This is a genomic window from Pseudonocardia sediminis (assembly GCF_004217185.1).
In the GTDB taxonomy this organism is placed as follows: domain Bacteria; phylum Actinomycetota; class Actinomycetes; order Mycobacteriales; family Pseudonocardiaceae; genus Pseudonocardia; species Pseudonocardia sediminis.
Genome location: NZ_SHKL01000001.1, coordinates 4938518 through 4995724, shown reverse-complemented (window position 1 = coordinate 4995724; position 57207 = coordinate 4938518). Strand labels below are relative to the sequence as shown.

51 protein-coding genes and 1 pseudogene (1 of these 52 running past the window's edge) are annotated in these 57207 nt (G+C 72.6%); 24 read left to right on the top strand and 28 right to left on the bottom strand.

What is annotated here, in order from left to right; all coding sequences use genetic code 11:
- The 3 genes and pseudogenes from EV383_RS23385 to EV383_RS23375 form a co-directional block, all read right to left on the bottom strand.
- Nucleotides 1-653: the 5' portion of a hypothetical protein gene (locus tag EV383_RS23385; protein WP_165438473.1), read on the bottom strand. 130 nt of this gene lie to the left of the window's left edge; 653 of the gene's 783 nt are visible here — the first part of the coding sequence; its start codon is at nucleotides 651-653; its stop codon lies off the left edge, out of view.
- Nucleotides 654-996: 343 nt separating this feature from the next.
- Nucleotides 997-1428 (bottom strand): annotated as a pseudogene (locus EV383_RS23380) (SNIPE associated domain-containing protein); the annotation flags it as partial.
- A 12-nt stretch (nucleotides 1429-1440) separates the two neighbouring features.
- A complete protein-coding gene (locus EV383_RS23375) occupies nucleotides 1441-2112 on the bottom strand; it encodes a hypothetical protein (RefSeq protein WP_130291921.1) in 672 nt (223 codons plus the stop codon).
- Between the two features lie 182 nt (nucleotides 2113-2294).
- On the opposite strand from EV383_RS23375, the gene EV383_RS23370 reads away from it, so the two are divergent.
- A complete protein-coding gene (locus EV383_RS23370) occupies nucleotides 2295-2894 on the top strand; it encodes a hypothetical protein (RefSeq protein ID WP_130291920.1) in 600 nt (199 codons plus the stop codon).
- A gap of 11 nt (nucleotides 2895-2905) precedes the next feature.
- On the opposite strand, the gene EV383_RS23365 is transcribed toward EV383_RS23370, so the two are convergent.
- Nucleotides 2906-3226 carry a hypothetical protein gene (locus EV383_RS23365; protein ID WP_130291919.1) on the bottom strand — a complete coding sequence of 107 codons (321 nt, stop codon included), beginning with the start codon at nucleotides 3224-3226 and terminating at the stop codon, nucleotides 2906-2908.
- A gap of 529 nt (nucleotides 3227-3755) precedes the next feature.
- Here EV383_RS23365 and EV383_RS23360 point away from each other — a divergent pair.
- The gene (locus EV383_RS23360) at nucleotides 3756-4529 is read left to right on the top strand and encodes a GAF and ANTAR domain-containing protein (RefSeq protein WP_130291918.1); all 774 of its coding nucleotides are present in this window, start codon (nucleotides 3756-3758) and stop codon (nucleotides 4527-4529) included.
- Nucleotides 4530-4561: 32 nt separating this feature from the next.
- Here EV383_RS23360 and EV383_RS23355 read toward each other — a convergent pair whose 3' ends face one another.
- Nucleotides 4562-5317: an ANTAR domain-containing protein gene (locus tag EV383_RS23355; protein ID WP_165438472.1), complete on the bottom strand. Its 756-nt coding sequence runs from the start codon at nucleotides 5315-5317 to the stop codon at nucleotides 4562-4564.
- Between the two features lie 212 nt (nucleotides 5318-5529).
- Between EV383_RS23355 and EV383_RS31805 the strand changes: the two genes are divergently transcribed.
- Together EV383_RS31805 and EV383_RS23345 are read left to right on the top strand one after the other, a co-directional pair.
- Nucleotides 5530-5676, top strand: coding sequence for a MerR family transcriptional regulator (locus EV383_RS31805; protein ID WP_207223634.1), 147 nt, complete (start codon nucleotides 5530-5532; stop codon nucleotides 5674-5676).
- A 425-nt stretch (nucleotides 5677-6101) separates the two neighbouring features.
- Nucleotides 6102-6410, top strand: a complete 309-nt coding sequence (locus EV383_RS23345) for a hypothetical protein (RefSeq protein WP_130291916.1) — start codon at nucleotides 6102-6104, stop codon at nucleotides 6408-6410.
- A 241-nt stretch (nucleotides 6411-6651) separates the two neighbouring features.
- Here EV383_RS23345 and EV383_RS23340 read toward each other — a convergent pair whose 3' ends face one another.
- Complete coding sequence (locus tag EV383_RS23340; protein WP_130291915.1) at nucleotides 6652-7236, bottom strand: TetR/AcrR family transcriptional regulator; 585 nt, start codon at nucleotides 7234-7236, stop codon at nucleotides 6652-6654.
- 88 nt (nucleotides 7237-7324) lie between these two features.
- Between EV383_RS23340 and EV383_RS23335 the strand changes: the two genes are divergently transcribed.
- Complete coding sequence (locus EV383_RS23335; RefSeq protein ID WP_130291914.1) at nucleotides 7325-8596, top strand: MFS transporter; 1272 nt, start codon at nucleotides 7325-7327, stop codon at nucleotides 8594-8596.
- Between the two features lie 13 nt (nucleotides 8597-8609).
- On the opposite strand, the gene EV383_RS23330 is transcribed toward EV383_RS23335, so the two are convergent.
- Nucleotides 8610-9140 (bottom strand): CGNR zinc finger domain-containing protein, encoded by a 531-nt coding sequence (locus tag EV383_RS23330; protein WP_130291913.1) that lies wholly within the window; start codon nucleotides 9138-9140, stop codon nucleotides 8610-8612.
- An 81-nt stretch (nucleotides 9141-9221) separates the two neighbouring features.
- Between EV383_RS23330 and EV383_RS23325 the strand changes: the two genes are divergently transcribed.
- Entirely contained in the window at nucleotides 9222-10094 is an 873-nt protein-coding gene (locus EV383_RS23325; protein WP_130291912.1) for an alpha/beta fold hydrolase, read from the top strand.
- On the opposite strand, the gene EV383_RS23320 is transcribed toward EV383_RS23325, so the two are convergent.
- Nucleotides 10084-11832: a sigma-54-dependent Fis family transcriptional regulator gene (locus EV383_RS23320; protein WP_130291911.1), complete on the bottom strand. Its 1749-nt coding sequence runs from the start codon at nucleotides 11830-11832 to the stop codon at nucleotides 10084-10086. The two genes, EV383_RS23325 and EV383_RS23320, sit on opposite strands and share 11 nt — an antisense overlap.
- A 142-nt stretch (nucleotides 11833-11974) precedes the next feature.
- Here EV383_RS23320 and EV383_RS23315 point away from each other — a divergent pair, with 142 nt between their 5' ends.
- The gene (locus EV383_RS23315) at nucleotides 11975-13477 is read left to right on the top strand and encodes a flavin-containing monooxygenase (RefSeq protein WP_130291910.1); all 1503 of its coding nucleotides are present in this window, start codon (nucleotides 11975-11977) and stop codon (nucleotides 13475-13477) included.
- Between the two features lie 51 nt (nucleotides 13478-13528).
- On the opposite strand, the gene ppsA is transcribed toward EV383_RS23315, so the two are convergent.
- From ppsA to EV383_RS23300, 3 genes are all read right to left on the bottom strand, one after another.
- Nucleotides 13529-15913, bottom strand: a complete 2385-nt coding sequence (gene ppsA / locus EV383_RS23310; protein ID WP_130291909.1) for a phosphoenolpyruvate synthase — start codon at nucleotides 15911-15913, stop codon at nucleotides 13529-13531.
- 94 nt (nucleotides 15914-16007) lie between these two features.
- On the bottom strand, nucleotides 16008-16295 hold the full coding sequence (locus EV383_RS23305) for a hypothetical protein (protein ID WP_130291908.1): 288 nt from the start codon (nucleotides 16293-16295) through the stop codon (nucleotides 16008-16010).
- Nucleotides 16296-16404: 109 nt separating this feature from the next.
- Nucleotides 16405-17703: a PP2C family protein-serine/threonine phosphatase gene (locus EV383_RS23300; RefSeq protein WP_130291907.1), complete on the bottom strand. Its 1299-nt coding sequence runs from the start codon at nucleotides 17701-17703 to the stop codon at nucleotides 16405-16407.
- Between the two features lie 292 nt (nucleotides 17704-17995).
- Between EV383_RS23300 and EV383_RS23295 the strand changes: the two genes are divergently transcribed.
- The 10 genes from EV383_RS23295 to EV383_RS23250 all read left to right on the top strand — a co-directional run bounded on the left by EV383_RS23295 (nucleotide 17996) and on the right by EV383_RS23250 (nucleotide 27287).
- A complete protein-coding gene (locus EV383_RS23295) occupies nucleotides 17996-18727 on the top strand; it encodes a GAF and ANTAR domain-containing protein (RefSeq protein ID WP_242623264.1) in 732 nt (243 codons plus the stop codon).
- 92 nt (nucleotides 18728-18819) lie between these two features.
- Entirely contained in the window at nucleotides 18820-19809 is a 990-nt protein-coding gene (locus EV383_RS23290) for an alpha/beta fold hydrolase (protein WP_130291906.1), read from the top strand.
- 117 nt (nucleotides 19810-19926) lie between these two features.
- Nucleotides 19927-20292 (top strand): ArsR/SmtB family transcription factor, encoded by a 366-nt coding sequence (locus EV383_RS23285; protein WP_130291905.1) that lies wholly within the window; start codon nucleotides 19927-19929, stop codon nucleotides 20290-20292.
- Between the two features lie 22 nt (nucleotides 20293-20314).
- Nucleotides 20315-21748 carry an ABC transporter substrate-binding protein gene (locus tag EV383_RS23280; protein WP_130291904.1) on the top strand — a complete coding sequence of 478 codons (1434 nt, stop codon included), beginning with the start codon at nucleotides 20315-20317 and terminating at the stop codon, nucleotides 21746-21748.
- Between the two features lie 85 nt (nucleotides 21749-21833).
- Nucleotides 21834-23387: an amidase gene (locus tag EV383_RS23275; RefSeq protein WP_130291903.1), complete on the top strand. Its 1554-nt coding sequence runs from the start codon at nucleotides 21834-21836 to the stop codon at nucleotides 23385-23387.
- A gap of 23 nt (nucleotides 23388-23410) precedes the next feature.
- Nucleotides 23411-24106 carry a nitrile hydratase subunit beta gene (nthB, locus tag EV383_RS23270; protein ID WP_242623263.1) on the top strand — a complete coding sequence of 232 codons (696 nt, stop codon included), beginning with the start codon at nucleotides 23411-23413 and terminating at the stop codon, nucleotides 24104-24106.
- A 34-nt stretch (nucleotides 24107-24140) separates the two neighbouring features.
- Nucleotides 24141-24746, top strand: a complete 606-nt coding sequence (gene nthA / locus EV383_RS23265) for a nitrile hydratase subunit alpha (RefSeq protein WP_130291902.1) — start codon at nucleotides 24141-24143, stop codon at nucleotides 24744-24746.
- Nucleotides 24746-25246, top strand: a complete 501-nt coding sequence (locus EV383_RS23260; protein WP_130291901.1) for a nitrile hydratase accessory protein — start codon at nucleotides 24746-24748, stop codon at nucleotides 25244-25246. The genes nthA and EV383_RS23260 overlap by 1 nt, the downstream gene beginning before the upstream one ends.
- A 204-nt stretch (nucleotides 25247-25450) precedes the next feature.
- Nucleotides 25451-26377, top strand: coding sequence for an alpha/beta hydrolase (locus tag EV383_RS23255; RefSeq protein ID WP_130291900.1), 927 nt, complete (start codon nucleotides 25451-25453; stop codon nucleotides 26375-26377).
- An 88-nt stretch (nucleotides 26378-26465) separates the two neighbouring features.
- Nucleotides 26466-27287: a (2Fe-2S)-binding protein gene (locus tag EV383_RS23250; protein ID WP_130291899.1), complete on the top strand. Its 822-nt coding sequence runs from the start codon at nucleotides 26466-26468 to the stop codon at nucleotides 27285-27287.
- Nucleotides 27288-27378: 91 nt separating this feature from the next.
- Here the strand turns inward: EV383_RS23250 and EV383_RS23245 are convergent, their stop codons facing one another.
- From EV383_RS23245 to EV383_RS23230, 4 genes are all read right to left on the bottom strand, one after another.
- Entirely contained in the window at nucleotides 27379-29082 is a 1704-nt protein-coding gene (locus tag EV383_RS23245; RefSeq protein ID WP_130291898.1) for a (2,3-dihydroxybenzoyl)adenylate synthase, read from the bottom strand.
- 165 nt (nucleotides 29083-29247) lie between these two features.
- Nucleotides 29248-30837 carry an FAD-dependent monooxygenase gene (locus tag EV383_RS23240; protein ID WP_130291897.1) on the bottom strand — a complete coding sequence of 530 codons (1590 nt, stop codon included), beginning with the start codon at nucleotides 30835-30837 and terminating at the stop codon, nucleotides 29248-29250.
- A complete protein-coding gene (locus EV383_RS23235) occupies nucleotides 30834-32135 on the bottom strand; it encodes an MFS transporter (protein ID WP_130294885.1) in 1302 nt (433 codons plus the stop codon). The genes EV383_RS23240 and EV383_RS23235 overlap by 4 nt, the downstream gene beginning before the upstream one ends.
- Before the next feature lie 108 nt (nucleotides 32136-32243).
- Nucleotides 32244-33065 carry a PaaX family transcriptional regulator gene (locus EV383_RS23230; protein WP_130291896.1) on the bottom strand — a complete coding sequence of 274 codons (822 nt, stop codon included), beginning with the start codon at nucleotides 33063-33065 and terminating at the stop codon, nucleotides 32244-32246.
- An 83-nt stretch (nucleotides 33066-33148) separates the two neighbouring features.
- On the opposite strand from EV383_RS23230, the gene EV383_RS23225 reads away from it, so the two are divergent.
- Entirely contained in the window at nucleotides 33149-33436 is a 288-nt protein-coding gene (locus EV383_RS23225; protein WP_130291895.1) for a hypothetical protein, read from the top strand.
- Nucleotides 33437-33521: 85 nt separating this feature from the next.
- Here the strand turns inward: EV383_RS23225 and EV383_RS23220 are convergent, their stop codons facing one another.
- Nucleotides 33522-36035 (bottom strand): DOMON domain-containing protein, encoded by a 2514-nt coding sequence (locus tag EV383_RS23220; protein ID WP_130291894.1) that lies wholly within the window; start codon nucleotides 36033-36035, stop codon nucleotides 33522-33524.
- Between the two features lie 232 nt (nucleotides 36036-36267).
- Here EV383_RS23220 and EV383_RS23215 point away from each other — a divergent pair, with 232 nt between their 5' ends.
- Nucleotides 36268-37452, top strand: a complete 1185-nt coding sequence (locus EV383_RS23215) for an FAD-dependent monooxygenase (protein WP_130291893.1) — start codon at nucleotides 36268-36270, stop codon at nucleotides 37450-37452.
- Between the two features lie 25 nt (nucleotides 37453-37477).
- Here EV383_RS23215 and EV383_RS23210 read toward each other — a convergent pair whose 3' ends face one another.
- The 5 genes from EV383_RS23210 to EV383_RS23190 all read right to left on the bottom strand — a co-directional run bounded on the left by EV383_RS23210 (nucleotide 37478) and on the right by EV383_RS23190 (nucleotide 43337).
- The gene (locus EV383_RS23210) at nucleotides 37478-38191 is read right to left on the bottom strand and encodes a GAF and ANTAR domain-containing protein (protein WP_130291892.1); all 714 of its coding nucleotides are present in this window, start codon (nucleotides 38189-38191) and stop codon (nucleotides 37478-37480) included.
- Between the two features lie 162 nt (nucleotides 38192-38353).
- Nucleotides 38354-39316, bottom strand: coding sequence for a MerR family transcriptional regulator (locus EV383_RS23205; RefSeq protein WP_165438470.1), 963 nt, complete (start codon nucleotides 39314-39316; stop codon nucleotides 38354-38356).
- Between the two features lie 167 nt (nucleotides 39317-39483).
- Nucleotides 39484-40536: a phosphotransferase family protein gene (locus EV383_RS23200; RefSeq protein ID WP_130291890.1), complete on the bottom strand. Its 1053-nt coding sequence runs from the start codon at nucleotides 40534-40536 to the stop codon at nucleotides 39484-39486.
- A 124-nt stretch (nucleotides 40537-40660) separates the two neighbouring features.
- A complete protein-coding gene (locus EV383_RS23195; protein WP_130291889.1) occupies nucleotides 40661-42337 on the bottom strand; it encodes an AMP-binding protein in 1677 nt (558 codons plus the stop codon).
- 34 nt (nucleotides 42338-42371) lie between these two features.
- A complete protein-coding gene (locus EV383_RS23190) occupies nucleotides 42372-43337 on the bottom strand; it encodes a cyclase family protein (protein ID WP_130291888.1) in 966 nt (321 codons plus the stop codon).
- A 173-nt stretch (nucleotides 43338-43510) separates the two neighbouring features.
- Here EV383_RS23190 and EV383_RS23185 point away from each other — a divergent pair, with 173 nt between their 5' ends.
- The gene (locus tag EV383_RS23185) at nucleotides 43511-44422 is read left to right on the top strand and encodes a TetR-type transcription factor C-terminal domain-containing protein (RefSeq protein ID WP_130291887.1); all 912 of its coding nucleotides are present in this window, start codon (nucleotides 43511-43513) and stop codon (nucleotides 44420-44422) included.
- 62 nt (nucleotides 44423-44484) lie between these two features.
- Here EV383_RS23185 and EV383_RS23180 read toward each other — a convergent pair whose 3' ends face one another.
- The 5 genes from EV383_RS23180 to EV383_RS23165 form a co-directional block, all read right to left on the bottom strand.
- Nucleotides 44485-45693, bottom strand: coding sequence for an acyl-CoA dehydrogenase family protein (locus EV383_RS23180; protein WP_130291886.1), 1209 nt, complete (start codon nucleotides 45691-45693; stop codon nucleotides 44485-44487).
- Between the two features lie 178 nt (nucleotides 45694-45871).
- Nucleotides 45872-46096: a putative leader peptide gene (locus EV383_RS33180; RefSeq protein WP_423213700.1), complete on the bottom strand. Its 225-nt coding sequence runs from the start codon at nucleotides 46094-46096 to the stop codon at nucleotides 45872-45874.
- Nucleotides 46097-46207: 111 nt separating this feature from the next.
- A complete protein-coding gene (locus tag EV383_RS23175) occupies nucleotides 46208-47338 on the bottom strand; it encodes a thermonuclease family protein (protein WP_130291885.1) in 1131 nt (376 codons plus the stop codon).
- A gap of 152 nt (nucleotides 47339-47490) precedes the next feature.
- On the bottom strand, nucleotides 47491-48648 hold the full coding sequence (locus EV383_RS23170) for an MFS transporter (protein WP_130291884.1): 1158 nt from the start codon (nucleotides 48646-48648) through the stop codon (nucleotides 47491-47493).
- 22 nt (nucleotides 48649-48670) lie between these two features.
- On the bottom strand, nucleotides 48671-49093 hold the full coding sequence (locus tag EV383_RS23165; RefSeq protein WP_130291883.1) for a VOC family protein: 423 nt from the start codon (nucleotides 49091-49093) through the stop codon (nucleotides 48671-48673).
- Nucleotides 49094-49170: 77 nt separating this feature from the next.
- Here EV383_RS23165 and EV383_RS23160 point away from each other — a divergent pair, with 77 nt between their 5' ends.
- Entirely contained in the window at nucleotides 49171-49767 is a 597-nt protein-coding gene (locus EV383_RS23160; RefSeq protein WP_207223633.1) for a TetR/AcrR family transcriptional regulator, read from the top strand.
- A gap of 250 nt (nucleotides 49768-50017) precedes the next feature.
- On the opposite strand, the gene EV383_RS23155 is transcribed toward EV383_RS23160, so the two are convergent.
- Entirely contained in the window at nucleotides 50018-53500 is a 3483-nt protein-coding gene (locus EV383_RS23155; RefSeq protein WP_130291881.1) for an indolepyruvate ferredoxin oxidoreductase family protein, read from the bottom strand.
- Between the two features lie 109 nt (nucleotides 53501-53609).
- Here EV383_RS23155 and EV383_RS23150 point away from each other — a divergent pair, with 109 nt between their 5' ends.
- A complete protein-coding gene (locus tag EV383_RS23150) occupies nucleotides 53610-54050 on the top strand; it encodes an Lrp/AsnC family transcriptional regulator (protein ID WP_130291880.1) in 441 nt (146 codons plus the stop codon).
- Nucleotides 54051-54060: 10 nt separating this feature from the next.
- Here EV383_RS23150 and map read toward each other — a convergent pair whose 3' ends face one another.
- Complete coding sequence (gene map, locus EV383_RS23145) at nucleotides 54061-54855, bottom strand: type I methionyl aminopeptidase (protein WP_130291879.1); 795 nt, start codon at nucleotides 54853-54855, stop codon at nucleotides 54061-54063.
- 64 nt (nucleotides 54856-54919) lie between these two features.
- Between map and EV383_RS23140 the strand changes: the two genes are divergently transcribed.
- Both EV383_RS23140 and EV383_RS23135 read left to right on the top strand, forming a co-directional pair.
- Nucleotides 54920-55228, top strand: a complete 309-nt coding sequence (locus EV383_RS23140) for a helix-turn-helix transcriptional regulator (protein WP_130291878.1) — start codon at nucleotides 54920-54922, stop codon at nucleotides 55226-55228.
- Nucleotides 55229-55496: 268 nt separating this feature from the next.
- A complete protein-coding gene (locus EV383_RS23135; RefSeq protein WP_130294881.1) occupies nucleotides 55497-57176 on the top strand; it encodes an FAD-binding dehydrogenase in 1680 nt (559 codons plus the stop codon).
- The last annotated feature ends 31 nt before the right edge of the window (nucleotides 57177-57207 follow it).

Below are 57207 nucleotides of genomic sequence, written 5' to 3'. Positions count from 1 at the left end.
TCGCCAGGAAGGTTAGCGTGGTTAACAATAAAAGGCCAGACTTCGTCGAGGCTATGACTAAAGGCGAGAGATGAGATCGCCGCTAACGCAACGTCTGCTCGGGCTGCGCGAAACTCGTCGATTGCGTGCGACGCGGCAATATCGGCAATCGCGGGGCCAACGGATTTTAGATACGCTTCCGAAGAGGCCTTCTCTGCCGCAGCGAGCGCTATTCTTTCGTAAAGTTTATCTCGGTCGTAATTTGCTTCGATGAACTTAGTGTTCTCTTCGGGCGTGTCGGACATTAAACCTACGAAGTTGCCGACCGCTAACGCTGTGCCACGGTCTCGGATAGGTGGAAGACTACGAAGCTTGGAGGCGAGTGTGTCGCCAGACTCCGGAATAATGCGGCACCAGGTAGTAAACCACGTTCGAGTTAACCAGTCGAGGGCCTTGAGTCCTCGCTCGTGCTCGTAACCGTCGGAAACGCTGGTTGCTCGAGATGGGGTTCGCGCTGCAAGCCCGCTTATCGTAGAGTCAGGCAGAAGCTCGTTCAACTCTTTCGCGAGGGTGTTCATTGCGGCAGAATTTGAATCGACCGGCAGCTTGATGGGCGCAGGCTTACTCAGCTCAGCCGCCTCGGGACTCTTAGTTTTACGACGAAAGAAGGGCACAGTTTCCTCCGGAGCCTGGTCGCAGGCCAACCACGATGGCTGCCCTGGAAGCGATCCGTCTTGGTCTCGCTCTCCACGTACGTCGCGTTACGCGGTGACGACGATATCGCCCCGGCCTGAGGGCTTGTCGGGTCCGAGGTTCTCCTGTCAGTGTCCGGCCTCAGGGTCTATCGACTCAATTACGGCATTGACTGGACGCCTAGATCGGCGCGCCGCATTCAAGAGAACGGCCGAATGTCCGAGCTACGGTGTCTGGGTCGCGATGAGTAGGCTGCTCGCATGCGCGAGATCCTGACTGTTCTACTGGACGCCGACTCGCGAGACCGCCATCACCCTAGCTGGTCTAGTTTGGCGTCTGCCTCGGCGACCTTGGTCTCGCACCCTGGGCGCGCCACTTCTCCTGCACAAGCTTCCAGTGATTCTGCTCCTTCAATAGCCGAGCCTTCTCGCGCTCGAATTCCTTGCGGGCGGCGTCTTCGTCGCGCTGGCGTTCCCGTTCGGCTCGGACTCGCTCCTTCTCTTGTTCCTGCTGCACGAGATAATCGGCGGTGAGTTCGAGTTCCTCGATCCGCGCTCGGTGATAGGACTCGCTCACTCGAATCTGCATCGTGCTTCCCAGCTTCGCGATGGTGTCGTGAGCTTTGGTGAGCCGGTCGATCGAAGCGGTCAGACGGTGCGGGCGCATAGTGCAGACACAGTTGTCGGCCTCGGCGTTGTAGGCGCGCAGCATGAGCTTGGTGTAGTCGCGCAGCATCCGCTTGCCTTCCGACGCCGACCCGTTGACGGTTCAGCCGGACGCGGCCAGCACGGCCTCCTCTTTGCGCTGTAGGGACTTGTATCTGTCCTTCAGCTGTTCCAGACGCGACTTGTAGGCGACGGCGTCCTCGAGCCGGTGCCGGAACTCGTAGATGCCGGCCTCCTGCAGCATTGCCAGGTCCTCTGTGACGACGATCTGCTTATCCAGATCGGCGATCCTGGCCCGACGCTCCACGAGCTCGACGTCGACAGTGCGCTCCCGCTCGATCGCGTTCGCGCGCGCCGCCGTCACGATCCGGTCAGCGACGGAGACGGCCTCGGCAAGCACGGACCGGCTCCGCTCCGCAACGTCACGGGCCCGCAGGTGTTCGGTCCGCACGGACTCCGTGGCGCCGGCAAGGGTCGTGCGGACCTGCGCCAGCTGGGCGGCCGCCTTCTCCGTCTCCTGCTCGTACGCGAGCGCATCCCGGTTCCGTAGCCCCAGATTCTCCTGACGGAGCTGACCCACCTGGTGACGAAGGGCCCCCGTCTCCCTATGCGCGCGCTGATCGTTCGATCGGAGCAGGGACTCGAGTTCGGCCACTCGTTCCCGAAGCCCGACGTTCTCGCCCTCCGCTTCGCGCAACGCTCGCCGGGCCCCGAGCAGGGCGACCGATCGGGGCTCTTCGGGGCGATGCGGCGGCTGCTGGTCGGGACGGCCCATCTCGGCTCCTGGCGTTCTCGTCGATCGTTGTCGTTCAACATCTAGGTTCGCGATACGGCGTCGCGAGAGCAAGCGGAGACGTCGCTCCTCAGTTCTGTGGATCCGTCACCCTCGACGGCCGCCTGGGCTAACGCCGCGCGCATCAGCACGATGGAAGGGCGTAGGTGCGGCTCTGACAACCTGTGGAGGACCTGATGCGCGGCGGCTGTCTGGGAGTGATCGGCTTCGCGCTGGTCGTCGGCGTCTTCATCAAGTACTGGTATATCGCCGTCCCGCTCATCCTGGTCGTGGCGGTGTGTTGTTGGGTCGGCGCCGGGAACGAGGAGCGAGCCAAACGGGACGCGGAGGCTGCGCTGAAGGCCGAGGCGGCTGAGCGTGCCCATCAAGAGGAGCTCAAGCAGGCGCAGGTTCGGTACCACCAGCAGGCGCTCGCCGCCGCCGACCCGGTACACCGCGATCTCGTAATGACCCTTGCCGCGGTGCCGGTGACTCGGCCCGGTGACCGTGGACGAGTCGAGCAGGCAATGGCGGAACGGCTCGTTGCGATCGACGAGTTCGCGCGTCAGTTCGCCGAGCTGGAGCGCACCGGCCGACCGGTGCCTGATCATGGCCGCACCATGCAGGATCTCGTGGATCAGGAGCGCGCCTGGGACGCACGGCCGGGACGCCGACGTCAGGGAGATCCTCAGGCCGGGCGGTCACCGTCGGTGCCGACGGCGGGCAACGAGTTGAGGTTCAGTACCCGCCAGTCTTTCGGCCCGCGACGGCTCCGCTCCGAATAGGGACAGTGTCGTCAGGTGCGGTGTGAGCGCAGGCGTCGATTCGTCTCGTCGACCAGGCGCTGATCGTCGGCGAGCCCTTGTTTCAAGTCGCGGTGGTGGGCGCGTAGCTCGTCGAGCCAGCTTGCATCCATGTTCGGCTGAAGCCCCGCGAGCTCGATCAGCCGGTTGGACGTGCTGATCGTGGCTTTCCGGAATTCGACCAGCTGTTCGCCGACGCGCAGGCGGCGCTGGAGGTCGGAGCCGGCGTCGAAAGCCGAGTCCCAGCGGAGCAGATCGACACGATCGCAAGCGCGTCGGTACGATTGCCAGGCCTCGTCGAGTGCATCGCTCATCGTTGGAGGACTTTAGCCAGCGACGGGGCGGACGGGTGTTCGGCGACATGATCGGTGAGACATGCCGTGACACGGAAAACGACACGAACTCCCGGAGACCGACGTGGCCGAAGCACCCTCGGCACCGTTCTCGGCGACTGTTGTCGCAGGTAGCGGCCTTGGGTGAGGGCCGCGAACTTCCTTCCAAATTAGGCTACGCGGGTTCGATTCCCGTCGCCCGCTCCACTGCCCGACCAGGGCGGATGCGATCTTGCGCCGATCCTGTGGCGGTGAGTCCGTCGACGGCCTCACCGCGGTACCGGCGGGCGGCGCGGCACACGACGCGCGTAGTGTCCGATTCAGCACCGCATCTTCCTGGCGACCGGACCGTCCTCCGGCGCCATCGACTCGACGGGCCGTGCTTCGGCCGTCGGCCGTGCATCTCCCAGCCCCGAGGTGTGTCGGCAAATCCCTGTGTGGCCCTGATAGTCAGCGCACCGTGCGCACACGACGTGTCTGTCGTGAGTCTTTCCGAGAACGGGGTGCCGCCATGTCCTCTGGGCACGATGCCGAGCTGGTCTCGGCGCTGCAGAGCGCCGCGAAGAGCCTGATCGAGCGGCGCAGCATCGATGACATGGAGCACGCTCTGGGTCAGATCGTCCTCGCCGCGGTGGAGACGGTCCCCGGCGCCGCTGCCGGTGGGATCTCCACGACCACCGACGGCCGGATCGAGTCACGCAGCCCCTCCGGTGACGACGTCCTGCACCTCGATCAGAGGCAGGCCGAGCTGCACGAGGGGCCGTGCATCACCGCCTCGGAGGAGCCGCCCGACGACGGGGTGGTCATCGCCGAGGATCTGTCGAACGATCCGGACGCGGCCCGCTGGCCGAGGTTCGCGCCGCATGCCGTGGAGTCCGGCTACCTGTCGATGATGTCGACCCAGCTGTCGTTCGACGGCCGCACCCGGTCCGCGCTGAACCTCTACTCGCGCCGGGCGGGCACCTTCAGCGAGGCCGCGCGGACGCTGGCGGGGCTGTTCGCCGCCCAGGCCGGCCTGCTGCTCTACGGCGCCGCTCATGCCGAGCACCTGACCCAGGCCGTCGACAACCGCGACGTCATCGGGCAGGCCAAGGGCATCCTGATGGAGCGCTACACCGTCGACGCCGAGCAGGCGTTCCAGATGCTGGTGAGCTCGTCGCAGGCGACCAACGTCCGGCTGGTCAACGTGGCCAGATGGCTCACGACCGATGTGGGACGACCACCGGCCGCGCGGACGGGGCGACCGAGCATCGACATCAGACCGGGCCCGACCCCGAAACGCTAGGGCCCGGTCTCGCCGTCACCACCTGCCGTCGATCAGTGTTCCGGTTCGCGGCGGACCATCTCCCGGGCGGAGAGCTCCCCGTTGATGATCGCGTCGGCGACGTCGCGAAGCCGGACGCTGTTGTTGCGCGCGGTCGTTCGGATGGCAACGAACGCGGCCTCGAGGTCACCGGAGTTGTGTGCGGCGACGAGGCCCTTGGCCTGTTCGATCGCGATCCGGCTGCTCAGCGCCGATTGGAGCTGTTCGGAGAGATCGGTCTGTGTGCGGTAGGCGCGTGCGGTGAGAATGCCGATCGTCGCCATGGTGGTCAGCGCGCGGACGAGTGTGACGTCCGTGTCGGAGATCGGGACCGGTCCGGCGCTCAGGAGGGTCAGCGCCCCGATGCGGTCGGTTCGCTGCCGTAGGGGTGACGAGTACGCGGTCCGGTACCCGTTGCGCTGCGCAGCCGCGCAGAACTGTGGCCACGGGGTGGGTCCTTCGAGGGCCGCGACGGTGACGGGGCGGCCGGTGACGAACGCCCGGTGACCGGGTCCGGTGGTGCGGTCGAGCCCGAACATCGCGGTGGTCGGTGGGGTCTCCGGTGACGCGGCGGCGACCGCGAGGTGACCGTCGGTCCCGGCGAGGAGGACACCGACCGCATCGGCCAGGAGCAGCTCGCGGCAGCTCCGGGCGAGGTGGTCGGGTGCTGTCGCGGCGTCGTAGCCGGGGGCGAGGACGTCGGTGAGTCGGATGAACGCTTCGGTCAGAACTGCCGACCTGTCGGGGGACGGGTCGTGGGGTGTCGCCATCTGTTGCCCTGCTCGACCGTGGCGGGGCGGGTGCGCGTCATGCTGGTTCCGGGCGGGGACCCGCACGAGCTGAGCATGATGATCGGGCGTGCACAGCCGCTCCTGGCCACGAGTCTGATCGACACGTCCGGAGCGTTTGCTACGCCGAGGTCCGCGCTGTGAACCGATGATGGCATGCCCGACGAACTCGCGCTGCCGGCCGCGTCTGTCGCGTGGTCCCGGGCCGCTCGGCCTCGGCCTGGGCGGCATCGTTCGTCGGCACCACACCACGGGCGATCCGCCACCACCACGAGATCGGCCTGCTCCCCGAGCCCGAGCGGGGCGGTGACGACCGCCGCCGCTACGGGCGCCGACGGTGACCACGATGTCGCGGACATCCTGGAGCGGTTGAAGAGAACCCTCGTCGCCCGGCAAGCGGATCTGCGGCGGCAACGGACCGCTGTGCAGGGCAGCCTGCTGGTCACCGAGCGGATCTTCGGCCCGGGCGCAGCAAGCCGTCATCGACGATTCCGGTCTCGCGCATCGGCCGGCCGCGCAGTGACCGTGGGCCATCCGGCACCCGAGCCGCTCCGGTGCGGCTAGCTGTCCCTGCTCGCGCATGTCCGCACAGCCGATGTGCGCTACGTTCCGCACGACATCTGTTCGGCGCCCCGGACCCCGGCGGCCGACCCGTGATCGGGTTCGGACCGGGGAGTGATCTGCGGTGGCACAACGTCATTTCGTCGCGGACCGGCGCGAGGTGCCGAGATTCATCGGCTCACTGTCCGACGGGCCCGATCAGGTCGTGATCGAGGTCCACGGAGATCTCGACGCGGAGATGCTCGACCGGCTCGCGGCCCATATCAAGGACGCATTCTCCGCACGACAGCGTTTCCTGGCCATCGACGTCTCGGCGGTCACCCGTTCCGTCCCGGGCCTGCTCGATCTGCTGGGTCGAACCCAGAGGCGGCTGGCGCGACGCCACGGCCTGCTGACGGTTCGGGGGTTTCGTCCGCACCTCCTGCCGGGTGTGGACATCGGGGTCGGAGCGGGTCGGTCGCCCCGTCCCGAGCCGGTGCGCACCCGGACGCCGTCCCGGCAGCTCCCGTCGTGACCGGGCAGGTCGCGTCGTGGCCCGAGACACCCGGCGGCCCCGGCTCGACGTCGCGCCGTCTCCGGAGGACGCGCCCGACGGGCCGGGACAGGCGTGTCCGAAGACATCGGCGTTGCCCGGTCGCAGCCGCCCGGCGGTGAGGTCCCGGTACCACCGTCCGGGTCCGGGCCGAGACGGCTCCGTCTGATGCGGTGACGACGTCGCGGTGTGCGCCCGCGCTCGATGCGTCCCGCGGCGGGGCTCAGGGTGTCGCGGCGAGCCGGCCCAGCTGCTCCGCCGCGAGACGGCGTGCCGCCCGGACGTGGCCGGGATCGCCGAGCCGGAGCTGGGCCGTGGCGCCCTCCATGAGGAGGAAGAGCGTCTCGCTCAGATCGTCCGCCTCTCCGGTGGCCGCGCCGGGGCAGGCCTCGCCGACCAGTTCCCCCAGACGCCCACGGACCGCTCGCTTGTGCTCGCGGACGATCGCGAGCGCGGGATGGTCGGCAGCCAGCTCGGCGGCGGCGTTCAGGAACGCGCACCCCCGGCTGCTGTCGAGCTCGGGATGGTCGAAGTAGGCGTCGAACAGGGCCAGCGGCCGCGGTTCCCGTGTCTCGGCGAGACGCTGTTCGAGGTGCTCCCACCAGCGCCGATGACGACTGCGCAGGTACTGGACGACCAGGGCGTCCTTCGAGCCGAAGCAGTCGTAGAGCGTCTTCTTCGTGACGCCCGCCGTCTCGGCGATCGAGGCCACCCCGACCGGGTTGATCCCGCTCTCGTAGAACAACCCGCTCGCCGCGTTGAGGACCCGTCGTCCGGCCCGCGTCAGCGGCTGTTCCCCATCCTGCATGCCGTGACTATACCGACCGGTGGGGGTATCTCTGCTACGGTCTGCCGGGAGATATACCGATCGGTTTACTTTTACGGGATGGGGTTCCATGAACGAGCGACTGTCGACGGTGACCGGAGGCCTGGGTCGTCACGCCGACGTCCGGTCCGAGGGGCCCGATCCGTTGCGCGCCGTCGTGGGCCTGGCGTCGGTCGGGGTCGCGCTGATCGCGGTCTGCTACGGCCTGGCGCGCTTCGCCTACGGCCTGTTCGTGCCGACGTTCCGGGCCGAGTTCGGACTCGACGCCGCGACGGCCGGGGCGGTGGCCTCGGGCAGCTACGTCGGCTACTGCGTCGCCATCGTCGTCGCGACCGTGGCGACGGCCCGGTGGGGACCTCGGGTCGTCGCGGTCCTCGCCGGTGCCTGCGCCACCGCCGGCACCGCGATGATCGCCGTCGCACCCGGCGCCCTGGTCCTGGCCTGCGGTGTCGTGCTCGCCGGGTCGAGCACCGGACTGGCGTCGCCGCCGCTGGCCCAGGCCGTCGCACAGGCGGTGCGGCCGGGCCTGCAGCCGCGCGTGCAGTCGGTCGTCAACGCGGGCACGGGTCTCGGCGTACTGATCTCGGGACCGGTCGCGCTGATCCTGGCCGGCCACTGGCGCTGGGCGTGGGCGGCGTTCGCCGCCGCGGCGCTCGCGGTGACGGTCTGGAGCCGGGTCACGGTCCCCGGCGGCGTCCCGCGGACTCGCCCCGCAGCGTCGTCCCCCGCAACGGCGTCCCCCGCAGCGTCGTTCACCGCAGGGCCGTCCACCGGGACGACGGCGGGCGGTGTCCGGCGCTGGGCGCCTCCGGGGAGCGCGCGCCTGGTCCTGGCCGCCGCGGTCATGGGCATGGGCAGCGCGGCGGTGTGGACGTTCGGCCGGGACCTGGTCGCCACCGCCGGGGCGAGCGAGCTCACCGGGACCGTCATGTGGATCGCGCTCGGCGGTGCAGGACTCCTCGGGGCGTTCGCCGGCGACCTGACCGACCGGATCGGGCACTCCGTGTCCTGGATCCTGCTGATGCTGCTCCTCGCCGTCGCGACGACGGGTCTCGCGCTGGCCCCCGGGGATCCGGTGGTGGCCGTCGCGGCGGCTGCGGCGTTCGGTGCCGTGTACATCGCGCTGACCGGGCTGCTGCTGCTGTGGGGCACCCGTGTCCACGCCGACCGTCCCGTGGTCGGTGTCGGGGCGGCCTTCCTCCTGCTCGCCGCGGGACAGGCCCTCGGCGCGCCGCTGCTCGGAGTACTGGCCGACGCCGTCACCACCCGCGGCGCGTTCGTCGGGGCCGCTCTCCTGCTCGTGCTCGGGGCGGCGGTGCGGCCCCGCAGGGCGCACCGATGACCTCCCGGCAGGGTCAGCCGTCGGTGCGCGAGCCGGACGTGCGGATGTGGTGTCGCCGCGCCTTCATGCGGTTGCCGCACACGGCCATCGAGCACCAGCGCCCGGTCCCCGGCCGGGATCGGTCGACGAAGTACAGGCGGCAGTCGCTGTTCGCGCACGGGCGCAGTCGCCCGGGCAGGTCGCGGGCCAGCCGGTCCCAGGCCAGGACGGCCCGGACCGCGGTGCGCGTTCCGTCGGGGGTCGTGAGAGACCACGCGATCCCCTCACCGGTGACGTGCGGGGTGCTGCCGACCCCGGTCAGGAGCGGCGCGAGGACGGCCGGGGCGTGCGCGCCGTCGACGACCGATTGCAGCAGCTCGCGGGCCCGGAGCAGGACGGCGTGCTCGTCGGTGTCGAGGTCCATGTCGATCTCGGCACCGGCGCTGCGGAGGTACGACGCCGAACCGGCGGGATCGGCGAGCCGGTCCTCGGGGTGGCCGTCGATCACGGGTGTGCTGTTGAGCAGGGCGAGCAGCAGCTCCTCGTCCGGTACGTGCGTCGCCATCGGCTAACCCCTTCAGCTCGCTTGACAGGTTAGCAAAGTCTGATCAGGCTAACCCTCATCAACGCTGAAAGGGGTTAGGTCATGGTGACGCACCACCGCTACGCCGAGGTCGGCGGCAGGACGTTGTTCTACCGGGAGGCGGGACCGGTCGACGCGCCCGTCGTCGTGCTCCTGCACGGGTATCCGACGAGCTCGTTCATGTTCCGGGAGCTGATCCCGCTCCTGGCCGACCGCTACCGCGTGATCGCCCCCGACATGCTCGGCTTCGGGCTCTCCGACGCGCCACCGGTGGAGGAGTTCACCTACACCTTCGACGCCGTGGCCGACCTGACCGGGCAGCTGCTCGACGCACTCGGCGTGCGCCGCTTCGCGATCTACGTCCAGGACTACGGCGCGCCGATCGGCTGGCGGCTGCTGCTGGGCCGCCCCGGCGCCGTCACCGCGGTGATCTCGCAGAACGGCAACGGGCACGAGGCCGGGTTCGTCACCGACTTCTGGGAGCCGATCTGGGCCTACGCGCGCGAGACCACCCCGGAGAACGAGCAGGCGCTACGCCCGGCGCTGGGGATCGAGGCGATCCGCTGGCAGTACACCCACGGCGTGCCCGACCCGAGCGTGGTCAGCCCCGACACCTGGCACCACGACGCCGCGCTGCTCGCGCGTCCGGGTAACGACCGCGTCCAGCTCGCGCTCTTCGCCGACTACGTGACGAACGTGGCGCTGTACCCGGCTCTGCACGAGCGGCTGTGCGCCGAGCAGATCCCGGTGCTCGCGGTGTGGGGCCGCAACGACGAGATCTTCGGGCCGGCCGGTGCGACCGCGCTGGGCGATGTCGCCGGCGCCGACGTCCGTCTCGTCGACGGGGGGCACTTCCTGCTCGAGAGCGCGCCGGCCGAGGTCGCCGGGCCGATGCTGGAGTTCCTGGACCGCCACGTCGGTCGCCTCAGACGGTGATGCCGTACTGCGCGATCTTGCGGTAGAGCGTCGAGCGGGCCACGCCGAGCGCGGCGGCCGCGGCCGCCCGGTTGCCGCCGGACGCCCGCAGGGCCGCCACGATCGCATCGCGCTCGGCCTCGTCGACGGGGCGCAGCGTGCCGCGCGGCGCACTCTGGCAGGACGCGGGCAGGTCACCGACCTCCAGCATCCCCACCGGACGACGGCGCAGCGCCGCCCCCAGAGCCTCCCGCAGCTCCGCCACGTTGCCCGGCCACCCGTGGCGGGTCACCGCGCGCAGCGCGTCGGCGGACAGGCGCGTGTCCCGGCCGGGCGCCAGGTCGGCCAGGACGTCGGTGACCAGCGACGCGACGTCGCCGGTCCGGTTCCGCAGCGGCGGCACCGTCACCGAGCGACGGAACCCGGCGAGCACCTCGGCGACCGCGGGCGCGCACCGGGACCCGTCGACGGCGGTCGCCGCGAGCCGCGCCCCGGAGGCGCGCAGTGCACCGGGCAGGCCGGGCGCGACGTCGTCCCAGCGGTCGACGTCGGTCAGGACGACCAGCGGCGACGGCCCGCCGCGCCGGATCAGCGCCGCCGGGTCCGCGCCGGCCTCGACCGGCCCGACCTCGACGACGTGTCCCGGGCCGTGCAGGGCGCGGTCCAGATCGGCGAGCAGCCGGCGCCGGCCGCTCCCGGCCTCGCCGACGACCAGCAGCGGCGTCGGAGCCCGGAGCGCCTCGGCCGCCGCCGTCCACGCCACGCGCCAGGCGGGGCTGGTGCTCGCCGGCTCCGGCACGGGCCGCAGCCGGGGGAGACCCGGGGACACCGTCATCCCGTCGGCCTCCCGCAGCACCGAGACCTCCGCGACCAGGCCGGCGACGCTCGCACCGACGGTGACCGCGGTGCCGCGCATCCGCACCCGCACGCCCGAGGGCAGGTCCAGGCGGTCGTCGACGTCGGGTCCGCGGTGCATCCGGAACCGCGCGTGCTCCTGCAGCGCGGCGAGGTCGCCCGGGTCCAGCAGCGTGCAGAGCGCGGTGTTCGCCAGTACCGAGCGCGCTCCCACCGCGAGCACCGCGCGCCGGGAGCGGGCGTCGACGCGGGTGTAGAGGTCGAACACCGCCTGCTGACCGGTGTCGCGGTCGTGCAGCAGCGCGTCCTGAATCCGGGCCGCCGCCGAGACGACCACCGAGTGCAGGATCGGCGACGAGTGCTCGGCCCGGCAGCTGACGTCGAGCACGCCCTCGACCCGTCCGGTGAACGGATCGCGCACCGGCGCGCCGGCGCAGGCGTAGGGCTGCAGCGGTTCGACGAAGTGCTCGGCACCCACGACGTGCACCGACCGCCCGGCCTCCAGGACGGTGCCGACGCCGTTGGTGCCGACCGCGCCCTCGTCGTAGCCGAACCCCTCGGCGAACCGGTTGTCGTCGGCGGCCCGCCCGATCTCCGGCGTGGTGTCGAGCCGGACGAGCAGGCGGGCCCGGGCGTCGGTGAGCACGAGACACACCGGGACGCCCGCGATCTGCTCGGCCACCTGCTCGATCACCGGGCGGGCGCACCGCACCAGCCGGGAGTCGACGTCGAGGTCCGGGTGGTGCCGGTTGACGACCGCGCCGGGGTCGACACCGTGGGCGAGGCTGCGGCGCCAGGAGGCGGCGACCTGGTCGGGGATGCCGGGCAGGTCGGCGTCGGGACGGTCCAGGAGCCGCTCGCGGGCGGAGGTGAGGAGCCTGCGGCGCGCGAGGACGTCACCCATGCACGGCACCTCCCTGTCGCCTGCCTCACATCATGCGTCACCGGTCAAGCGTCGGCACCGTCCGAAGTTCGGACACGTCCGGTGACGGCCATCGGGCCTACCGTCGGTGGATCCCGTCACCGTCGACACCCAGGAGACGTCCATGAGCAGTGCCACCGCGGCCGAGCAGGACCGGCGCAGCAGCGAGACCGAGCACCTCGACGTCCTGATCATCGGGGCCGGGGTGTCCGGCATCGGCGCCGCGCACCGGCTGCGGACGCAGTTCCCGGACCGCAGCTTCGCGATCCTCGAGGCGCAGGACGCCCGCGGCGGGACCTGGTGGACCCACCGCTTCCCGGGCGCGCGCTCGGACAGCGACCTGTTCACCTACGGCTACCGGCACAAGCCGTGGCGCGGGGCGTCGATCGCCGCCGGCGACGCGATCCTGGAATACCTCGACGAGGTCATCGACGAGGACGACCTCGCCGGCCGGATCCGCTACCACCACCGCGTCACCGCGCTGGAGTGGTCGTCGCAGGACGCCCGCTGGACCGCCGACGTCGTCCGGACCGACACCGACGAGCGGTTCCGGATCACCGCGACGTTCCTGTGGATGTGCCAGGGCTACTACAACCACGACGAGCCCTACACCCCGGAGTGGCCCGGCCTGGAGCGGTTCGAGGGCACCGTGGTGCACCCGCAGCAGTGGCCCGCCGACCTCGACCACGACGGCAAGCGGGTCGTGGTGATCGGCTCCGGCTCGACCGCGGCGACCCTGGTCCCCGCGCTGGCCGCGACCGCGGCGCACGTGACGATGCTGCAGCGCTCGCCGTCGTACTGGTTCCCCGCGCCCACCACGCACGAGCTCGCGACGATGCTGGAGCCGCTGGACCTGCCGCCGGACTGGACGCACGAGATCCTCCGCCGCCAGTACGTCCAGCAGCTCGACTGGCTGGCCACCACCGGCCGCGACGACCCGGACCAGCTGCACGAGTTCCTCGTCGAGACGATCCGGCCGCTCCTGCCCGAGGGCACCGACGTCGAGAAGCACTTCATCCCCACCTACCGGCCGTGGCAGCAGCGGATCGCGTTCGTGCCCGACGGCGACTTCTTCGACGCCATGCGCGCCGGCAAGGCCGAAGTCGTCACCGACACGATCACCGAGTTCACCGAGAAGGGCGTGCAGGTGTCCTCGGGCGAGGTGCTCGAGGCCGACGTCGTCGTCACCGCGACCGGGTTCAACCTGGCGGTGTTCGGTGACATCCCGTTCCGGGTCGACGGCGAGGCGGTCGACTTCACCGACCGCGTCACCTGGCGCGGGATGATGATCAGCGGCGTGCCGAACATGGCCTACGCCTTCGGCTACTTCCGGCACAGCTGGACGCTGCGGGTCGACCTGATCAACGACGTCGTCGGCCGCGTCTTCGAGCGGATGGCCGAGCGGGGCGCCACCACCGTCGTCCCGGAGCTGCGCCCCGGCGACGAGGACATGCCGAAGCTGGACTGGAGCGACCTGGACAACTTCAACCCCGGGTACGTCCAGCGCTCGCAGGACAATATGTTCCGGCAGGGCGACCGCGAGCCGTGGACGCACATGCACGAGCACGACCACGACCGCGTCGTGCTCCCGGAGGCCGACCTCGACGACGGGCTGCAGTACCGCTGACCGCGAGCCACCGGGGAGGACCGGCCGGTCCTCCCCGGTGCCCGCTCGTCCTCAGCCCTGCGCGGCCTCGGTCTCGGCGACCCGCCGGACCACCTCCAGCACGCTGTCGGGGTTGAGCGACATGGTGTCGATGCCCTTCTCGACGAGGAACTGGGCGAAGTCGGGGTGGTCGCTGGGGCCCTGCCCGCAGATGCCCACCGGCTTCCCGGCGGCGTGTGCGGTCTCGATCAGCTCGGAGACCAGTCGCAGCACCGACGGGTTGCGCTCGTCGAACTGCTCGGTCAGGCGCGGGTCGTCGCGGCCGATGCCGAGGGTGAGCTGGGTGAGGTCGTTGGAGCCGATGGAGAACCCGTCGAAGCGCTCGGCGAACTCGTCGGCCTGCAGGATGTTCGACGGCAGCTCGGCCATCACGTAGACCTTGAGGTCGTCCTCGCCGCGACGCAGGTCGTTGCCGGCCATCTCCTCCAGGACCCGGTCCGCCTCGTCGGGGGTGCGGCAGAACGGCACCATGACGATGACGTTGGTGAAGCCCATCTCGCTGCGCACCCGCCGCAGGGCCCGGCACTCCAGCGCGAAGGCGTCCCGGTACTCGTCGCTGTAGTAGCGCGACGCTCCGCGCCAGCCGAGCATCGGGTTCTCCTCCTCCGGCTCGAACTGTGTCCCGCCGATCAGGCCGGCGTACTCGTTGGTCTTGAAGTCCGAGAGCCGCACCACGACCGGCTCCGGGTGCTGCGACGCCGCGACGGTCGCCAGCCCGCGCGCGAGGTGGTCGACGAAGTAGGCGCCCTTGTCGTCGTAGCCCGCGGTGAGCTCGGCGATCTCGCGCTTCGCGTCGTCGTCGGTCAGCTCGTCGAAGTGCAGCAGCGCCAGCGGGTGGGCCTTGATCACGTTGTTGATCAGGTACTCCATCCGGGCCAGTCCGATCCCGCGGGCGGGCAGGCGCCACCAGCGCATGGCCGCTGACGGGTTCCCGATGTTCATCATCACCCGGGTACGGATCTCCGGAACGTCGCCGAGATCCACCTCCTCGCGCTCGAACTCGAGGATCCCGTCGTAGACGTGGCCCTCGTCGCCCTCCACGCAGGACACCGTGACGTCGCGGCCGTCGTCGAGGCGCGAGGTGCCGTCGCCGGTCCCGACGACCGCGGGCACGCCCAGCTCGCGGCTGACGATCGCCGCGTGCGAGGTCCGGCCGCCGCGGTCGGTGACGATGGCCGCGGCGCGGCGCATGATCGGCACCCAGTCCGGGTCGGTCATCTCGGTGACCAGCACGGCGCCGTCGGTGAAGGTCTCGATGTCGTCGGCCGACCGCACGACCTGCACCGGCCCGGCGCCGATGGCCTGCCCGACGGCGAGACCGGATGCGAGCAGGTCTCCGGTCTCCTTCAGCGAGTACGAGGAGAGAGTGGCGGCGTCGGCCTGCGACTGCACGGTCTCCGGGCGGGCCTGCACGATGAACAGCTCGCCGCTGCGCCCGTCCTTCGCCCACTCGACGTCCATCGGCCGCTCGTAGTGCTGCTCGATGACCACGCCCCAGCGGGCCAGCTGCAGAATCTCGGCGTCGTCCAGGACGAAGGCGGCGCGCTCCTCGGCGGTGGTGTCCAGGTTCTCGGTGGGGTCGTCGCCGGAGTCGGCGTAGACCAGCTTCTTCTCCTTGGCGCCGAGGACCTTGCCGATGATCGGCGTCAGGCTCTCGTCGTCGAGGAAGGGCTTGAAGACGGTGTACTGGTCCGGCGTCACCTCGCCGCCGACGACGTTCTCGCCGAGACCCCACGCGGCGTTGAGCACCATCGTGCGCGGGAAGCCGGAGTCGGTGTCGATCGTGAACATCACCCCGGCACCGGCGGTGTCGGAGCGCACCATCTTCTGCACACCGATCGACAGCGCGACGTCGTGGTGGTCGAAGCCCTGCTCGGCGCGGTAGCTGATCGCGCGGTCGGTGAACAGGGAGGCGTAGCAGTCGCGGCAGGCGCGCAGCAGGTCCTCGTCGCCGGTGATGTCGAGGTAGGTGTCCTGCTGCCCGGCGAAGCTGGCGTCCGGCAGGTCCTCGGCGGTGGCGCTGCTGCGCACGGCCACGTCGACGTCGGTCGTGTCGTAGCGCCTGCCCAGCTCGGCGTAGGCGTCGCGGATCTGCGTCGCGAGCTCGTCGGAGAACTCGGCCTCGGCGAACATCGCGCGGATCGCCGATCCGGCCTGCTCCAGCGAGCGGTCACCGGAGCTCCAGCCCTTGAGCTGCTCCCGGATCCGCGGGTCCAGGTCGTTCGCCTCGAGGAACGCCGTGTAGGCCTCCGCCGTCGTGGCGAAGCCGTCCGGCACGCGCACCCCCTGCGCGTTCAGGTTCCGGATCATCTCGCCGAGCGAGGCGTTCTTGCCCCCGACCGAGGACACGTCGCCCATGTCCACATCGGCCAGCCACTGCACCAGGTTGCGCGTCACGCCGTCGTACCTCCACGACACCAGGTCCCGGGCTCCCGGCGCCGGGACTCGATCATGTCTTTCCCGTGGAGGGGCGGCCGGAAACGGCCGGTGTCTAGGAGGAGAACCGGGGATGCAGCGTCGGCTCCCGCGCGTCGTACTCGCCGAGCCACTCCCGGCCCTGCGCCGTCACCCGGACCCGCTGCAGGTCGTCGCCGGTCCCGCCGGCCGGCTCGACGTAGCCCATGTCGCGGACCGAGGACGCGAAGTTCCGCGCCGCCGACCGCTGGACCTCGTTCTCCGTGTCGCTGCCGAAGATCACGTCCACCGGCGCGGCGTCGTTGCCGCCGGCCACGACCCGGCGCAGGAACTCGGCGAGCCGGTTGTCGGCCTTGGTGCTCATGCCCGGGACCCTAGCCGCCGCACCTGCCGTCGTCTGTGGGTCAACGGAGTGCCGGGCCGGGTCCGGTCGGTCGGTTCGGTCGGTCGGTTCGGACGGTCGGTTCGGACGGTCAGGGTGCGATCCGGACGACGACGACGCCGGTGTCGTCCCCGACGGTGCCCCCGGAGTGCGCGACGGCGGCGTCGACGAGCGCGTCGGTGATCGCGGCGGCCGAGGCGCCGGGCCGGGTGCGGGCGAGGGCGTCCGCCGCGCCCGTCTCCTCGAACTGGGAGTGGCTGCCGGGAGGGCGGGCCTCGCAGACCCCGTCGGTGTAGAGCACGAGGCTGTCGCCGGGGTACAGGTCGAGCGTCTCGGTGGTGATCATCGACTCGGCGCCGACACCGAGGACCCGGCCGCCGCCGCCGAGCTGCCCGACCCCGCCCCGCCCGCCGACGGTGAACGCCGGCGGGTGGCCGGCGGAGGCCACGGTGACCCGCCACGGGCCGGTACCCGGGTCGGCGGGCCGCAGGAAGGTCGCGTAGACGGCGGTGACGAAGCTGGTCCGGCCGGCGAACCAGACGTGCAGGACCTCGTTGACGGTGCCCAGGACGTGGGCCGGGTCGGCGTCGGAGTGTGCGGCGGTGCGGACGGCGGAGCGGGCCATGGCGGTGGTGCGGGCGGCCGGGGCGCCCTTGCCGCAGACGTCGCCGACGACGATCCCGAACCCGTCACCGGCGGGGACGACGTCGTAGAAGTCGCCCATCACCTCGACGCCGGTCCCGCCCGGGACGAACCGGGCACCGATCTCGACGCCGGGCTGCTGCGGCGGCGAGACCGGGACCAGGCTCTGCTGCAGGGTCCGGGCCAGGTCGGCGGACCGGTCGGCCTGCAGGGCGGCGACCAGGGAGTGGACCTGCGTGTCGCGCAGCGCCCGGCGCAGGGTGATCTCGGCCGCGGCGGCGAGGGCGAGGCTGTGCAGGGCCTCGCGGTGCTGGTGGGTCCAGTCCCGGACGACGGAGTCCATCGCGCAGAGGTTGCCCAACACGTGGCCCTGCTCGTCGCGCACCGGCACGCCGATCCACGACGCGGCGCCGAAGGCCCGGATCTGGGGCAGGTCGCGCAGCCGCGGGTCGGTGCCGACGTCGCCGACGCAGACCTCCTCGCCGGTGTCGACCACGACCTGGCAGGCGGCCTCCTTGATCGGCGTCTCGAACGTGCCGTCCGCACCGACCAGCACCGCCGGGTCCGGCGTGCCCTTGAGGAAGGACCGCACGTCGTCGACGACGGTGAACGCCACCATCGGCGTCCCCAGGACGACGGAGGCGAGGCGGGTGAGGCGGTTGAACGCCTCCTCCGGCCCGGTGTCCATCAGCCTGGTGCCCTGCACCGCCGCCACGCGGTCGGCGGACCGGACCCCGCTCTCACGCATCGTCTCCGCCTTGCCGTCGTGGGGTTCGCTGCCGGGGTCCGCGGCTCATCCTCCCCGCATCGTGGACCCGGCGCGCTCCCGGTGTCACCGTGCGTCGCCGCGAGGCCGGTCGCGACGCCCCCGATCGGGCGCGCCTCCACTGCACGGTGGGACCGCCGGACGTAGGGTCTGCGGCGTTGCCCCGGATTCCGGCGACGACATCGTTGTCGTACGGAGGCGGGTGAACGTGGTGATCGGTGCCGGAACGGCGGGGGCCGTCGCGACCGGGGTGTCCGAGTCACGGGAGCGGGCGTTGACCACCGCCTTCGTCGGGCTGGCGGACACCCTCGTCGACGACTACGACGTGATCGACCTGCTCGGCCGGCTCGCGGCCCACGGCGTGACGCTGCTGGGCGCCGACGCGGCCGGGATCCTGCTCCTCGACGGCGACGACCGTCTCCGGGTCGCGGCGTCGACGGACGAGCAGACCGGCTGGATGGAGCTGCTCCAGACCGAGGCCGGGGAGGGGCCGTGCGTGGAGTGCGTCCGCTCCGGCGCCCCGGTCAGCATCACCGCTTTCGCCGACGGCGCCGCCCGCTGGCCGCAGTTCGTCGCCGCGCTGGCTCGGGGCGGGACCTACGCCGCGGTCCACGCGCTGCCGCTGCGCCTGCGCGAGCGGACGATCGGTGCGCTGAGCCTGTTCCACCGCGTCCCCGGAGCGCTGCCGGACGCCGACCGGGCCCTGGGGCAGGCCCTGGCCGACATGGCCACGATCGGGATCCTCACCGAGCGGGCCGTGCGCCGAGGGGACGACGTCACCGAGCAGCTCGACGGCACGTTGGCCGACCGCGTGCTGATCGAGCAGGCCAAGGGGGTGCTGGCCCAGCGGGGGGACGTCGGCATGGACACCGCCTTCGACCGCCTGCGCCGGTACGCCCGCGACCACGACCGGCGGCTCGCCGAGATCGCCGGTGAGGTGGTGGAGACCGCTCTGGTCGCCGATGACGTGCTGGCCCGGCCGAAGGTGCCGCGGCGGGACCGATGAGTACCGGATCGCGCCGCCGGGTACCCCCTTTCAAGGCCTCCGGTACACGGGTCGCGACGAACCGACGTCCCCCGGACAGGAGATCTCCCGCCATGACCGTCACCCACACCGTCGTCGCGGTCGATCGACGTCCGGCGGTCACGCGTCGCGAGGTCGCCCTGCACGGGCAGACGACGAGCTTCCTGGAGGCCGGCGCCGAGCACGGGGGGCCGGTCGTCGTCCTGCTGCACGGGCTGGCCAGCAGCGCCGACACCTGGTCCGCGGTCCTGCCCGAGCTGGGCCGGCACGCCCACGTGATCGCCCCGGACCTGCTCGGGCACGGACGGTCGGCTAAGCCGGACAGCGGTGACTACGCCCTCGGTGCCTACGCCGCGCAGGTCCGTGACCTGCTGCTGGTGCTCGGCCTCGACCGCGCCACGGTCGTCGGGCACTCGTTCGGCGGGGGCGTGGTGATGCAGTACGCCTACCAGTTCCCGGAGATGGTCGAGCGGGTCGTGCTGGTCTCCAGCGGCGGGCTCGGCCCCGGGGTCACCCCCGCGCTGCGCGCCGCGACCCTGCCCGGCGCCGCCACCGCCCTGCGGGTCGCCGCCGCGCTCACGCCGCACTGGATGGCCCGGGCGACCTACCGGCTGGCCCGTCTCGGACCCGCGCTGATCCCGGGGATGTCCGGCGGCGACGTCGACGGGCTGGCCGCCGCGTTCGGCTCGTTCGCCGACCGCGGCGCCCGCGTCGCGTTCGTGCAGACCGTCCGGGGCGCGCTCGACGGGGCCGGACAACGCCTGGAGGGCACGGGCCGGTTCTACCTGCTCGGCGGCGTCCCGGTCCTGCTCGTGGTCGGCACCGCCGACCCGGTCATCCCGGTGGGGCACACCCGCGCCGCCCACGCGCTGATCCCGGGCAGCCGCCTCGAGGTCTTCGACGGCGCCGGGCACTTCCCGCACGCCGACGACCCGGGCCGCTTCGCGGCCCTCGTCACGGACTTCCTCCGCACCAGCGATCCCGCCCACGCGGGACGGGAGTGGCTCCGCCGCCGTCTGCAGGCCGGGAGCAGCGGCCCCACCACCTCCGGCCGCGCCGGCTGACCGGGCGCCCGGTATCACCGTGGGCCCGTCGATCCGGTCGGACGGCGGCGGTCGTGCTCCGGCGTGAGGGTGCACACGGCCTCTTCCGCCGATCGACCCGTTCGCTATCGTAGGCCCATGTCATCAGGAAGTGACGGGTCGGGGGCGACGGCGGACCTGGCGTTCGACGCCCTGGCCGACCCGGTGCGGCGCGAGATCCTCGCCGTCCTCGCCGAGGAGGACGAGTGCTCCGCCGGTGCTCTCGCCGAGCGCATCACCAGTGTCGGCCGTACCGCCGTGTCGATGCACCTGCGCGTGCTGCGCGTCGCGGGGTTGGTCGTCGAGCGGCGCGACGGTAGATTCCGGCACTACTCGGTGAACCCGGCCGGTCCGGCGAGCGAGGTGATGACCCTGCTGCAGGAACTGTTCCAGAGCTCGCTGCGCGGGGTCCGGGCGGCCGTCGAGGAGGAGCCCGGCGCCGCGGACGTCGCGGAGTCCGGATGAGCACGTCCCGGGTGCGGTAGCCGTGGGCGTCGTCGCCGTCACCGCCGAGGAGTTCGCGGCCGTCCCGCCCGAGGTCGTGTTCGACCGGTTCGGCAGGGGCTCCGGGGCCGGGTGGCTCTTCGACGCCGACTGCGACCGTCTCGCCGTGGGCGCCGTCGTGACGCTGCGCGCCCCGCTCGGTGGCACCGCGCCGGTCGACATCCACGGGCGGATCAGCGACGTGCGCCGCCCGCACTCGCTCACCGTCACCCACGCCCAGCCGTGGCGCGGGCGCATCCGGCTGCGGTTCACCGCGGCCCCCGGCGGGACCCGGATCCGGCTGCACTCCGAGATCGACGAGCGCGGGCTGGAGTGGCTCATGCGCCGTCAGGGTCTCCCGGTGCGCGCGGGCGCCGCGGGCGGCAACCGGCTGGGCCTGCTGACCAGCAAGTCCGGTCCCGGGAGCCTGTTCGCGGCGGCGACCGAGAACGTCGCGTCGCTGGCCCTGGAGGAGATCAACGGCGACGGCGGGATCGGCGGCCGCCCGGTCGACCTGCTGGTCGCCGACGACGCGACCGACGCCGCCACCGGGGTCCTCGAGGCACGACGGCTGGTGCGGTCGGGCTGCCGCACGATCATCGTGATGACGACGTCGGCGACGTTCGAGGCGGTCTCGGCGTCCCTGGCCGACAGCGGCGTGCTGCTCGTCGAGCCGCATATGAACGAGGGCGGGCGCGAGGAACGGCTCCGGATCCGGCTCGGCGAGCGGCCCGCCGCACAGCTGGCCGCGGCCGCCGCGCCGCTGATGCGCTCGGCCGGCGGACGGCGCTGGTTCCTCGCCGGCAACGACTACGTCTGGCCGCGGGCGGTCAACGCCGCGGCCCGCGCGGTGCTCCCGGCCCACGGCGCGACGCTGGTCGGTGAACGCTACGCACCGCTCGGGACGCAGGACTTCACGCCGCTGGTCGAGGCCGTCGCGGCGTCCGGGGCCGACGTCGTGCTGAACACGTTCGTCGGGGCCGACGGCGCGGCCTTCGAGCGGCAGTGCCACGCGATGGGCCTGCGCGAGACGGCGCTGAGCCTCGGGCCGGCGATGGACGAGTCCACCCTCGAACGGGTCGGCGCGGCGGCGGCACCGGGCATCCACGGCGTCTCCGGGTACTTCCAGGGTCTCGGGACCGAGCGCAACGACTCGCTCGTGACGCGCTACCGCGAGGCGTTCGGCCCGTGGGCGCCACCGTTGTCGACGCTGTCGGAGTCGGTGTTCGAGGCGATCCACATGTGGTCCGGAGCCGCGCGCCGAGCCCGGTCCACCGACCCGCTGCGGGTGGCCGACGAGATGCGCGTCGGGCGCTTCGAGCTCCCGCGCGGGACGGTCACCCTCGACGGGTCCGACCTCGTGCAGCAGCGGCTCTACCTGGCCGAGGCGCACGGGGCGATGTTCGACCGTGTGTATCCGGTTGGTGCGGCCGGGTAAACATCATGTCAACGCGTCAGGGATCATTGACGTGACGTGGGCCTCCTTCTAGGTTCTCGGGTGACCTTCCATCCGAGGAGTGCACGTGGCGATACCCCCACCGGACGCCGCCGCCCTGGCGGCGCTGAACAGACATTTCGGGTTCGGTCTCTCCGACGCCGAGCTCTCCGAGATCGGCCCCGCGGTGGCCTCGACGTTCGCCGCGTCGGAGCGGGTCGAGGAGCTCTACAACGCCACCGCGCCGGACGCCCCGGACCGGGCGTGGGCCGAGCCGACCGACAACCCGCTGGGCGCCTGGTATGTGACGACGTCGATCCCCGGCGCCGCGCAGGGCCCGCTGGCCGGCAAGACCGTGGCGATCAAGGACAACGTCAGCGTCGCCGGCGTGCCGATGACGAACGGCTCGGCCACGGTGGAGGGCTTCGTCCCGCGCCGCGACGCCACCGTCGTCACCCGGCTGCTCGAGGCCGGCGCGACGATCACCGGCAAGTCGATGTGCGAGGACCTCTGCTTCTCCGGCGGGAGCTTCACCTCGAAGCCGTGGCCGGTGCGCAACCCCTGGGACCCGACGCGCAACTCCGGCGGCTCGTCCTCCGGCAGTGCCGCCCTCGTCGTCACCGGGGAGGTGGACCTCGCGCTCGGCGGTGACCAGGGCGGGTCGGTCCGCATCCCGTCGTCGTTCTCCGGCGGCGTCGGCCACAAGCCGACGCACGGCCTGGTGCCCTACACCGGCGCGTTCCCGATCGAGCAGACGATCGACCACCTCGGTCCGATGACCCGCACCGTCGCCGACGCGGCGCTCATGCTCGGCGTGCTGGCCGGGGTCGACGGTCTGGACCCCCGCCAACCGACCACCGTGGACGCGATCGACTACACGGCCGCGCTCGGTCAGGGGGTCGAGGGCCTGCGGATCGGCGTGCTCACCGAGGGCTTCGGCCGGCCGGAGAGCGACGCGGGCGTCGACGCGTCCGTCCGGGCCGCGGTGGACGCGCTGCGCGGGGCGGGCGCGGTCGTCGAGGAGGTGTCGATCCCCTGGCACACCGACGGGATGGCGGTCTGGAACGTGATCGCCACCGAGGGCGCGGCGTTCCAGATGATCGCCGGCAACGCCTACGGCATGAACTCCCAGGGCCTCTACGACCCCGAGCTGATGGAGCACTACGGGGCCCAGCGCATCACCCGGGGCTCCGAGCTGTCCAAGACGGTCAAGCTGGTCGGACTCTCCGGCGGCTACACGTTCAAGGCGGGCGGTGGGAAGTGGTACGCCATGGCCCGCAACCTCGCGTTCGAGCTGAAGGCGGCCTACGACGCGGCGTTCTCGTCCTACGACCTCCTGGCGCTGCCGACCCTGCCGTTCACGGCGCAGCCGCTGCTGGGCTACGACGCCCCGCTCGGCGACTACCTGACGACGGCGCTGTCGATGATCGGCAACTGCGCACCGTTCGACGTCACCGGGCACCCGGCCTGCACCGTGCCGGCCGAGCTGGTGGACGGCCTGCCGTGCGGGCTGATGCTCGTCGGCCGGAGCTTCGACGACGCCACCGTGCTGCGCGCCGCGCACGCCTACGAGCAGGCGGTGGGCGGGTTCCCGGCCCCGCCCGCCTCGATCCCGGCGGCCGCCGGGCAGAGAAACAGCTGACGACCACTTCCAGGAGGACCACCGTGGTGAACGGCATTCACGACCTCGGCGGACGGGACGGCCTCGGCGCCGTCGCGCCCCCGGAGCACGAACCGGTGTGGAAGGCGGAGTGGGAGAAGCACGCCCACACGTTCTTCCCGCTGGCCTTCAAGGCCGGCTTCTTCGGGGTCGACTCGTTCCGGTACGGCATGGAGCTGATCCCGCCGGTCGAGTACCTGACCTCGCCCTACTACGAGCACTGGCTGGAGTCGGTGACCTTCCACGGGATCCGGACCGGGCACTGGGACCAGGCCGAGGTCGACAAGCGGGCGCAGTACTACCTGGAGAACCCGGACGCGCCGCTGCCGGAGGACCAGGACCCCGACGGTGAGCTCGTCGCGTTCATCGACGCCGTCATCCCGGCGGGGGCGAACGCCTCCCGCGACACCGGCAAGACCGCGAGGTTCGCCGTCGGCGACCGGGTCACCGTCGTCGCCGACTCCCCGCGCGGTCACACCCGCCGGGCGACGTACGTGCGCGGGAAGACGGGCGTCATCGTGCTCGCCCACGGCGAGATGATCTACCCCGATGCCGCGGGCAACTTCGGGGGCGAGGACCCCGAGCACGTCTACACCGTGCAGTTCACCAACACCGAGCTCTGGGGCGCCGAGACGGCCGAGCCCAACGGGACGGTCACGTTCGACGTCTGGGAGCCCTACATCGTCCCGGCCGGTTCCTGAGTTCCGTCCACGTCCTGAATCGCGGAGAACAACCATGACCACGACGAACACCCCGACCCACCAGGAACAGATCGCGGCCCGGGTCAAGGCGATCGAGTCGCTGATGATCGAGAAGGGCCTGATGACGACCGCGGCGGTCGACCGGCTCGCCGAGATCTACGAGAACGAGGTCGGCCCGCAGCTCGGCGCCAAGGTCGTCGCCAAGGCCTGGAGCGACCCCGACTTCAAGAAGCGCCTGCTGGAGAACGCCTCGACCGCCTGCGCCGAGCTGGGCATCGGCGGCCTGCAGGGCGAGGAGATGGTCGCCGTCGAGAACACCGACGAGGTCCACCACGCCATCGTCTGCACGCTGTGCTCCTGCTACCCGTGGCCGGTGCTGGGCCTGCCGCCGAACTGGTACAAGGAGCCCGCCTACCGCGCCCGGATGGTGCGCGAGCCCCGCAAGGTGCTGTCCGAGGAGTTCGGGCTCGACGTGCCGGAGTCGGTCGAGGTCCGTGTCTGGGACACCAGCTCGGAGCTGCGCTACTGGGTGCTGCCGCAGCGTCCGGCCGGGACCGACGGCTTCAGCGAGGAGCAGCTCGCCGAGCTGGTCACCCGCGAGTCGATGATCGGCGTCGGCCGGCCGAAGCAGCCCGCCTGATGGGGGGCGACCACGGACACGGGCACGGTCATCTCCCGTTCGCCGACGGCGAGCCCTACGAGGACCTCGACGCCACCGAGGTATCCGAGGGCCGGGAGGGCTACCGGCAGGACGCCACCGAGATCGGCGACGCCCGTCGCCGGGTGGAGAAGCTGCTCTGCGACCTGCCGCAGGCGGACAAGGGCTTCGACGAGCCGTGGGAGCTGCGCGCGTTCGCGCTCGCGGTGGCCGCCTACAACGAGGGCCACTACGGGTGGAGCGAGTTCCAGCTCTCCCTGATCGACTCGATCAAGCAGTGGGAGGACGGCAAGGGCGGCGAGCCCTGGAACTACTACGAGCACTGGGTCCAGGCGCTGGAGACCGTCCTCGCCTCCAGCGGGGCGCTGTCGGACTCGATCGCGCTCGAGAACCGCACGGGCGAGGTGCTCGCCACCCCGCGCAACGCCGACCACCACCGTCCACGCCGGGAGCCGGTCGCGGTCTCGCCCGCGACGCGGTGACGCTCCACGACCGGCGGCGCCCGTCCCCGACGACCGGGGGCGGGCGCCGCCGTCGTGCGTCCGGACACGCGCCGGAGCTCGCCGAGCGGGGCGTCACGGTTGTCCCTGCTCGATCGACAGACCCTGACGCCCCGCTCGGCGCGCCCGACGGTCGTGCGGGCGTGCAAGCACCCGTGCCGCGCCGGGTCTGGTAGCAATGCGCCCGTGGCCGCCTTCCATCCCGACCTCGCCCTCGGGCGCTTCCTCCCGCCGATCAGCGTCGGACCGCGTCTGAGCGAGCTCGCGCGACGCCTCAAGACCCGGCCGGTCGCTCCGCCCCCGGGCGTGACCGTGCAGGAGCTCGTCGTCCCCGGCCCGCCGGACGCGCCGCCCGTCTCGCTGCGGGTGTTCCGGCCCGCCGGTGCGACCGACGCGGTGCCGGCGCTGCTGTGGATCCACGGCGGCGGTCTCGTCCTCGGCTCCCCGGAGCAGGACGACCAGAAGAACATCGACCTGGTGCGCGACCTCGGCATCGTCGTGGCCGCCGTGCGGTACCGGCTCGCGCCGGCCGACCCCGCTCCGGCGGCGGTGGAGGACGTCTACGCGGGCCTGCGCGGTCTCGTCGCGCGCGCCGGTGAGCTGGGCGTCGACCCCGGCCGGATCGCCGTCGGCGGCGCCAGCGCCGGGGGAGGGCTGGCCGCCGCCGTGTCGCTGCTCGCCCACGACCGGGGTGAGGTCCGGCCGGTGTTCCAGCTGCTCGTCTACCCGATGCTCGACGACCGCACGGTCACCCGCCCCGACCTCGACACGCTCACCGTCCGCATATGGACGGCCAGGAGCAACCGCTTCGGCTGGACGTCCTACCTGGGCCGCGAGCCCGGCGGGCCGGGTGTCTCGCCGTACTCGGCACCCGCCCGGCGCGAGGACCTCACCGGCCTGCCGCCGGCGTGGATCGGGGTCGGGACCCTCGACCTGTTCCACGACGAGGACGTCGCCTACGCCCGACGGCTGGAGGCCGCCGGGGTGCCGTGCGAGCTGGAGATCGTCCCCGGCGCGTTCCACGGTTTCGACGCTCTGTTCTCGAAGGCCGAGGTCTCCCTGCGCTTCGGCCTGGACCAGACCCACGCTCTGCGCAAGGCCCTGTTCGCCTGAGGGTCGTGCGCGGAAATCGTCGCCCCGGCGACGATTTCCGCTCACGGGTCGGGGTGGCCGGCGAGGCGGGGGCGGTAGCGTCGCCGGGATGCAGCCCGACGTCACGACGGCCCCGGCCGGGACGACGGGGGCCGTCCTGACCGACGGCGTCGCGAGGGGCGACCGGTTCGTCGCGTTCCTCGGCGCGCCCGGAGAGCCGTCCGGGCCGGGATGGGTGGCGGCGACGGATCTGTTCGGCCCGGGCCTGCCCGCGGCGCTCGACGTGGTCGCGTCGGCGCGGGGGACCGGGAGCCGGGCGGTCGCCGGGTCGTTGCTGCTCGAGCAGTACGCCCACCGGGTCGTCGCGCCCGTCCTCGCGGCGTGGTTCGAGGAGGGCCGGGTCGTCGACGCCCGGCTCGGCTCGGTGCGGATCGAGCAGGTCGGTGCCGGGTTCGCGCGGGTGGTGTTCAGCGGTCCGGTGAGCACGACCGGGACCCGGCGCGCGGTGGGTGACGGGCTCGTCGCGGGGAACCTGGAGCCCGCGGCGCAGGCCGTGCACGAGCACACCCGGGCCGGAATGCGGGTGCTGCGCGGTGTCGTCGCGAACGCGGTGGCGACGTCGTTACTGCACCTGTCCTGGCCCTGCGACGACGGTGCCCGGTACGTGCCGGTGCTGCGGGCGTTCCTCGCCGAGAACCCGGTGCTCGACGGACTGGTCGGCATCGAGGCGATCGAGGAGGCCGGTCGCACGTGGATGTACACCGACCGTCGCACCTGCTGCCTGGCGTTCCGCACCGAGGTCGCCCGCTCCCGCGAGGTTCCGTACTGCGCGACCTGCCCGGTGGTGCCGGACGCCGACAGCCGCGCCCTGTTCCGCGGCGCCGCCCGCGACTACCTGAAGCGCCACCCGCACCTGCGTCCCCGGGCCTGACCTCAGGCGGTGGCGCGCGTTGCCCGTCGCCACGCGTCCGCGGGCGCAGCCGCTTCGCGACGCCGGGCGCGCGTGCGGTGGCTCCGGCCTCTCAGCGCGGTGCGTGAGCCGCGCCGGTTCCGTGCTCCCGCTCCATCCGCCGTGCGACGTCCGCGCGCAGGGCCTTCTTGTCGATCTTGCCGACCGTCGTGGACGCCAGCTCGTCGACGAGCTCGAGGCGCTCGGGCAGGGTGAAGCGGGCGACGCCGACGGTCTCCATGTGCGCGCGGATCTCGTCGAGGGTGACCGTCGACCCGGGCTGCGCGACGACGTAGACGCACACCCGCTCGCCCAGTGCCGGGTCCGGCATCGCGACGGCCGCGACCTGCCGCACCGCGGGCAGCCGGTAGACCAGGTTCTCGACCTCCTCCGCCGAGATCTTCTCCCCGCCACGGTTGATCATGTCCTTGTCCCGGCCCTCGACCACGAGGTTCCCGCCCGGGGTGCGCCGGCAGACGTCGCCGCTGCGGTACCAGCCGTCGGGGGTGAACGCGCGCGCGTTCTGCTCGGGGGCGCGGTAGTAGCCGCGCGGGGTGTAGGGCCCGCGGGTGAGCAGGGAGCCGGGTTCGCCGTCGGGCACGTCGCGGTCGTCGCCGTCGACGAGACGGACCTCGTCGTGCGGGCTCAGCGGGCGGCCCTGCGTGGTGCAGACGACGTCGTCGGGGTCGTCGAGACGGGTGCAGCACAGCAGGCCCTCGGCCATCCCGAACACCTGCTGCAGGCGGGCACCGAGCACGGGGGAGACCCGGCGGGCCAGCTCGTCGGGGATCCGGGCGCCGCCGACCTGCAGCACGCGCAGCGGTGCCGGCGGCCCGGCCCCGACGGCGTGCTCCAGCCAGCGCGCGGCCACCGCCGGGACCGCCGCGGCGTGCGTGACGCCGTGCTCGGCGATCGCGGCGAAGGCGGCGCGGGGCTCGGGGGTGGGCAGCGTGACGACCCGGCCCCCGGCCAGCAGCACGCCGAGCAGCCCGGGGCAGGCGAGCGCGAAGTTGTGGGCCAGCGGCAGGCTGGCCAGGTAGACCGCGTCGTCGCCGACGCCGGCGGCCCCGGCGCTGAGGACGGCGTTGTAGGCGTAGTCGTCGTGCGTGCGGGCGATCAGCTTCGGCGACCCGGTGGTGCCGCCGGAGAGCAGGAACAGCGCGACGTCGCGGGGCCCCGGCGCGGTGGCGTCGAGCCGGGCCCGGTCGGCGACCGGGTCGTCGCCGGGGGCGCAGAGCGTCCGCAGGTCCATATCGGCCGGGTCCGCCCCGGGGCCGTCGACGAGCACCTGCCACCGCTCGCCGGTCGCGTTCCGCACGTTCTCGGTCAGCTCGTGGGCCAGCCCGCGGTGGTCGAAACCGTTCAGCGTGTCCGGCACGGCGATCGCCGACGCCTCGGACAGCACGGACAGGTGGGTCAGCTCGCGGCGGCGGTGCGCGGGCAACGCCATCACCGGCACGATCCCGGCGCGCAGGCAGGCCAGGGTGAGGATCACGAACGCGGAGCCGTTGGCCAGTTGCACGACGATCCGGTCGCCGGCGGACAGGCCCCGGTCCAGCAGGCGCACGGCGGTGGCGTCGACGCGCTCGGCCAGCTCGCGGTGGGTCAGGGCGAGACCCGTGGCCGCGTCGGCGAGCGCCGGCGCGTCCGGGGCGCGGTCGGACGCGGCGCGCAGCAGGTGCCCGAGCGGGACACCGGCCCAGTACCCCTCGGCGACGTAGCGGGCGGCGTCGGGCTCGGGCCACGGGGTGGTGTGCTCCCCGATCGGACGGGGCATCGGCGACCTCCGCGGGTGACGACGTCCGGTGCGCGCGAGCCGTCTCCGGCTCCTGATCCACTTTCGAGTACAGCACGCCGGTCCCGACGGTCACCGAGGCCCCTTCCCCGGCGCCGCAGCCCCACGCGACGAGTCGTCGACGCGCCCACCACCCGGGGACCGCGGCTACGGGAGAGCGGGACGGCCCACCAGGTCGGCCCGTCCGGAGAGGACCGTCGTCACCGCGCGGTCGTGATCGGCTCCGGGATCGACGAGCAGGGCCGGGACCCGATCGACCATCCGCGCCCGCTCGCACAGCAGCGTCCGGGTCAGCGACGTCCCGCCGTGCACCGCCACGAGGACGGGGCCACCGGCGGCGAGGCCGGTGAGCGTCCGGTACGCGTCCGGTAGACCGTCCTCGGTGGACGGCGCCTCCAGCCGGGCGGCCCACACGCCGTCGTCATCGGGGGTGTCGGACAGCGCCAGCGTGGGGGAGCGGACGGCGCCGGGGAGCCCGTCCTGGTCGAACCCGATCTCGACGAGACGCCCGGGCGCGCTCCACCCCCGATGCTCGAACGGCGTGTCCAGGGGCTCGGCCCCGTGCTCGCCCGCCCAGGCGGTGTGCGCGGCGTCGACGAAGTCCGGAGCCCGGCGCGCGAGGCGGGAGTCGGTGATGCTGCGGGTCAGGAAGTGGTAGCCGAACCGCCACGGCGCGAGCTCGTCGTGGTAGCGCCCGAAGTGCTCCCACCAGGCCAGGCTCGGCCGGGCGGCGTCCTGGACGCGGCGTACCGGCGGCTCGGCGGCGTCCTGGTAGGCGGCCAGTGCCGCCGGGACGTCACCGGGGTGGGCGGTCAGGGCCGCGGTGAGCGCGACGGCGTCCTCCATCGCCGTCTTCGTGCCGGAGCCGACGGAGAAGTGCGCCGTGTGCACGGCGTCGCCGAGCAGCGCGACGGGCGGGCGCCCGTCCCGCAGCGCGTACCAGGTCGCGGTACGACGGGTCCGGAAGCTGCCCCACCGGGAGTTGTTGGCGCGCAGCGCGCGGCCGTCGATCTGGTCGGCGAACAGCTCCTGCAGGTACTTCTGCGACGCCGCGTCGCTCGTACCCGGCGGCGCGGTGACGTCGAAGGAGTCCAGGCCGGCGCGGCGCCACGACGCCTCGTCGGTCTCCACGATGAACGTCGAGAGCCCGTCGGCGATCGGGTAGCCGTGCACCGCGAACACGCCGTGCTCGCTGCGCTCGTGCACGAACGTCAGCCCGTCGAAGAGGTACTCGGCGCCGAACCAGATGAACTTGGCGCTCGCCGTCGTCACCCCGGTGCCCAGGTCGGTACCGGAGGCGACGAGCTGCTCGCGGACCACCGACCCGGCCCCGTCCGCCGCGACGACGAGGTCGTATCCGCCGAGGTCGTCGAGACCGGCCTCGATGGAGAACCGGAGATCCGCACCGACCGAGCGCGCCCGCTCCTGCATCAGTGCCAGCAGGGTGTGCCGCGAGATCGCGGCCATCCCGTTGCCGCCGCAGCGGATCCGCTCGCCCTTGAGCCGCACCTCGATGACGTCCCAGTGCCGGCCGTGACCCTCGAGCGCCTCGCGCACCACCGGGTCCGCGTCGTAGAGCCCGGCCAGCGCCGCGTCGGAGAAGACCACCCCGAAGCCGAACGTGTCGTCGGCCCGGTTGCGCTCGAACACGGTGACCGACGACGACGGGTCGGCCCGCCGGAGCAGGGTGGCGAGGAACAGCCCACCCGGCCCGGCGCCGACGACGGCGACCCTCACGCGGGTGCGGCCTCCGTGCGGGTGCCGGCCGGGACGGCCGCGGACGCCCGCGGGATCAGCGCGATCAGCAGCGCCCCGGCGAGGGCCGGGACCGCGAAGCCGTAGAAGTTCCACTCGAAGCCGATCCCGGACGCGGCCACCCAGCCACCGAACAGCGGACCGACGACGGCGCCCGCGCGGCCGACCCCCAGCGCCCAGCCCAGGGCGGCGCCCCGCACCGCGGACGGGTAGTGCACCGCGACGTAGCCGTTGACCAGGATCTGGGTGCCGACGCTGCCGAGCCCGGCGACCGCGACGGCCACCAGCAGCAACCCGGTGTCGACGCGCTGGCTGAGCACGACCAGGCAGGCCGTGGCCATCAGGAAGGCTGCGACCGTGACCGGCTTGGGGCCGAACCGGTCGGCCAGCGCGGACGCCACCAGCGCGCCGACGATGGCCCCGACGTTGAGCACGAGCAGGAACGTCAGCGCCGAGCCGAGCGGGTAGCCGGCCTGGCGCATGATCTGCGGCAGCCACGTGTTGAGGCCGTAGACCAGCAGCAGCCCGCAGAAGCTGGCCGCGCCGAACAGCAGGGTGGAGCGGAGCATCGACGGCGCGAACAGCGTCCGCGGACCGGCGTTCGCCGACCCCGCACGTTCGGCCTGCAGCGCGTCGAGGTCGAGGTCGTAGGTGCGGGCGAGCGCGCGGGCCTCGTCGTCACGTCCGCGGGCGAGCAGGTAGCCCACCGACTCCGGGAGGAACCTCCACGCCAGCGGCAGCACGACCAGCAGCGGCGCCGCACCGATCGCCAGCATCGGGCGCCACCCGAAGTCGGCGACCAGGTTCAGTGCGAGCACCGCGGCGAGCACACCGCCGACGGAGTACCCGGCGAACATCACCGCGTTGTAGAGCTGGCGGCGCGAGCGGGGCGCGTACTCGACGGTGAGCGCGATCGCGCTGGGGATGACGCCGCCGAGCCCGAGCCCCGCGACGAACCGGGCGAGGCCGAGCAGGCCCGGGTTCGGCGCCAGCGCGCAGAGCACCATCGCCACCGAGAACCAGGTGATCCCGATCAGCATGATCCGCCGACGCCCCAGCACGTCGGTCAGCGCGCCCGCTCCGAGCGCGCCGATCAGCATGCCGACCAGGGCGTAGCTGCCGATCGCACCGGCCTGGGCGGGGGTCAGCCCGAAGTCGTCGATCAGGCTCGGCAGGATCGAGCCGTAGACGATCAGGTCGTAGCCGTCGAAGACGATCGTCAGGAAACACAGGGCGACGACCACCAGCGGCGATCGTCGTGCGGTGCTGGCTCCGGACACCTGTGACCACGCTCCCTCGGTCCGCTCGACGCCGTCGTGGCGCCGCGGTCCGGTCAAGCTACGACAGTTCGATGACGGTCGTCCAGTTCATGTAATAGATCCGGTACGTCACCCGGCGTCCGGAACCGCCACCGGCATGCTGACCAGCTCGTCGACGCAGGCCTCGGCCGGCTCGCGCAGCAGCCCGTGCGCCTCGGTGAACACCTCGTGCGCCCTCCGCCCGGACCAGCCCTCGGGCAGCAGCTCCGGTGGCAGGTCGGGGTCGCGGAACGGGAACCGGCGGTAGTCGGTGATCAACCGCATCCGCTCGACGAGCGCCTGCGCGCCGTCCGGTTCGCCCGCGCGGTAGGCCGGTAGCCGGGGACGGTAGCGCTCCAGCAGGTCGGCGTAGTCGCGGTCGAGCTCGTCGAGGTCCCAGGCGCGGCTCGCGATGTCGCGATCGGAGGTGGTCCCGGCGGAGCGGGAGCGGAACGTGTCCAGCCGGACGGCCGGCTCGTCGGCGAACGCACCGCGGAGCTGGTCGAGCCGGTCGTGCGGGCTGAGCCAGACCGACGACGTCAGCGGGCCGAAACCGAGCCAGGAGAGCTTCTTGCGCAGCTGCTCGCGCAGGGCACGCTCGGTCTCCGGGACCGAGTAGATGACGGTGTGCCACTGGCCGTCCCAGGGCCCGCTCTCCCGGTGGAAGATCCGCCCGCGGCCCTCGTCGAGCATGTCCCAGGCCGCGGTGCTCAGCGCGTAGACGGTCTCGCGGCCGTCCCGGTGGCTGGTCAGCCAGCCCTCCTTGCGCAGCCGGGTGACCACCACCCGCACGGTCGCCTCGGGCACGTCGAAACACCCCATCAGCGCGACGAGGGACCGCAGGTGGACCTCGCCGCCGCGGTAGCGCAGGTAGTCGCCGAACAGGTCGAACACCAGTGCCCGTGCCTTCACGCGTCCACCTCCGTCTCCGTCGCGGACGTGCCGCTGCTCTCATTGTGTCAGTTCCTGGCCGCCCGTCGTGGGAGTGCAGCAAGATGTGGCGCGCTCGCGCGGTGTGGTGCCGCGCGTCCCTCACGCACTCGCTGATGGTGCCGCACCCGTACCAGTACTTCCTCGAGACCGTCGAGCCGATCGACCCCGCGACGCTCGGGGTGCCGGTGTCCTACGTACTCGGCACCGAGGACGTCGCGCTGCCGCCGGGGGAGTACGGCTGGGACCGGTTCGCCGACCGTCTCGGCGTGACCGCGCAGAGCGCCCCGGGCAGCCACGAGGCCTGCTTCACCCAGCCCGCCGGTCAGGCCGAGGCCCTGCTCAAGGCCTGAGCACCCGGAGACGAGAACGGCGCCGACACCCGGTGGGTGTCGGCGCCGTTCGTCTCCCGGGTCCCGCATGGGCCCGGGCGGTGGATCAGCCCTGCTCCGTGCCGTCCGGCACGGGGTTCTCCTGTGCACCGTCACCCGGTGCCGGGTCCTGGCCGAGCTGGTTCGGCGGGAACCGCAGCGGCGGGACGTCCTGCAGCGGCGGCTGCGGGAGGTTGCCCACCTCCGGCGGGACCGGAGCACCCTGCAGCGGGTTGCCGAGCGGCTCGAGCGGGTCCGGCGGGTCGTACGTCGCCGGCTTCTTCAGGCCACCGGAGTCGGTGCCGTCGAAGGTCTCCGTGCGGTCGCAGCCGGCCAGGGTGACCGCCAGCGGGCCGTCGGTGGCGACCTTCAGCTCGGCGTCGCAGCCGACGCCGGCCCGCTCCGGGTCGACGGTGATCTCACCGACGCCGGCCGAGCGGATGTCCAGCACGTCGTTCGACTCGGCCTCGACCGCGTCACCCGAGTGCCGGAACTCCCGCAGGTACGGGTTGACCGGGGAGAACGTGCCCTCCTCGGCCTTGACCTCGCGGCCGACGGGCGCCACCGCGGGATCGGTCCGGCCCTGGCCCTCGCTGACCACGTCGACCGCGCCGAGCTCGTCGCCACGGCTCTGGATGTCGGAGAGCCAGTAGGCCTTGTCGGCCACCAGACCCGCACCCGGGTCGTCCATCAGCGGGTTGCGGACGAACGTGACGTGCTGCGGGTCGACCTGGCGGGCCTGGTCGCCCAGCCAGTTCGTGGCGATGTCCCACATGCCGTTCTTGCACATCACCAGGTGCTCCGCGCCCAGCCCCACGTGGGAGATGAACTCGAAGTCGTAGTCACCGTCGATGTAGGCCTGGGCCCGCTCGCGGGTGATGTTGTACGGGATGAAGTCGTCGTTGACCCCGGCCCACTCCATCACCGGCTGGTTGCGCCGGCTGGGGAGCATCTCCGAGATCTTCGACCCCGGCTCGTGCTTGGTGACCGTGTCCACCGGCAGCGTGTCGGCGACGCCGTTGACCGCCGGCAGCGACGGGGCGACGTTCAGCCCGTCGCAGATGAAGGACTTGTTGAACACGTCCGGGAACTGCAGCGAGAGCTTGTTCGCGGTGTAGGCGCCCGAGGAGAAGCCGGCCATCGTGGTCTTCTCGGTGTCGAGCGCGTAGTGCCGGCGCGCGTCGGCCATGGCCTCGAACACCACCGCGCCGCCCTCGCCGTAGCCCCAGTTGTCGGCGCCGCGGAAGTCCACGTCGATGATCATCGTGGGGTTGCCCGGCCGGTCGGCGAACTTGCGGTACAGGTCCTTGTCGCCGGCGACGTCGTCACCGGGACGCAGGGCGTAGCCGCCGGTCCAGACCATCGAGGAGTAGCCGTCGGACGGCGCCTCCTGCTCCGGGACGTAGACCATGTAGCGCTGCAGGCGGCCCGGCAGGTCCGGGACGCAGTCGTCGCGGCAGGGGTAGCCGAACGAGATGCTCGGACGCTTGTCGCCGGAGCCCTCGCCGGACCCGGTCGCGATGCCGCCCTGCTGGGTGCCGGTGCCCGGGGGCGGACCGCCCGGGTCGCTCGGCAGCCGCCGGCCCTGTGCCTTCTCGAACTGCGAGGCGAACAGGCGCGTCATGTAGCCGGTGGTGGGGACGCCGGACTCGTCGTCGGTGCCGTCGGCGAGCTTGCCGAAGTCGACGTCGGCGAAGAACGGGCTGACGTCGCCGTCGGCGATCGCCTTCTTCTGGTCGTTGTCCCGGTACGGGGCCTCGAAGGGCTCCCGGAAGCGGAACGCGGTGTCGAAGAACGCCGACGGGGTCGGGTCGCCGATGATCGCGCCACCGGGACGGGTCTCGTCGGCGGTGGCCTGCGGCACCAGGTAGCTGTCGGCGTCGCGGTCCCAGAGGCCCGCGGCCGCGGCGATGCGCTGGTTGCCCTGCGGGTCCCAGGCGGTGTGCGGGACGCGGATCTCCACCTGGCGGCGCTCGACGTCGACGCTGACCTGCGGGCGGTCGGGGAGCGCCCGCCCGTCGGCTGCGTCGGTGATGTCGCCCTCGGTGCCGTGCACGGTGACGAACTGCGAGGCCGGCATCACGGTGTTGGCGCCGTGGGGTGCCTCGCGGGGAGCGTCCGAGTCGCCGAGCGCGAGCGTGAGGCCCAGCAGCTCGGGGTCGGTCATCGTGTTCATCGTGACCCGGAACGCCGTGGCGTCGTCCTCGGGCTTCACGCGGACCTCGACGATGTCCGCGGCGTTGCGACGGTAGGCCGGGTCCTCGGGATAGGTGTAGTTGCGCAGCAGGGTGTCGTTCGGCCAGCGGTACTGGTTGCCGCCACCCTGGTCGTCGTAGTTGCAGCCCTGGTGGACGTACTCACCCGAGCGGTAGGCGCTGGTCATGCAGATCCCGATCGGGTCCGCCTCCCAGATGCCGGTGTTCTGCAGCTGCGGGGCGTCGACGGCCGGGGCCCGCAGCAGGTCCGGTCCCGCGGTGTCGTTCTCGGCGGGGGCGGCGAGTGCGGGACCCGCACCGATCGCCGCGCCGGCCAGGACGCCGGAGACCAGGACCGCGATCCCGATCCTCTTCCGCCAGATCACGTGGAGCTCACCTGTGCACCTCCTCCGACCGGTGGACCGTCCGCGCGCCTCTGCGCGGTGACTCCGGGCACCGGGGCCGGTACTTGCGACAACGCGGGCTCCCGGGAAGAGTTACGATAAATCTCCGCTCGACGCCAAAATGTCACCCTCACGTGCCGCGGCCGAATCACTGAGCCGGACGGGTGAAGGGGGCATCGTCGCAGCGCACGGCACGTCGACCGAAAGGACCACCATGTCTGCACAGGTTGTGATCGTCGGTGGCGGTATCGGAGGTCTGACCCTCGGTATCGCGCTCCGCCAGGCCGGTGTGCGGGTCGAGATCTACGAGCGCGCCGACGAGTTGCGTGAGGTCGGCGCGGCCGTCGCATTGTCCGCCAACGGCACCCGCGAGCTCTACCGGCTCGGGATCGGCGAGGGCCTGGACGCGGTCTCCACCCAGCCGACCGAGCTCATCTACCGCGACGGCGTCACCGGCGAGCGCGCCGCAGCCCACCCGGGCGGTGAGACCTACCGGGCCCGGTTCGGTGCGCCGTACTGGGGCATCCACCGCGTGAACCTGCAGCAGGGCCTCGCGGCCGCGTTCGGCGAGGAGCACCTGCACCTCGACAGCGCCGTCGCCTCGGTGGACAGCGACGACGACGGCGCCGAGATCACCCTCGCCGACGGCACCACCGTCTCCGCCGACGTCGTCATCGGTGCGGACGGCGTGCACTCGATCGTCCGCGACTTCGTCGCCGGGCCCGGGTCCGGGCCGGTCTACTCCGGCACCAGCGCGTTCCGGGGCCTGGTCCCGGTCGAGGCACTGCCGAGCCTGCCCGACCCGCTGGCCATCCAGTTCTGGATGGGTGCCGACGCGCACCTGCTGCACTACGCCCTCGGCGAGAACGACGAGACCGTCAACTTCTTCGCGGTGCTCTGCGGCCCGCAGGAGTGGGAGGGCGGCACACGCGAGGCGGCGGAGAACGAGCTGCTCGACGGGTTCGCCGGCTGGCACCCCGCCGTGCGCGAGATGCTGGCCGCGGTCCCGCAGAGCCCGCGCTGGCCGCTGCTGACCCAGCCTCCGCTCACCACCTGGACGCGCGGGCGCGTGACGTTGATCGGCGACGCCTGCCACGCGATGCTGCCGCACCACGGCCAGGGCGCGAACCAGTCTATCGAGGACGCCGCCGAGCTCGCCGGGCTGCTGTCCACGCTCGGGCCGGACGAGGCGCTGGCCGAGTACCCACGCCGTCGCCGGGCCCGGACCCGCGCCGTCGCCCGCAGTGCGTGGGACACCGGGACGCTGCTGCACATCGCGTCCGGGACCCCCGAGGCCGCGGAGCGTGACGCGGGTCTGGCGCACTACCTGGACCGCTACTCCTGGGTCCACTCCCACGGCCAGGACGCCGCCGCGCCGGCGACCGCACTGGTCGGCTGAGACGCCGCGGTCTCCGTAGCGGGGGTCAGGCGTCCGGCGAGGGCGCCGGACCGCCGGGGACGACCTCGCCGGCGACGACGAGGCGGGCGATGTCGGGCAGCTGCAGCCGCAGGGCCCTGGCCTGCTCGCGCAGCAGGCGGAACGCGGTGTCCACGTCCACCCCGTGGTGCTGGGCGACGAACCCCTTCGCCTGCTCCACGGCGACCCGGCCGTCCAGGGCGCCTTGCAGCTGCGCCGCGACGCCCTGCACGCGGCGGACCTCCCGGTCGCGCAGGATCGCGACGGCGGCGGTGTCGGCGAACGCCTGCCCCAGCGCGAGATCGGGGCGGGACAACGGGCCCGGCGTGCCGTCGAGGAGGACCAGCACGCCGAGCACGAGGCCGCGTCGGTGCACCGGCAGCGCGTGCACCGACCGGACGGTGGCGATGCCGGCCGCGGCGGCGGTGAAGCGGGGCCACCGGTCGTCGGTGAGCAGGTCGGCGACCACCACCGGCTCGGCGGTGCGGTAGCAGTCCAGTCCGGGCCCCTCGCCGACGTCGAGCTCGAGGAGCCCGAGCGCCTCCGCGTCGGGGTTCGACGTCGCCGCCAGACGCAGCTCCGGGCGCGAGTCGCCGAGCGTCAGGCCGGCCGCGTCCGTGGCGAGCAGGTCGAGGCTGACGTCGACCAGGGTGGAGGACACGGCCGCCGCGTCGGGGTCCCCGACGGCCGCGACGGAGATCTCCACGAAGGCACGCCCCATCCGGCCCTCACGGTCACCGGACGGGCTGTGGGTCGATCGTTTGCGATGGGTGGTCGGCACGATGCGGCCACGCTCTCGCGCATCGAGGCCCCGCGCAATGAGAAACTGGACACGAGTTGGACAAAATGTGGACGGATGCCGGTCGTGCCCGGTGCCGGGGGCTCAGGCGCCGACCGTGCGGGTGAGGTCCACGATCAGGTCGAGGGCACCCTGCACGTCGTCGACGTGGTGCACCCGGGCCGGGAGCTCGGCCCGGTTCCACCCCGGTCCGGCGGCGATCAGTGCGGACGGCCCGAACGCGTCCAGTGCGGCGGTCTCGGCGAACTGCGGGAGCAGGACGAACACCACCACCACGTCGACCCCGGGCGGGGCCTCGGCGGGCGACAGGCGCGGGTCCAGCACGGCGGCGACGTCGCCACGCTCGCCCAGGGCGGCGGCCAGGACCAGGAGCGGCAGGACGTGCTCCTCCCCGGGATGGGAGGACAGCAGCACCGCGGGTGCCTGGCGGGCGTCCACGCGCGACGCCGTCTCGGCGAGCACGGTCGTCGCGATGTGGGAGACCATGTGTTCCACCGCGATCCCGAGGGGCAGATCGGCCCAGTGCCGCCCGATCGCGGCCAGGACCGGCCGCAGGACGGCCTCCCAGGTGGCGACCACGCCGTGCCGGTCCAGGTACTGCTGCATCAGCGTGCGGACCAGCGGCCCGTCCAGGTTCATCGCGGCGGCGCCCAGCCGGTGCGCGGCCGGGTCCGCGGCCAGGGGCAGCACGAGCTCGTCGTCGGCGGTCCACAGGGTGGCGGTGCCGGGATAGACGTCGCCGTCGGTCGGCGGGGCCGGGGCCTGGGCCGCCAGCACGACCCGGGCCGCGTCGGCCGCCGACACCCCCTGGCCGACCAGGCGCTGGGCCGCCTCGATGCGCCTCACGTCGTCGGCGCCGTAGCGGCGGTGGCCGCCGGGGGAGGTGCGGGTGGCACCGAGGCCGTACCGGCGCTGCCACACCCGCAGGGTGGACGGGCTGATCCCCGTGCGGTCGGCGACGGCGGAGATCGGCAGGGTCACGTCGGCCCCGGGCGGCGGCCCGGTGTCCACCGGCGTGTCGGCGGTGTGCGTCGGTTCCGCGCTCACGTCCATGCTTCGCCCCCTGTGTCCCCTGGTCCGCCCGTGGCCGGCACCGCGGCGCGCCGCCCACCCTCCCGTCGACGGCCCGAGTGTGGCAGCCCGGTGTCACGGGACGGTGCGGCGGCGCCGGTCCCGGGTCGTCACGATCGGGAACGCCCCGGGGACTGGGACGGTCAGTCCTGCGCCGCCAGCGCGTCCAGGCCGGCCGCGATCAGCAGCGGCACGGCCTCGCCGACCGTCTCGAACCCGGAGCCGACGGTGTGCCCGGCGACGTAGCGGGCGTGGATGCCCTCGGCGATCACGGCGATCTTGAAGTAGCCCAGCCCGAGCGCGAACGACAGGTTGCCGACGTCGCGGCCCGAGCCCGCCGCGTAGCGCTCGATCAGGTGCTCGCGCGAGGGCATCCGCGGGCTCGTCGAGGCCGCCTCCCCGCCGAGCACCGGGTCGAACGCCGGGTCGGAGTAGACGACGTGCAGCGCGATGTCGGCCAGCGGGTCGCCGAGCGTCGCCATCTCCCAGTCGACGACGGCCCGCACCACACCGACGTCGCCGGGGTCGAGGATCACGTTGTCGACGCGGAAGTCGCCGTGCACGATCGCCGAGCCGCTGTCGGCCGGGCACGCGTCGGCGAGCTTGCCGTGCAGCCGGTCGACGTCGGGCAGCTCCCGGGTCGCGACCCGGCCCCACTGGTCGTACCAGCGCTTCACCTGCCGCTCCAGGTATCCCGACGGCCGGCCGAACGACTCCAGCCCGACCGACGCCGGATCGACGGCGTGCAGCGCGACGAGCGTGTCCACCAGCGCGTTCGCGCAGCGGTGCACGTCGTCGTCGGAGAGCGCATCGAGGTCGCCGCGGCTGCGCAGGACCTGCCCCGCGACGTGCCCGACCACCGCGAACGGAGCGCCGATGACGTCGGTGTCCTCGGTGTGCACGACGGTCGGCGCGACCGGGACGTCCGTGCCCTGCAACGCGTCCACGACGCGGTACTCGCGCTCCATGTCGTGCGCCGACGGGGTGAGTCCGCCCAGCGGCGGGCGCCGCAGCACCCAGTCGGCCGTCCCGTCGGTGCCGATGCCCGCTCCCGCTCCGCTCCGCGCGGTGAGCCGGTAGGTCAGGTTCGACCGCCCACCCGCGATCAGCTCGGCGCGCAGCTCACCGGTGCCCGGGACCTGCTCCTCGAGGAACGCCTGCAGCTTCGGCAGATCGAGCCCCTCCGGCGCGCTCACGAGACGGGGCCCGTCGGGACGGGGGACACGGGCGGTGCGGCACGCACGGGGTTCCTCCTGGGAGTCATGGAACGCGCCGGCCACGGACGATGTCCGGGGCCGGCGCGGTCTTCGGGTCGCCGGGCTACCGGCCGCGCAGCTCGCGGCGCAGCAGCTTGCCGGTGACGGTCTTGGGGATCTCGTCGAGCAGCTCGACCTGACGGGGGTACTTGTAGGCCGACATCCGCTCCTTGCAGAACGCGATCAGCTCGTCCGGCGTGACGTCCTGCCCCGGACGCACCGAGACGAACGCCTTGACGGTCTCGCCGCGGTACTCGTCGGGGACGCCGACCACGGCGGCCTCGCGGACGGCGGGGTGCTCGTAGAGCACGTCCTCCACCTCGCGCGGCCAGACCTTGTAGCCGCCGGCGTTGATCTGGTCCTTCTTGCGGTCGACGACGTAGAACCAGCCCTTGTCGTCCATGTAGCCGACGTCGCCGGTGAACAGGGCGACCGAGCCGTCCGGCGCGCGCAGCGCGTTCTGCGTCTCCTCCGGCTTGTTCCAGTAGCCCGGCACCACCTGCGGGCCGCGGGTGACGATCTCGCCCACCTCGCCGACGTCGGCGGGGGTGCCGTCGTCGCGGACGATCGCCACCGTGGTGGAGAAGATCGGCACGCCGACCGAGAGCGCACCGGAGGCCTCGTCGACCGGGGCGTCACCCTCGAAGGGCACCCCGTGCGAGGGCGAGTTCGTCTCGGTCAGCCCGTAGAAGTTGTGGATGTAGATGCCGAACTGGTCGGAGAACGCCTTCACCGTGCTCGGCGGGATCGGTGCCCCGCCGGAGTAGATCCGCCGGAACGAGCCGAGGTCCTCGCGCTGCACGCCGTCGATGTTCATCAGCGCGATGAACACGGTGATGGAGCCGATCGAGAACGTCGGACGGTGCTCGCGGATCGCGTCGAGCATGACGCCCGGGTCGAACCGGTAGGCCAGCACCAGCGGGGCCGGGAGCAGCAGCGCGATCGCGATGTGCCCCACGACGCCGGTGATGTGGAACAGCGGCGCGACGCCGAGGACGGTGTCGCTCTCGTCGAGCTTGATCCAGTCCCGGTAGGTCTGGGCGTTGAACACCACGTTGCGGTGGGTGTTCATCGCGCCCTTCGGCGGCCCGGTGGTGCCGGAGGTGTAGCCGAGGAACGCGACGTCGTCCGGGCCCAGCTCGACCGGGTCGGGCTCCTTCCCGGCGGCCGCCTCCAGGACGGTCGCCAGGTCCTCGGTGCCCTCCGGGGTGAACGCCTGAACGCCCGTGAACAGCCGCTCGTCGTGCCGGGTCTGGTACTCCAGCGGCGAGGTCGTCCACGCGATCCGGACCACGGTGTCGGGCACGACCGACTTCGCGATCTCCCAGAGGTCGTCCTGCGCCAGGATCGCGGTCGCGCCGCAGTCGCCGAGCAGCGTGGTCAGCTCCCGCTCGCGGCTCATCGGGTTGATGGAGACGACGATGCCGCCGGCCTTCCACGTCCCGATCACCGCGATCAGGGCCTGCGGGATGTTCTGCAGGTACGTCGCGAGCCGGTCACCCTTCGCGAAGCCGCGCTCGGTCAGCGCGACGGCGAAGGCGTCGGAGAGCTCGTCGAGGCGGGCGAGCGTGATCGAGCCGTCGAAGTACTTGACGATCTCGGTCTGCGGGGCGCGCGCGAGGGAGGCCTCGAACAGCGCCAGCATCGAGTCGAACTCGGGCGTGATGTCGGTCGGGTAGTCCTCGCGGTAGCGCGCCAGCCACGGGCGCTCGCCGTAGAGCCCGGTGCCCGCGGTGCTCATGTCTCCTCCACGGAAGGGAGTGCGTCGTCGGTGCTCACCGGATCACGACCGGGTTGACGGGCGCCCCCGAGCCGCCGACGACGTTGAGCGGAGCAGCGGTGTAGAGGAAGTCCCAGCGGTTGTCCGCGGCGCAGGCGTCGGCGAGCTTGTCCAGGATGCAGATCTCGGTGAGCACGACGCCGAGGTTGCGCATCAGGGCGCAGTGCAGCGGCAGCAGGACCCCGGTCTCCGGGTTCGCGGTGACCTCGTTGGCGATCGTGTCCGTGATCAGGTTCGGGATCTCGCGGTTCTGGAACCACTCGACCAGCTCGCGGGAGTAGGTCAGGCCCGGCTCGACGAAGTTCGCGTAGAACTCCTCCGCCGGGGTCTCGTAGAAGTAGGTCAGGAAGCCGGTGCGGATGAGCAGGATGTCGCGCTGCCCGAGCTCGACGCCCTGGGCCTTCGCGGCGGCCTCGAGGTCGTTGTGGTCGAACGTCTCGCCCTTGTCCAGCCACCGCTTCCCGCGGTGACGGGCCATGTCGATCAGCACGCCGCGCCCGACGACACCGCGCTCGGCGATCGGCTGCACGGAGGCCTTGGACAGGACGTCGACGGTGGTGCGGGCGTCGTAGCCGTTCCAGATCTTGTCGTCGTACCAGACGTGGCCCAGCGCGTCGTACTGCGTCGAGCCCTGCAGGAAGATCTCGGCCTTGTCGTCGGCGTAGTGCAGGCCGCCGGGGAACGCCGGTGCGCCCTCCTTGCCCTCGTCCCAGGACGACTCGTCCCAGACCACGGTGCGGTTGATGCTCTCGCGGCCGGGGAAGACCGGGTCGCCGTGCGGGTGGCCCATCGCGGCCTGCAGCGGGAACACCTCACCCGACCTGATGTGCTGCGCACCGCGCAGCACCTGGGCCGCGTCGAGATAGTTCAGGGAGCCGACCTCGTCGTCCGGGCCCCACTTGCCCCAGTTCGAGGGGGTGTCGGCGCCCAGCAGCTCGGCCATCGTGGGGGTCTCGGACATCGTTGTCTCCCTTGTCTGAACACGTGCGCACACGCGTGCGATCGCTCGCTCGGGTCGTGTTTAGGCGATGATGCAGGACACATAAATGGCCGTCAATGGGTTGTGCCGGGGCACTTCCGCGGGAGATGTTTAGCTGAGCTGAACATGATGGTCCGGTCGAGGGAGGTGTCGGGATGACGGACGGCGGCCATCCGGCGGACACCGGCCTCGGCTCCCGGATCCGGGCGGCCCGGCTGGCCAGGGGACTGAGCCTGCGCGGGCTCGCGGCGACGCTCCACGTCAGCCCGGCGACGCTGAGCCAGATCGAGAACGGCAACACCGGGCTGAGCGTGAGCCGTCTCGACCGTATCGCCGAGGCCCTCGATCTGACCGTCCCGCAGATCTACGACGTCGCGGTCGGGGCCGACCCCGCCGGCATCCCGGCCGTGGTGTCCACACCGGACCCCGCCCCCGGCCCGGAGGTCCCGTCGGCCCGCTCGGTCCCGTCGGCCCGCTCGGACTGGCGCGAGTACGGGCCGCTGGACTTCGACCCGGTGCTGACGGCCGCGCTCTCGGAGTTCCTGCACACCGGCTACCACGGCGCGACCGTGCGCGGCATCGCCGCGCGCGCCGGCCTGTCCGTGCCGGGGATCTACCACTACTACCCGAGCAAGCAGGCGATGCTCGTCCGGCTCCTCGACCTCACGATGGCCGACCTCCTGGCGCGGTCGGAGGCGGCGCGTGCGGAGGGACGCGACCCGGTCGAGCGGTTCGGCCTGCTCGTGGAGAACCTCGCCCTGTTCCACACGCACCGCAAGGAGCTGGGCTTCGTCGGCGCGACCGAGATGCGCAGCTTCGAGACCGTGAACCGGGAGAAGATCGCCGAGCTGCGGACCGTGCAGCAGCGGATGGTCGACCACGAGGTCACCCAGGCGGTGCGCGACGGCCGGTTCCGCTCCGACCATCCGCACGAGGCGGCCCGCGCCGTCGTCACGATGTGCACGGCACTGCCGACGTGGTGGCGGCGCGACGGCCCGCTCGGCGCGGAGCAGGTCGCCGAGCAGTACGTCGGCTTCGCCCTGGAGCTGATGGGACACCGCGGGTGAGATGACGCCCATGGCTCTCCGGCACGGCGCGCAGCGTCGTGGACGTCATCTCACCTACGGGCTCAGCGCTTGCCTGCGCTCCACGCGTAGGGCAGCTCGCTGCCGTTGAGGACGTGGTCGCCGATCGTCTGCAGCTTGTAGATGAGCGGGTTGTGCACCGAGATGGTGCGGGCGTTGCGCCAGTGCCGGTCGAGACGCAGCTTCTCCGACGTGATCGACGCGCCGCCCACCTCGAACAGCTGGGTGGTGGCGTCGAGGACGGACGGGATCACCGCGGCCTGGGCGCGCGCGACGTCGAACTCGACCTGGTCCAGCGACGCGTCGTCACCGCCGCCGGCGTCGAGCACGCCCTGCAGCTGCTCGGCGATGTCGAGAACGATCGTGCGCGCCGAGTAGGCGGCCGAGGAGAGCCGGCCGATCACCTGCTGCACGAGCGGGTCGTGTCGCGGCAGGTCGGCCTGGGCGTGGGTGAACGTGCGGGTGCGCTCGCGGACCCAGGCCGAGACGTCGTCGGTCGCGCGCTGGGCGATACCCGCGAGCACCGCCAGCTGGACGAGCTGCAGGTAGGCGGTCCCGTAGGTCCGCCCCGGGGTTCCGTATCCGGCGCCGAGGACCCGCTCGGGGGCCACGGCCACCCCGCTGAACTCGGTGGTGCCGCTGGCGGTGAGGCGCTGCCCGAAGCCGTCCCAGTCGTCGTGCTGGGTGACGCCCTCGGCGTCGCCGTCGACGAGCACGTGGATCCGCTCGCCGTCGCGGTCGGCGGCGACGATGATGTGGTCGGCGTAGAGGCTGCCGGTGCTGTAGTACTTCGTGCCGTCGAGCCGCAGGTTCGCGTCGTCACCGGTCACCGCGGTCTGGTAGCGGTCGATCGCGCCGACGCCCGGCTCGGAGATGGCGTTGCCGACGAGCTTGCCGTTCGCGACCGCCTGCAGCCAGCGCTCCCGCTCCGGGCCCGCCTCGGCCAGGAGCTGCTCCTCGACGAACCACCAGTGCACCCGCAGCGCCTGGGGCAGGTTCGACTCGGCCGCGGCCAGGTCGACCAGCAGGCGGAACTGCTGGCGGACCGACGCGCCGAAGCCTCCGAGCTCGACCGGCACCCGCAGCGCGCCGAAGCGGGCCTTGCGCAGCTCGGTGACCTCGTCGTGGGCCAGTGAGCGGTCCTTCTCGCGCTGCACCGCGCCCTCGGCGATCCGGGCGAAGACGGGCGCGAACACCTCGTCGAGCTGGGCGTCGGTGTAGCCGGTCGAGGTGGTGGGGACCGTTGCGGTCACAAGGGTGTCCTTTCGAACGTGAGGGGGTGCCCGGTCGGCCGGGCATCGTGCCGGAACGAGCCACCCGTCCCCGCGGGCCGGTCGTCGGCGCCGTGTCGACCACGACGCCGGGAGGGCCGGGCCCCTCGGACGCGAGAGCGTCCGGGCCGGCGTCGGCGGGATGCCGCGGGGGATCGGGTCAGGGGCGACAGAGTGCGGACGCCACACGCGCGAGGTCGATGTGCCCCCGCGTGGTCAACAGCGCCGATCCGATCACCTCGCGACGGTAACCCGCCCCGGCTCGGATCAGAAGGTCCGCGCGCGGGATCCGGGTCACCCCGTCCCGACTCGTGGGAACCGGATCCCGCGGTCCGGACACGTTGCCCGTCCCTCCCGGGTCGCGCGACGGCCTTCGTCCCGTCATCCGCACCCGTCCCGTCGATCCGCGCCCCCTGCAGTGGGTGCGGATGGCCGGAAGGGGTGCGAACCCGGTGGGGCGTCACGATCGGGCGGGCGTCCCTCGTAGCGCGGGATGTCAGCCGTTGGCCTCGCAACCCAGGTTGTCCGGGTCGTTGTTGTCGAGACGGTGCGGGTCGGAGCCGATGACGGTGTACGGGCCGCCGGGCAGGTCGCCACAGTCCAGGTCCTTCGACGACAGCGGCACGCACGGGCTGTAGTTGGGGTCGCAGCCGCTTCCGCTGCCCGCCTGCTCGACGATCGGCGGATCCGCCGGCGCCGGAGCCGTGGTCTCGCGTCGCCGCTGCTCGGCCTCACGGGCCTGCCGCTCCGACTCGAGGGCCGCCTGTTCGGCTGCGCGGGCCTGCTCCTCCCTGGCGACCCGGTCGCGTTCGGCCTGCTCGGCGGCGAGCCGTGCCTGTTCCCGTCCCCAGCCGGCGAGTGCGGCGAGGCCGTCATGGCGCTGGACCGCATCCTGATGCGCGGTCGCGAGGGCCGTCGTGAAGCGGCTGTGGTCGTCGGGAAACAGCGCGGTCCAGACGAGTCCGTAGTGCGGTCCGGTGAAGAGGGACCCGAGCCGAGCCGCCTCGTCGCCGAGCCCGAGAACCTGCTGCGCCGCCCGGTCGAGCTCGGCCGGGTCGGATGAGGTGGTCGTGGCCGTGGTGGGTGCCCGGGTGACCGCGGACGTCACCGCTTCGACCCGCGCGGGCACTGTGCAGGCGACGCTCGTGGCGTAGAGCCCGCGGCCGGCCGCCCGGGCCTCGCTCTGGGCCTCCACGACGTCGTCGTAGAAGCGGTCGTTGCCCCCGACGAGCGCGGCGAGGCCGAGGCCCTCACGGGCGATCTCGGCGTTGACGAGCCGGTCGTCGGCGTCGTAGACGCCGGCCAGGGTGCGGTCCCACTTGTCCGTCCGCTCGTCGTCGAAGGCGAGCCGTACGGTGCTGCCGACCGGGATCATCTGGGCGAGCCGGGCGGCCGCCTCCGGGCCGAGGCACTCGACGTCGGCGTTCGGGTCCTTCGTCTCCGGCGTGTCGACGTTGAGCAGTCGCACGCTCGTCGTCCGGCCCTCGAACGATGCTTCGAACGTGTCGCCGTCGACGATGCGCTGCACGACGGCCTCGGACGACGGCGCGGAGCTGACGATGCCGACCCCCGCCGTCACGCTGCCGACCGCCACGAGGGCAGCGATCACCTTTCCGACTCCGATCACGACGTTCCTCCCGGGTGCGCGGGCCGGTCGCGGTCGCGACGCCGGGGCCCGATCTCGTACTGCACCCGGCGCATCGGGCGTTCTGCGAACGTCGTTAGCGCCCGCTGTGACCTGGGAATCCGCAGCGGACGTAGATCATCAGTTCTGAGGACTCAGAACGAGCTCCCGGACACGGGCTCGACCCGCAGCGACGGGGCCGACAGCACCACCACCAGGGCGAGCAGCCCCGCGACGAGCACGGCGGGCGCGAGCCCGATCGCTCCGGCGAGAGCGCCGACGAGGACGGGCCCGACGAGGAAGCCCAGATAGCCGCAGGTCGCGACGGCCGCGATCGCGCGTCCGGGCGCGGCGGGCTCCTTCTGCGCGGCGCTGCTCCAGGCCAGCGGCACGATCGCCGAGACCCCGAGCCCGACGACCGCGAACGCCGCGACCCCGACGACCGCGCTGCCGGTCGTCGTGGCCAGGACGAACCCGGCCACGGTGAGCGCGGCGGAGACGCGGGTGACCGCGACCGCGCCGAACCGTCCGGCGGCCCGGTCGGCGACCAGGCGCACGGCGATCATCGACAGCGAGAACGCGAAGTAGCCGAGCGAGGCGACCGACTGCGCGGCGCCGGTGGACGTGGTGAGGAGCAGTGCGCTCCAGTCGTTCACCGTGCCCTCGGCGACGAACCCGCAGAACGCGATCACCCCGAGAGGGATCAGCGCCCGGCCGGGCAGCGTGAACGCCGCGTCCCCCTGCCCGGGGTCGGGGCCGGCCAGGAACACGCCGGCGACCGCGGCGACGGCGACGAGCGCGAGGACGACCGCGGCGACGGAGAAATGCACTGTGATGGGCACACCTCCGGCGGCGGCCGCCGCGGCGACGCCGGACCCGGCCAGGCCGCCGACGTTCCAGAACGCGTGGAAGCTCGCGAAGATCGGACGCCCGTACTCCGACTCGACCCGCGCGGCGTGGGCGTTCATCGACACGTCGAGCAGGCTGTTGCCGACGCCCAGGACGGTCAGCGCGCCGACGAACAGCGCCAGGTCCGGTGCGAACGCGACCGCTGGGAGCCCGGCGCACAGCACCAGCGCGCCGAGCAGCGAACCGGTGCGGCTCCCGACGGTCGTGACCAGCGGGCCGGCGACGAGCAGGGCCAGTACCGACCCCGCGGCCAGGCCGAACAGGCCGACCGCCAGCTGAGCGGGGGACAGGCCCAGCTGCTGCTGTGCCGCCGGGACGCGGGCCGCCCAGGTAGCGAACCCGGCGCCGCAGACGGCGAACACGACCGACACGCCCGCCCGGGCCCGTCGTCGCTCGTCCCCCACACGGGCCGACCCTAGGTGCCGGTCACGCCCCGACGGCCGCGCCCTCGGCGAACATCGCGGCGAACTCCGGGCTCGGCGGGATCTCGGTGATGACGTCGACGAGGACGCCGTCCGGGTCGGCGACGATGAAGTGGCGCTGTCCGAAGTCCTCGCTGCGCAACTCCAGCTCCGGGTGCAGGCCGCCGTCGACGACGAGCCGTTCCCACTCGGCGTCGACGTCGTCGACCTCGAGGTTGAGGATCAGTCCCTGTACCGGGCGGCGGTAGGCCTCGGGCACGGTCGAGTGGGTGTGGTCGAGCAGGGCGAGCTCGTGGGTGCCCCGTCGGAGGCTGACGTACCAGTCGGCCTCGAACGTCGTCTCGAAGCCCAGCAGGTCGACGTAGAACCGCCGGGAGCGGACCAGGTCGGAGGAGCAGATCACGGGGTAGAAGCTGGTGAGGTTCATCGTCGTCCTTTCGCGTACCATCGGTACGTGAAACGTATTGACGTACCATCGGTATGTCAAGTGACGGAGGGAGAGGCGTGGCCGGGGTACGGGCGGAGCAGCGGGAGCGGACGCGGCAGGTGCTGGTGGAGCGCAGTCGCGAGCTGTTCGCGACGCGCGGGTACGCCGACGTCGGGCTCGCGGAGATCGTCACGACCGCCGGGGTCACGAAGGGGGCGCTCTACCACCACTTCCCGGACGGGAAGACGTCGCTGTTCGCCGCGGTGCTCGGGCGGGTGCAGGACGAGGTCGGGGACGCCGTGGCCGCGGCGGCCGGCGCCGAGCCCGACGACTGGTCGGCGCTGCTCGCCGGGTGCCGGGCGTTCCTCGTCTCCAGCACCGCGGCCGGGGTCTCCCGGATCATGCTGGTGGACGGGCCTGCGGTCCTCGGCTGGGCGCGCTGGCGGGAGCTCGACGACGCGGCGTCCGGGCGTCATCTTCTCGAGGCGCTGGAGGGGCTGGTCCGGGACGGCGTGATCACCGCGCGACCGGAGCCCCTGGCCCGCCTGCTGTCCGGGGCGATGAACGAGGCCGCCCTCTGGCTGGCCGACCGCGACGGCGACGGTGCCGACCCGGACCTCCTGGACCAGACCTGGACCGAGCTCGCCACACTGCTCACCGGCCTGCGCCGCTGAGCCGGCCCCGGCCTGTGCCGCTGAGCCGGCCCCGGCCGGTCATGGTCAACGGCACGTCAGGGCTGTTCGATCATGTTCCGGCGACCATGACGTGCCGTTGACCATGGAGCGGCCCCATGGCCGCCGCCGGCCGACGTCGACCCGTCCCTGCTCAGGAGGCCGCGCTGATGGCCTGCTCATGGTCAACGGGGTGTCAGGGCTGTTCGATCATGTGATGAAAGCCGTGACGCCCCGTTGACCACGAACGTCGTCAGCCGGTGAGCTGCGTGCGGAGCTCGTGGGCCCGTTCCCGGAAGCGCTCGACGTTGGCCAGCTTGATGTCCTCGTAACCGCGGACCATGTCCGGCAGGCCGGCGATCTCGGTGACCAGGGAGGCGGTGCCGGCGTCGAGGTGCTCCAGCGCGTCGCGCACCAGGGACTGGTACTCGCCGACCAGCTCCCGCTCCACCCGCCGCACCCGCGCGTAGCCGAACACGTCGAGCGGCGTGCCGCGCAGCCCGCGACCGGCGCGCAGGGCGCGGAAGGCGACGTCGGCGGTCCGGCCGCGCAGGCGGATCTTGCGGTCCATCCCCAGTGCGCGCAGCACCGGCGGGTGCAGCAGCACCGACACCGACGCGTCCGGGCCGTAGGTGTCGTCGCGGCGGGCCTTCTCGACCGGGTCGAGGTGCAGGCGCGCGACCTCGTACTCGTCCTTGTAGGCCAGGAGCTTGTGCAGCCCGGTGGCGTAGGCGACGCCGATCGCCTCACCGGTCGCGTCGTCGGTGCGGGCGGTCGCGAGCGCGGTGACCCGCCCGACCTCCTCGGCGTAGCGCGCCGCCAGCGCCGCGTCCTGGAAGCCCTCCAGGTCGGCGATCCGGGTGGCGAGCACGTCGGAGAGAGCGGCGGGCTGCGCGGCGGCGAGACCCGCGGCCCGGGCACCGACCTCGACCGTCGCCCGCGCGGGTGGCGCGACGGCGGCGAGGACGGCGTCGCGGTCGATCACCGCGGCGCGGCCCCAACGGAACGCGGCGAGGGATTTCTCGACCGCGGCCCCGTTGAGGCGGATCGCGTCCTCGATCGCCTCGGCCGCGATCGGCACGACGCCGTGCTGGTAGGCGGCGCCGACCAGGATCATGTTGGCCGGCATGTGGTCGCCGAAGAGCATCTCGGAGAGATACCCGGCGTCGAGGTGCAGGTTGTCGGGGCCGGTGGCGGCGGCGATCCTCTCGACGGCGTCGTCGGGCGAGCCGGGCAGCACGACCCGGTGGGTGACCATCGCCGCCGTCGGCACGATCGCGGTGTTGACGACGGCGACCGTGTGCCCGGGCCGGGCGGTCGCCAGGTTCGCCTTGTCCGCGGCGCCGAGCAGGTCGAAGCCGACGAGCACGTCCGCGGTGGCCCGCGAGGCGCGCAGCGCGCCGGTCATCGGGGTCTTGGCGATCCGCACGTCGGAGGTGACCGGGCCGCCCTTCTGCGCCAGGCCGGTCTGCTCCAGCCCGGTGGCGTAGGAGCCGTCGAGGTGCGCGGCCATCTGCAGCACCTGCGAGATCGTGACGACGCCGGTGCCGCCGATGCCGGGCATCCGCAGCAGCGTGGTGTCCCCGGACAGCCGCGAGGCCGGCTCGACGAGGCGGACCGGGATCTCCGGGCGCGACCGGCGGGCCGGCGTACCGGGCTCGACCAGCAGGAACGACGGGCAGTCGCCCTTGAGGCACGACAGGTCGGAGTTGCAGGACGCCTGGTGGATCCTCGTTTTGGCGCCGAACTCGGTGTCCACCGGCTGCACCGACAGGCAGGTCGACTTCTCCCCGCAGTCGCCGCAGCCCTCGCACACCCGCTCGTTGATCACGACCTTCTCGGCCGGGGTCGGCAGCTGCCCGCGCTTGCGCAGGCGGCGCTCCTCGGCGGCGCAGCGGTCGTCGTGGATCAGGACGGTGACGCCGTCGAGGGCGGTCAGCTCGGCCTCGGCGGCGGCGAACTCGTCGCGGTGCCGGACCGAGGCGATCGGGTCGAGCGCGACGCCGCGGTAGGCGCCCGGGTCGTCGGTGGTGACGACGATCCGCGCGACGCCCTCGGTCGCGAGCAGCCGCGTGATCTCCGGGACGGACAGGCGCCCGACGGCCTGCTGCCCGCCGGTCATGGCGACGGCGTCGTTGTAGAGCAGTTTGTAGGTCATCGTCACCCCGGCCGCGACGGCCGCGCGCACGGCCAGCGAGCCGGAGTGGTGGAACGTGCCGTCGCCCAGGTTCTGCACGAGCGTGCGGTCGTCGGTGAACGGGGCCAGCCCGATCCACTGGGCGCCCTCGCCGCCCATCTGCGTCATCCCGACCTGGTGGCCGCGGCCCTCGCCGTCGAGGGCGACCATGACGTGGCAGCCGATCCCGACGCCGACGAGCGTGTCGTCGCCGGTGCGGGTGGAGGTGTTGTGCGGGCATCCCGAGCAGAAGTACGGCGTGCGGGTGCCACTCTTCGCGACCGGCAGCGCGATCCGCGACGGCTTCGGCGGCGCGATCGCCTCCAGGTGCGCCAGGGCCGAGGCCGGCAGCCGGTCCGCCCCGGCCGTGGCACGGAGGCGGGCGACCAGGGCGCGGGCCACGTCCTCGGCGCCGAGCTGCCCGCGGGCGGTGAGCAGCGGCCGTCCGGTCTCGTCGCGGCGTCCGACGACGTTCGGCGCGCCGGCCCGGCGGTAGAGCGCGGACTTGAGGTGCTCCTCCAGGAACGGCACCTTGTCCTCGACGACGAGCACCTCGTCCAGGTCGAGGGTCATCTCGGCGAGCGCGTCGGCGTCGACCGGGAACGGCATGTCCATCTTGATCAGCCGCAGGCCGAGGGCCTCCATGGCGCCCTCGTCGAGCCCGAGGTCCTCCAGCGCGCGCAGCACGATCGCGTAGCCGGTGCCGGAGGCGAGCACGCCGAGGCGCGCGTCGCGGGCGGTGAACGCGATCCGGTTGAGGCCGGTCTCGCGGGCGTAGGCGCGGGCCAGGTCGAGGCGGCGGGTCAGCATGTCGTGCTCGGCGTCGAGCGCGGCCGGCCCGACCAGCGCGGCCGGCGTCGGGCGCGGTGCCGTCGGCGGGTGCGGGATGCCGTGCGACAGCGCCCCGACCTCGATCGTCGCGGACGCGTCGGCGATGTCAGCGATGATCTTCAGGCCGGTCCAGAGCCCGGTCGCCCGGGACAGCGCCACCGCGTGCAGGCCGAGCGGGACGATCTCGGCGACGGTCCCGGGCGCGAGCAGCGGCATGGCCAGCGACTGCGCCATCGGCTCGCACGAGCTGGGCACGGTGGAGGACTTGCTGGCCGGGTCGTCGCCGATCCACGCGACCGCCCCGCCGAGCGGCGCGGTGCCGGAGAGGTTGCCGTGCCGGATCGCGTCCGCGGCCCGGTCCAGGCCGGGGTTCTTGCCGTACCAGAAGCCGGTGACCCCGTCGTGGCGACGGCCGGGGACCCGGTCCAGGGTCTGGCTGCCGGCGACGGCGGTGGCGGCCAGCTCCTCGTTGACGCCGGGGCGGAACACCACGCCCGCCGGGTCGAGGAACGGCGCCGCGCGTCCCATCTCCATGTCCACGCCGCCCAGCGGCGAGCCCTGGTAGCCGGAGACGAACACCCCGGTGTCCAGCCCGCGCGCGGCGTCGAGCCGGCGCTGCTCGAGGGTGAGCCGGACGAGCGCCTGGATCCCGGAGATCAGGACCCGGCCGGAGGAGGCGGCGTACTTGTCGTCCAGGGAGACGGCCTGCGCCGTGGTGGTGGCGGTCACGACGACGATGAAAGGGCGTCCCGGCTCCCGCGCACAAGCGACTACGCGGAACCGGCCCGTATGACGCAAGATATCTCTGTCAAAGCCGCTGAGACGAGGAGAAGTGTGCGTGAGTGACGTCGACGAGACCGACCACCGGCTGCTCGCGCTGCTGCACGAGGACGGTCGCCGGACCTACTCCGAGATGGCCGGCGAGGTCGGGTTGTCGGTGGCCGCGGTGAAGCGCCGGGTGGACCGGATGCGCGAGGCCGGGGTGATCACCGGGTTCACCGTGCAGGTCGACCACGTCAAGCTCGGCTGGGGCGTCGAGGCGTTCACCGAGCTGCGCTACACCGGCCGGACCGGGGTGAACGACATCGTCACGACGGCGACGACGGTGCCCGAGGTCCAGGCCGTCTACACGATCGCCGGTGACCCGGACGCGCTCGTGCACGTCCGGGTCCGCGACCTCCCGCACCTGCAGTCGGTGATCGACACGCTGCGCCGCGCCGGGACCGTCACCGGCACGAAGACCCTGATGGTCCTGGGGTCGTGGACGCGCGAGGGCTAGGCGGTGGGACTCAGGGTCGCGCGAGGTGGGACGCGGGCGCTCGCGCGGTGAGGATCTCGGCCCCGTCGTCGGTGATGGCGATCGTGTGCTCGCTGTGCGCCGTCCGGCAGCCCGTCGCGCTGCGCAGCGTCCAGCCGTCGTCGTCGACGACGAGCTCGGCGGTGTCGGTCATGACCCACGGCTCCAGTGCCAGCATCAGCCCGGGGCGGAGCGTGAACCCGCGGCCCGCCTGCCCGGTGTTGGAGATGTGCGGGTCCTGGTGCATCGTCGAGCCGATGCCGTGCCCGCCGAACTGGGTGTTGATCGGGTAGCCAGCCCCGCCCAGGACCGAGCCGATGGCGTGCGAGATGTCGCCGATCCGGGCCCCGGGCCGGGCCGCGGCGATCCCCGCGCTCAGCGCGCGTTCGGTCGTCTCGATCAGGGCGACGCTCTCCGCCGGCCGTGACTCGCCGACGACGAAGCTGATCGCGGAGTCGGCGGCGACCCCGCCGGTGAGGACGGCCAGGTCCAGGCTCAGCAGGTCCCCGTCGGCGAGCGTGTAGTCGTAGGGCCGGCCGTGGAGCACCGCGTCGTTGACGCCGGTGCAGATGTAGTGGCCGAACGGCCCGCGTCCGAAGGCCGGCGCGTAGTCGACGTAGCAGGACTCGGCCCCCGCCTCGTCGATCATGGCCGCGGTCCAGCGGTCGATGTCGAGAAGGTTCGTGCCGACCGTCGCGCGGCTCCGCAGCGTCTGCAGGATCTCGGCGACGACGGCGCCCGTCTCCCTCGCCCGGGCCACCATGGTGGGACTGAGTATCTCGATCATTCCGCGCCTTCCCGTACCGCCGATAACTATCCCGGTCAAACTATACCGGTACTATCATCGGCCCATGGTCAGGTTGCCGCTCACCCCCGCCGAGGTCGAACGCGGGCAGCGCCTCGGCGCCCTCCTGCGCCGGGCACGGGGGGAGCGCTCGATGCTCGACACCGCGCTCGACGCCGGCGTCTCGCCGGAGACCCTCCGCAAGATCGAGTCCGGTCGCGTGGCGACCCCCGCCTTCCCGACCATCGCCGCGATCGCCGACGTCCTCGGCCTGTCCCTCGACGAGGTGTGGGCCGAGGTCAGCCGCCCCGACGCCGGCGGCGAGGTCGCCGCGGCCGGGTCGCGTCGCGGTGCGCGCGAGCCGCTGGCCTCTTGACCCGGGGGCTCAGGCGGCGAGGAACTCCTCGACCACGGCGTTGAACGCCACGAGGCCGCCTACGTCAACGGCGTCTGCCTGCCCGTCGACGGGGGCCTGGTCGCACGGGCGCTCTGACACCGGGCGGCTCATGGTCAACGGCACGTCACGGCTGTTCGATCATGCTCCGGCAGCACTGAGGTGCCGTTGATCATGACGACGTCCGCGGTGTGGTGCCCGGACGGTGGCATCCTCTCCGGGACAGGGCATCGAGGCGGACGGGGGCGTCGTGGACGCGGACGTGATCGTGGTGGGCGCGGGGCTGGCGGGCCTGGTTGCGACGGCGGAGCTGGCCGACGCGGGGCGCAAGGTCCTGCTGCTCGACCAGGAGGGCGAGCAGAACCTGGGCGGGCAGGCGTTCTGGTCGCTCGGCGGGTTGTTCATGGTCGACACCCCCGAGCAGCGGCGGATGGGCATCACCGACTCCGCGGACCTGGCGATGCAGGACTGGCTGGGCACCGCGACGTTCGACCGCGGCGTCGACGACCCGTCCGGTGAGGACTTCTGGGCCCGGCAGTGGGCGACGGCCTACGTCGACTTCGCCGCGGGGGAGAAGCGGTCCTGGCTGCACGCGCAGGGGGTGCGCTGGATCCCGGTCGTCGGATGGGCCGAGCGCGGCGGCTATCTCGCCGACGGGCACGGCAACTCGGTGCCGCGCTTCCACCTGACCTGGGGCACCGGGCCGGGCGTGCTCGCGCCGTTCGAGCGGCGGGTACGTGACGCGGTGGCCCGCGGGTTGGTGCGGTTCGCGTTTCGGCACCGCGTCGACGAGGTGCTGACCACCGGCGGCGTCGTCGACGGCGTCCGCGGGGCCGTCCTCGAACCCACCGACGCCGTCCGCGGGGCCGCGAGCTCGCGCACCGAGGTCGAGGAGTTCACGCTGCACGCCCCGGTCGTCCTGGTCACCGCGGGCGGGATCGGCGCCGACCACGACCTGGTGCGCGCGAACTGGCCGCAGCGTCTGGGCACCCCGCCGGAGAAGATGATTTCCGGGGTCCCCGAGCACGTCGACGGCCGGATGCTGGCGATCACCGAGCGCGCGGGCGGGCGTCTGGTCAACCGCGACCGGATGTGGCACTACACCGAGGGCATCACCAACTGGGACCCGATCTGGGCGCGGCACGGCATCCGCGTGATCCCCGGGCCGTCGTCGCTGTGGTTCGACGCCCGCGGCCGCCGCTTCCCGGCGCCGGTGTTCCCCGGCTTCGACACCCTCGGCACGCTCGAGGCGATCCTGGCGACCGGCTACGACCACTCCTGGTTCGTGCTCACCCAGAAGATCATCGAGAAGGAGTTCGCGCTGTCGGGCTCCGAGCAGAACCCGGACATCACCGGCAAGGACCTCAAGCTCACCCTGGGCCGGGTGCGGCCCGGCGCGTCCGGGCCGGTGGAGGCGTTCAAGCGCCACGGTGAGGACTTCGTCGTCGCCGACTCCGTCGAGGAGCTGGTGGCGGGGATGAACGCGATCACCGCGAACGACCACGACGCCCCGGTGCTCGACGCCGCCGACATGCGCCGCCAGATCGAGGCCCGCGACCGCGAGATGGACAACCCGTTCGCCAAGGACCTGCAGGTGATGGCCATCCACAACTCGAGGCGCTCCCGCGGGGAGCGCCTCGCGCGCACCGCGTCCCCGCACAAGATCCTGGACCCGAAGGCGGGCCCGCTGATCGCGGTCCGGCTGAACATCATCACCCGCAAGACGCTCGGCGGGCTGCAGACGGACCTGTCCGGGCGGGTGCTCGACGACCGCGGTGCGCCGGTCCCGGGCCTCTACGCAGCGGGCGAGGTCGCCGGGTTCGGCGGCGGCGGGGTGCACGGCTACCGCTCGCTGGAGGGCACGTTCCTCGGCGGGTGCCTCTTCTCCGGACGTCAGGCCGGGCGGGCGATCGCCCTCGCCACCGCCTGACGGGCCGGCCCCGGACGAGGTTCGGGGGCCG

What these genes read in the sequence shown, in the direction of transcription:
- EV383_RS23210 (WP_130291892.1), bottom strand. Translation starts at nt 38,191, where the DNA reads ATGGGGCGTGCCTTCGTGGAGATCTCCGTCGCGGCCGTCGGGGACCCC.
- EV383_RS23330 (WP_130291913.1), bottom strand. Translation starts at nt 9,140, where the DNA reads ATGGCGACGCACGTACCGGACGAGGAGCTGCTGCTCGCCCTGCTCAAC.
- EV383_RS23340 (WP_130291915.1), bottom strand. Translation starts at nt 7,236, where the DNA reads ATGCAGGATGGGGAACAGCCGCTGACGCGGGCCGGACGACGGGTCCTC.
- EV383_RS23290 (WP_130291906.1), top strand. Translation starts at nt 18,820, where the DNA reads ATGACCGTCACCCACACCGTCGTCGCGGTCGATCGACGTCCGGCGGTC.
- EV383_RS23140 (WP_130291878.1), top strand. Translation starts at nt 54,920, where the DNA reads ATGGTCAGGTTGCCGCTCACCCCCGCCGAGGTCGAACGCGGGCAGCGC.
- EV383_RS33180 (WP_423213700.1), bottom strand. Translation starts at nt 46,096, where the DNA reads ATGACGGGACGAAGGCCGTCGCGCGACCCGGGAGGGACGGGCAACGTG.
- EV383_RS23305 (WP_130291908.1), bottom strand. Translation starts at nt 16,295, where the DNA reads ATGAGCACCAAGGCCGACAACCGGCTCGCCGAGTTCCTGCGCCGGGTC.
- EV383_RS23185 (WP_130291887.1), top strand. Translation starts at nt 43,511, where the DNA reads ATGACGGACGGCGGCCATCCGGCGGACACCGGCCTCGGCTCCCGGATC.
- EV383_RS23215 (WP_130291893.1), top strand. Translation starts at nt 36,268, where the DNA reads ATGTCTGCACAGGTTGTGATCGTCGGTGGCGGTATCGGAGGTCTGACC.
- EV383_RS23245 (WP_130291898.1), bottom strand. Translation starts at nt 29,082, where the DNA reads ATGCCCCGTCCGATCGGGGAGCACACCACCCCGTGGCCCGAGCCCGAC.
- EV383_RS23355 (WP_165438472.1), bottom strand. Translation starts at nt 5,317, where the DNA reads ATGGCGACACCCCACGACCCGTCCCCCGACAGGTCGGCAGTTCTGACC.
- EV383_RS23300 (WP_130291907.1), bottom strand. Translation starts at nt 17,703, where the DNA reads ATGCGTGAGAGCGGGGTCCGGTCCGCCGACCGCGTGGCGGCGGTGCAG.
- EV383_RS23195 (WP_130291889.1), bottom strand. Translation starts at nt 42,337, where the DNA reads ATGAGCACCGCGGGCACCGGGCTCTACGGCGAGCGCCCGTGGCTGGCG.
- EV383_RS23315 (WP_130291910.1), top strand. Translation starts at nt 11,975, where the DNA reads ATGAGCAGTGCCACCGCGGCCGAGCAGGACCGGCGCAGCAGCGAGACC.
- map (WP_130291879.1), bottom strand. Translation starts at nt 54,855, where the DNA reads ATGATCGAGATACTCAGTCCCACCATGGTGGCCCGGGCGAGGGAGACG.
- EV383_RS23360 (WP_130291918.1), top strand. Translation starts at nt 3,756, where the DNA reads ATGTCCTCTGGGCACGATGCCGAGCTGGTCTCGGCGCTGCAGAGCGCC.
- EV383_RS23375 (WP_130291921.1), bottom strand. Translation starts at nt 2,112, where the DNA reads ATGGGCCGTCCCGACCAGCAGCCGCCGCATCGCCCCGAAGAGCCCCGA.
- EV383_RS23335 (WP_130291914.1), top strand. Translation starts at nt 7,325, where the DNA reads ATGAACGAGCGACTGTCGACGGTGACCGGAGGCCTGGGTCGTCACGCC.
- EV383_RS23165 (WP_130291883.1), bottom strand. Translation starts at nt 49,093, where the DNA reads ATGAACCTCACCAGCTTCTACCCCGTGATCTGCTCCTCCGACCTGGTC.
- EV383_RS23365 (WP_130291919.1), bottom strand. Translation starts at nt 3,226, where the DNA reads ATGAGCGATGCACTCGACGAGGCCTGGCAATCGTACCGACGCGCTTGC.
- nthA (WP_130291902.1), top strand. Translation starts at nt 24,141, where the DNA reads ATGACCACGACGAACACCCCGACCCACCAGGAACAGATCGCGGCCCGG.
- EV383_RS23320 (WP_130291911.1), bottom strand. Translation starts at nt 11,832, where the DNA reads ATGGGTGACGTCCTCGCGCGCCGCAGGCTCCTCACCTCCGCCCGCGAG.
- EV383_RS23285 (WP_130291905.1), top strand. Translation starts at nt 19,927, where the DNA reads ATGTCATCAGGAAGTGACGGGTCGGGGGCGACGGCGGACCTGGCGTTC.
- EV383_RS23250 (WP_130291899.1), top strand. Translation starts at nt 26,466, where the DNA reads ATGCAGCCCGACGTCACGACGGCCCCGGCCGGGACGACGGGGGCCGTC.
- EV383_RS23260 (WP_130291901.1), top strand. Translation starts at nt 24,746, where the DNA reads ATGGGGGGCGACCACGGACACGGGCACGGTCATCTCCCGTTCGCCGAC.
- EV383_RS23225 (WP_130291895.1), top strand. Translation starts at nt 33,149, where the DNA reads ATGTGGCGCGCTCGCGCGGTGTGGTGCCGCGCGTCCCTCACGCACTCG.
- EV383_RS23325 (WP_130291912.1), top strand. Translation starts at nt 9,222, where the DNA reads ATGGTGACGCACCACCGCTACGCCGAGGTCGGCGGCAGGACGTTGTTC.
- EV383_RS23190 (WP_130291888.1), bottom strand. Translation starts at nt 43,337, where the DNA reads ATGTCCGAGACCCCCACGATGGCCGAGCTGCTGGGCGCCGACACCCCC.